Annotated in this window: 59 protein-coding genes (2 of these 59 only partly in view); 26 read left to right on the top strand and 33 right to left on the bottom strand. The window is 45.8% G+C overall.

All coding sequences use genetic code 11. The features are described 5' to 3' along the window. The 4 genes from frr to rpsB all read right to left on the bottom strand — a co-directional run. Positions 1-401: the 5' portion of a ribosome recycling factor gene (frr, locus tag ACLIIY_RS02675; RefSeq protein ID WP_005436779.1), read on the bottom strand. It extends 157 nt beyond the left edge of the window; the window shows 401 of its 558 coding nt (coding positions 1-401); it begins with the start codon at positions 399-401; its stop codon lies beyond the left edge, outside the window. 98 nt (positions 402-499) lie between these two features. After that, the gene (pyrH, locus tag ACLIIY_RS02670) at positions 500-1231 is read right to left on the bottom strand and encodes a UMP kinase (RefSeq protein WP_005436777.1); all 732 of its coding nucleotides are present in this window, start codon (positions 1229-1231) and stop codon (positions 500-502) included. A 152-nt stretch (positions 1232-1383) separates the two neighbouring features. Continuing rightward, complete coding sequence (gene tsf, locus ACLIIY_RS02665) at positions 1384-2229, bottom strand: translation elongation factor Ts (protein WP_005436775.1); 846 nt, start codon at positions 2227-2229, stop codon at positions 1384-1386. 131 nt (positions 2230-2360) lie between these two features. Beyond that, the gene (gene rpsB / locus ACLIIY_RS02660; protein ID WP_005529366.1) at positions 2361-3089 is read right to left on the bottom strand and encodes a 30S ribosomal protein S2; all 729 of its coding nucleotides are present in this window, start codon (positions 3087-3089) and stop codon (positions 2361-2363) included. 396 nt (positions 3090-3485) lie between these two features. Between rpsB and map the strand changes: the two genes are divergently transcribed. The 3 genes from map (at position 3486) to ACLIIY_RS02645 (ending at position 7625) form a co-directional block, all read left to right on the top strand. Further along, a complete protein-coding gene (map, locus tag ACLIIY_RS02655) occupies positions 3486-4364 on the top strand; it encodes a type I methionyl aminopeptidase (protein WP_005436764.1) in 879 nt (292 codons plus the stop codon). 100 nt (positions 4365-4464) lie between these two features. Then, positions 4465-7089: a bifunctional uridylyltransferase/uridylyl-removing protein GlnD gene (gene glnD, locus ACLIIY_RS02650; protein ID WP_020195492.1), complete on the top strand. Its 2625-nt coding sequence runs from the start codon at positions 4465-4467 to the stop codon at positions 7087-7089. 152 nt (positions 7090-7241) lie between these two features. Continuing rightward, complete coding sequence (locus ACLIIY_RS02645; protein ID WP_005436760.1) at positions 7242-7625, top strand: DUF3461 family protein; 384 nt, start codon at positions 7242-7244, stop codon at positions 7623-7625. 91 nt (positions 7626-7716) lie between these two features. Here ACLIIY_RS02645 and truC read toward each other — a convergent pair whose 3' ends face one another. Together truC and ACLIIY_RS02635 are read right to left on the bottom strand one after the other, a co-directional pair. After that, positions 7717-8484, bottom strand: coding sequence for a tRNA pseudouridine(65) synthase TruC (gene truC, locus ACLIIY_RS02640; RefSeq protein WP_005436758.1), 768 nt, complete (start codon positions 8482-8484; stop codon positions 7717-7719). A gap of 5 nt (positions 8485-8489) precedes the next feature. Next, a complete protein-coding gene (locus tag ACLIIY_RS02635) occupies positions 8490-8804 on the bottom strand; it encodes a YqcC family protein (RefSeq protein WP_331419028.1) in 315 nt (104 codons plus the stop codon). Positions 8805-8880: 76 nt separating this feature from the next. Between ACLIIY_RS02635 and ACLIIY_RS02630 the strand changes: the two genes are divergently transcribed. Together ACLIIY_RS02630 and ACLIIY_RS02625 are read left to right on the top strand one after the other, a co-directional pair. Next, positions 8881-9918 carry a DUF3549 family protein gene (locus tag ACLIIY_RS02630; protein ID WP_434528084.1) on the top strand — a complete coding sequence of 346 codons (1038 nt, stop codon included), beginning with the start codon at positions 8881-8883 and terminating at the stop codon, positions 9916-9918. A 13-nt stretch (positions 9919-9931) separates the two neighbouring features. Then, positions 9932-10231: a DUF3301 domain-containing protein gene (locus tag ACLIIY_RS02625; RefSeq protein ID WP_009707427.1), complete on the top strand. Its 300-nt coding sequence runs from the start codon at positions 9932-9934 to the stop codon at positions 10229-10231. On the opposite strand, the gene ACLIIY_RS02620 is transcribed toward ACLIIY_RS02625, so the two are convergent. Then, positions 10191-10676 carry a GNAT family N-acetyltransferase gene (locus ACLIIY_RS02620; protein ID WP_005436752.1) on the bottom strand — a complete coding sequence of 162 codons (486 nt, stop codon included), beginning with the start codon at positions 10674-10676 and terminating at the stop codon, positions 10191-10193. The genes ACLIIY_RS02625 and ACLIIY_RS02620 overlap by 41 nt on opposite strands. 923 nt (positions 10677-11599) lie before the next feature. Here ACLIIY_RS02620 and ACLIIY_RS02615 point away from each other — a divergent pair. From ACLIIY_RS02615 to ACLIIY_RS02605, 3 genes are all read left to right on the top strand, one after another. Beyond that, the gene (locus ACLIIY_RS02615; protein WP_009707429.1) at positions 11600-11893 is read left to right on the top strand and encodes a hypothetical protein; all 294 of its coding nucleotides are present in this window, start codon (positions 11600-11602) and stop codon (positions 11891-11893) included. Next, positions 11890-12333, top strand: coding sequence for a YaiI/YqxD family protein (locus tag ACLIIY_RS02610; RefSeq protein ID WP_005436748.1), 444 nt, complete (start codon positions 11890-11892; stop codon positions 12331-12333). The genes ACLIIY_RS02615 and ACLIIY_RS02610 overlap by 4 nt, the downstream gene beginning before the upstream one ends. Before the next feature lie 94 nt (positions 12334-12427). Further along, positions 12428-13153: a MipA/OmpV family protein gene (locus ACLIIY_RS02605; protein WP_434528083.1), complete on the top strand. Its 726-nt coding sequence runs from the start codon at positions 12428-12430 to the stop codon at positions 13151-13153. A 52-nt stretch (positions 13154-13205) separates the two neighbouring features. Here the strand turns inward: ACLIIY_RS02605 and ACLIIY_RS02600 are convergent, their stop codons facing one another. The 3 genes from ACLIIY_RS02600 to ACLIIY_RS02590 form a co-directional block, all read right to left on the bottom strand. Then, positions 13206-14792: an AbgT family transporter gene (locus ACLIIY_RS02600; RefSeq protein WP_009707431.1), complete on the bottom strand. Its 1587-nt coding sequence runs from the start codon at positions 14790-14792 to the stop codon at positions 13206-13208. A gap of 228 nt (positions 14793-15020) precedes the next feature. Then, the gene (gene ykgO / locus ACLIIY_RS02595) at positions 15021-15146 is read right to left on the bottom strand and encodes a type B 50S ribosomal protein L36 (protein WP_009847431.1); all 126 of its coding nucleotides are present in this window, start codon (positions 15144-15146) and stop codon (positions 15021-15023) included. 3 nt (positions 15147-15149) lie between these two features. Then, complete coding sequence (locus ACLIIY_RS02590; protein ID WP_009707432.1) at positions 15150-15410, bottom strand: type B 50S ribosomal protein L31; 261 nt, start codon at positions 15408-15410, stop codon at positions 15150-15152. A gap of 125 nt (positions 15411-15535) precedes the next feature. Here ACLIIY_RS02590 and tsaA point away from each other — a divergent pair, with 125 nt between their 5' ends. From tsaA to ACLIIY_RS02565, 5 genes are all read left to right on the top strand, one after another. Then, positions 15536-16231 carry a tRNA (N6-threonylcarbamoyladenosine(37)-N6)-methyltransferase TrmO gene (gene tsaA / locus ACLIIY_RS02585; RefSeq protein WP_171370574.1) on the top strand — a complete coding sequence of 232 codons (696 nt, stop codon included), beginning with the start codon at positions 15536-15538 and terminating at the stop codon, positions 16229-16231. 111 nt (positions 16232-16342) lie between these two features. Continuing rightward, the gene (locus ACLIIY_RS02580) at positions 16343-18058 is read left to right on the top strand and encodes a proline--tRNA ligase (protein ID WP_051119236.1); all 1716 of its coding nucleotides are present in this window, start codon (positions 16343-16345) and stop codon (positions 18056-18058) included. 173 nt (positions 18059-18231) lie between these two features. Further along, positions 18232-18900, top strand: a complete 669-nt coding sequence (locus ACLIIY_RS02575; RefSeq protein WP_039986258.1) for a tellurite resistance TerB family protein — start codon at positions 18232-18234, stop codon at positions 18898-18900. Between the two features lie 113 nt (positions 18901-19013). Then, entirely contained in the window at positions 19014-19220 is a 207-nt protein-coding gene (locus tag ACLIIY_RS02570) for a YaeP family protein (protein ID WP_005529380.1), read from the top strand. After that, a complete protein-coding gene (locus tag ACLIIY_RS02565; protein WP_010449802.1) occupies positions 19220-19411 on the top strand; it encodes a DUF4250 domain-containing protein in 192 nt (63 codons plus the stop codon). The genes ACLIIY_RS02570 and ACLIIY_RS02565 overlap by 1 nt, the downstream gene beginning before the upstream one ends. A gap of 93 nt (positions 19412-19504) precedes the next feature. On the opposite strand, the gene ACLIIY_RS02560 is transcribed toward ACLIIY_RS02565, so the two are convergent. Continuing rightward, positions 19505-20869, bottom strand: a complete 1365-nt coding sequence (locus tag ACLIIY_RS02560; protein ID WP_005436738.1) for a sodium-dependent transporter — start codon at positions 20867-20869, stop codon at positions 19505-19507. Positions 20870-21239: 370 nt separating this feature from the next. On the opposite strand from ACLIIY_RS02560, the gene ACLIIY_RS02555 reads away from it, so the two are divergent. Beyond that, on the top strand, positions 21240-23780 hold the full coding sequence (locus tag ACLIIY_RS02555; protein WP_434528082.1) for an Ig-like domain-containing protein: 2541 nt from the start codon (positions 21240-21242) through the stop codon (positions 23778-23780). A 77-nt stretch (positions 23781-23857) separates the two neighbouring features. Here ACLIIY_RS02555 and ACLIIY_RS02550 read toward each other — a convergent pair whose 3' ends face one another. Together ACLIIY_RS02550 and ACLIIY_RS02545 are read right to left on the bottom strand one after the other, a co-directional pair. Then, positions 23858-24601: a YggN family protein gene (locus ACLIIY_RS02550; protein WP_009707438.1), complete on the bottom strand. Its 744-nt coding sequence runs from the start codon at positions 24599-24601 to the stop codon at positions 23858-23860. Between the two features lie 59 nt (positions 24602-24660). Next, entirely contained in the window at positions 24661-25140 is a 480-nt protein-coding gene (locus ACLIIY_RS02545; RefSeq protein ID WP_038895679.1) for a GreA/GreB family elongation factor, read from the bottom strand. 76 nt (positions 25141-25216) lie between these two features. Between ACLIIY_RS02545 and ACLIIY_RS02540 the strand changes: the two genes are divergently transcribed. Next, positions 25217-27142: a RecQ family ATP-dependent DNA helicase gene (locus tag ACLIIY_RS02540; protein ID WP_434528081.1), complete on the top strand. Its 1926-nt coding sequence runs from the start codon at positions 25217-25219 to the stop codon at positions 27140-27142. Here the strand turns inward: ACLIIY_RS02540 and dinB are convergent. Next, positions 27139-28203 carry a DNA polymerase IV gene (gene dinB / locus ACLIIY_RS02535; RefSeq protein ID WP_032803015.1) on the bottom strand — a complete coding sequence of 355 codons (1065 nt, stop codon included), beginning with the start codon at positions 28201-28203 and terminating at the stop codon, positions 27139-27141. The two genes, ACLIIY_RS02540 and dinB, sit on opposite strands and share 4 nt — an antisense overlap. A 172-nt stretch (positions 28204-28375) precedes the next feature. Between dinB and ACLIIY_RS02530 the strand changes: the two genes are divergently transcribed. Continuing rightward, positions 28376-29590, top strand: a complete 1215-nt coding sequence (locus ACLIIY_RS02530; protein WP_434528080.1) for a diguanylate cyclase — start codon at positions 28376-28378, stop codon at positions 29588-29590. Positions 29591-29662: 72 nt separating this feature from the next. On the opposite strand, the gene nqrM is transcribed toward ACLIIY_RS02530, so the two are convergent. The 9 genes from nqrM to bolA form a co-directional block, all read right to left on the bottom strand. Beyond that, entirely contained in the window at positions 29663-29896 is a 234-nt protein-coding gene (gene nqrM, locus ACLIIY_RS02525; RefSeq protein ID WP_005436655.1) for a (Na+)-NQR maturation NqrM, read from the bottom strand. A gap of 22 nt (positions 29897-29918) precedes the next feature. Beyond that, positions 29919-30923, bottom strand: a complete 1005-nt coding sequence (locus ACLIIY_RS02520) for an FAD:protein FMN transferase (protein ID WP_005436654.1) — start codon at positions 30921-30923, stop codon at positions 29919-29921. Positions 30924-31078: 155 nt separating this feature from the next. Then, positions 31079-32302: an NADH:ubiquinone reductase (Na(+)-transporting) subunit F gene (gene nqrF, locus ACLIIY_RS02515; protein ID WP_009707442.1), complete on the bottom strand. Its 1224-nt coding sequence runs from the start codon at positions 32300-32302 to the stop codon at positions 31079-31081. A 33-nt stretch (positions 32303-32335) separates the two neighbouring features. Beyond that, positions 32336-32932 (bottom strand): NADH:ubiquinone reductase (Na(+)-transporting) subunit E, encoded by a 597-nt coding sequence (nqrE, locus tag ACLIIY_RS02510; RefSeq protein ID WP_005436652.1) that lies wholly within the window; start codon positions 32930-32932, stop codon positions 32336-32338. 7 nt (positions 32933-32939) lie between these two features. Then, the gene (locus ACLIIY_RS02505; RefSeq protein WP_005436651.1) at positions 32940-33572 is read right to left on the bottom strand and encodes an NADH:ubiquinone reductase (Na(+)-transporting) subunit D; all 633 of its coding nucleotides are present in this window, start codon (positions 33570-33572) and stop codon (positions 32940-32942) included. Further along, entirely contained in the window at positions 33572-34357 is a 786-nt protein-coding gene (locus ACLIIY_RS02500; protein WP_009707443.1) for a Na(+)-translocating NADH-quinone reductase subunit C, read from the bottom strand. Before ACLIIY_RS02500 ends, ACLIIY_RS02505 begins: the two co-directional genes overlap by 1 nt. Then, complete coding sequence (locus ACLIIY_RS02495; RefSeq protein WP_005436648.1) at positions 34347-35588, bottom strand: NADH:ubiquinone reductase (Na(+)-transporting) subunit B; 1242 nt, start codon at positions 35586-35588, stop codon at positions 34347-34349. Before ACLIIY_RS02495 ends, ACLIIY_RS02500 begins: the two co-directional genes overlap by 11 nt. A 3-nt stretch (positions 35589-35591) precedes the next feature. After that, a complete protein-coding gene (locus ACLIIY_RS02490) occupies positions 35592-36932 on the bottom strand; it encodes a Na(+)-translocating NADH-quinone reductase subunit A (protein ID WP_032803016.1) in 1341 nt (446 codons plus the stop codon). A gap of 472 nt (positions 36933-37404) precedes the next feature. Then, a complete protein-coding gene (gene bolA / locus ACLIIY_RS02485) occupies positions 37405-37713 on the bottom strand; it encodes a transcriptional regulator BolA (protein WP_005436644.1) in 309 nt (102 codons plus the stop codon). 206 nt (positions 37714-37919) lie between these two features. On the opposite strand from bolA, the gene ACLIIY_RS02480 reads away from it, so the two are divergent. The 4 genes from ACLIIY_RS02480 (at position 37920) to ACLIIY_RS02465 (ending at position 41658) form a co-directional block, all read left to right on the top strand. After that, positions 37920-39077, top strand: coding sequence for a methyltransferase (locus ACLIIY_RS02480; protein WP_434528079.1), 1158 nt, complete (start codon positions 37920-37922; stop codon positions 39075-39077). 39 nt (positions 39078-39116) lie between these two features. Further along, complete coding sequence (locus ACLIIY_RS02475; RefSeq protein ID WP_005436640.1) at positions 39117-39689, top strand: YajG family lipoprotein; 573 nt, start codon at positions 39117-39119, stop codon at positions 39687-39689. Continuing rightward, the gene (locus ACLIIY_RS02470) at positions 39689-40234 is read left to right on the top strand and encodes a peptidylprolyl isomerase (RefSeq protein ID WP_009707446.1); all 546 of its coding nucleotides are present in this window, start codon (positions 39689-39691) and stop codon (positions 40232-40234) included. Before ACLIIY_RS02475 ends, ACLIIY_RS02470 begins: the two co-directional genes overlap by 1 nt. A 71-nt stretch (positions 40235-40305) precedes the next feature. Further along, entirely contained in the window at positions 40306-41658 is a 1353-nt protein-coding gene (locus ACLIIY_RS02465) for an AmpG family muropeptide MFS transporter (RefSeq protein ID WP_334422534.1), read from the top strand. Between the two features lie 57 nt (positions 41659-41715). On the opposite strand, the gene ACLIIY_RS02460 is transcribed toward ACLIIY_RS02465, so the two are convergent. The 4 genes from ACLIIY_RS02460 to ACLIIY_RS02445 are packed head-to-tail and all read right to left on the bottom strand — an operon-like array spanning position 41716 to position 44954. Beyond that, positions 41716-42375 carry a ChrR family anti-sigma-E factor gene (locus ACLIIY_RS02460; protein ID WP_394610203.1) on the bottom strand — a complete coding sequence of 220 codons (660 nt, stop codon included), beginning with the start codon at positions 42373-42375 and terminating at the stop codon, positions 41716-41718. After that, positions 42372-42956 carry an RNA polymerase sigma factor gene (locus ACLIIY_RS02455; protein ID WP_005529413.1) on the bottom strand — a complete coding sequence of 195 codons (585 nt, stop codon included), beginning with the start codon at positions 42954-42956 and terminating at the stop codon, positions 42372-42374. The genes ACLIIY_RS02460 and ACLIIY_RS02455 overlap by 4 nt, the downstream gene beginning before the upstream one ends. Positions 42957-43002: 46 nt before the next feature. Further along, on the bottom strand, positions 43003-44361 hold the full coding sequence (locus tag ACLIIY_RS02450) for a DUF4397 domain-containing protein (protein WP_434528078.1): 1359 nt from the start codon (positions 44359-44361) through the stop codon (positions 43003-43005). Beyond that, the gene (locus ACLIIY_RS02445; RefSeq protein ID WP_020195471.1) at positions 44358-44954 is read right to left on the bottom strand and encodes an LON peptidase substrate-binding domain-containing protein; all 597 of its coding nucleotides are present in this window, start codon (positions 44952-44954) and stop codon (positions 44358-44360) included. The genes ACLIIY_RS02450 and ACLIIY_RS02445 overlap by 4 nt, the downstream gene beginning before the upstream one ends. Before the next feature lie 323 nt (positions 44955-45277). Between ACLIIY_RS02445 and ACLIIY_RS02440 the strand changes: the two genes are divergently transcribed. From ACLIIY_RS02440 to csdA, 4 genes are all read left to right on the top strand, one after another. Further along, positions 45278-46075 carry an outer membrane protein OmpK gene (locus ACLIIY_RS02440; RefSeq protein ID WP_038895664.1) on the top strand — a complete coding sequence of 266 codons (798 nt, stop codon included), beginning with the start codon at positions 45278-45280 and terminating at the stop codon, positions 46073-46075. 107 nt (positions 46076-46182) lie between these two features. Further along, the gene (panE, locus tag ACLIIY_RS02435) at positions 46183-47073 is read left to right on the top strand and encodes a 2-dehydropantoate 2-reductase (protein ID WP_434528077.1); all 891 of its coding nucleotides are present in this window, start codon (positions 46183-46185) and stop codon (positions 47071-47073) included. Beyond that, on the top strand, positions 47070-47669 hold the full coding sequence (locus ACLIIY_RS02430; protein ID WP_039986235.1) for a DJ-1 family glyoxalase III: 600 nt from the start codon (positions 47070-47072) through the stop codon (positions 47667-47669). The genes panE and ACLIIY_RS02430 overlap by 4 nt, the downstream gene beginning before the upstream one ends. Then, positions 47669-48880 carry a cysteine desulfurase CsdA gene (gene csdA / locus ACLIIY_RS02425; protein WP_434528076.1) on the top strand — a complete coding sequence of 404 codons (1212 nt, stop codon included), beginning with the start codon at positions 47669-47671 and terminating at the stop codon, positions 48878-48880. The genes ACLIIY_RS02430 and csdA overlap by 1 nt, the downstream gene beginning before the upstream one ends. Before the next feature lie 101 nt (positions 48881-48981). Here csdA and csdE read toward each other — a convergent pair whose 3' ends face one another. The 4 genes from csdE to ACLIIY_RS02405 form a co-directional block, all read right to left on the bottom strand. Then, positions 48982-49410 (bottom strand): cysteine desulfurase sulfur acceptor subunit CsdE, encoded by a 429-nt coding sequence (gene csdE / locus ACLIIY_RS02420; protein ID WP_434528075.1) that lies wholly within the window; start codon positions 49408-49410, stop codon positions 48982-48984. A gap of 20 nt (positions 49411-49430) precedes the next feature. Continuing rightward, entirely contained in the window at positions 49431-50240 is an 810-nt protein-coding gene (tcdA, locus tag ACLIIY_RS02415; protein WP_005427322.1) for a tRNA cyclic N6-threonylcarbamoyladenosine(37) synthase TcdA, read from the bottom strand. Between the two features lie 102 nt (positions 50241-50342). Beyond that, entirely contained in the window at positions 50343-51455 is a 1113-nt protein-coding gene (gene mltA, locus ACLIIY_RS02410) for a murein transglycosylase A (RefSeq protein ID WP_020195467.1), read from the bottom strand. A gap of 282 nt (positions 51456-51737) precedes the next feature. Continuing rightward, positions 51738-52193: a DUF2850 domain-containing protein gene (locus ACLIIY_RS02405; protein ID WP_005436607.1), complete on the bottom strand. Its 456-nt coding sequence runs from the start codon at positions 52191-52193 to the stop codon at positions 51738-51740. A 164-nt stretch (positions 52194-52357) separates the two neighbouring features. On the opposite strand from ACLIIY_RS02405, the gene argA reads away from it, so the two are divergent. Both argA and ACLIIY_RS02395 read left to right on the top strand, forming a co-directional pair. Further along, on the top strand, positions 52358-53695 hold the full coding sequence (argA, locus tag ACLIIY_RS02400; protein WP_033005369.1) for an amino-acid N-acetyltransferase: 1338 nt from the start codon (positions 52358-52360) through the stop codon (positions 53693-53695). Between the two features lie 253 nt (positions 53696-53948). Beyond that, complete coding sequence (locus tag ACLIIY_RS02395) at positions 53949-54134, top strand: hypothetical protein (RefSeq protein ID WP_009707458.1); 186 nt, start codon at positions 53949-53951, stop codon at positions 54132-54134. Between the two features lie 40 nt (positions 54135-54174). Here ACLIIY_RS02395 and ACLIIY_RS02390 read toward each other — a convergent pair whose 3' ends face one another. Together ACLIIY_RS02390 and recD are read right to left on the bottom strand one after the other, a co-directional pair. Beyond that, positions 54175-54555 carry a hypothetical protein gene (locus tag ACLIIY_RS02390; protein ID WP_434528074.1) on the bottom strand — a complete coding sequence of 127 codons (381 nt, stop codon included), beginning with the start codon at positions 54553-54555 and terminating at the stop codon, positions 54175-54177. Between the two features lie 160 nt (positions 54556-54715). Further along, a protein-coding gene (recD, locus tag ACLIIY_RS02385; RefSeq protein WP_434528073.1) for an exodeoxyribonuclease V subunit alpha crosses the window boundary here: on the bottom strand, positions 54716-56748 show its 3' portion. Its footprint extends 127 nt past the window's final position; 2033 of the gene's 2160 nt are visible here — the last part of the coding sequence; its start codon lies off the right edge, out of view; it ends in the stop codon at positions 54716-54718.

The following is a 56748-nucleotide window of genomic DNA, read 5'->3' as shown; positions in this document are numbered from 1 at the left end:
TCACGACGGATGTTACGAACAGCAACACGTGCGCCTTCAGCTTCACCACGAACGATCTTAACTAGGTCTTTACGACGCTCTTCCGTTAGCGGTGGAAGTGGAACGCGGATGATTGTGCCAGCAGACATTGGGTTTAGACCAAGGTCAGACATCATGATCGCTTTCTCAACTTTTTGAGTTAGCTCTTTGTCGAATACAGTAATTGCTAGAGTACGTGCGTCTTCAGCAACAACGTTCGCTACTTGGTTAAGAGGAGTCGGCGCACCGTAGTACTCTACAGAGATACCAGATAGTAGGCTTGGGTGTGCGCGGCCAGTACGAACTTTAGAAAGGTTGTTCTTTAGCGCTTCAACGCTTTTGTCCATGCGCTCTTGCGCGTCTTTATTGATTTCGTTAATCACGGTTTCACCTTAAAAATGTCATCTTTCATGAAGAAAGCTTAAAGGGCTTAAGCAAAGCGAAACGCCATCCAATATCTCTTGTTGAATGGCGTTGAGATTTACGCGTCAGCGCAGATCAACGTGCCTTCAGCTTCACCCATTACCACGCGACGTAGTGCGCCTGGCTTATTCATGTTAAATACGCGGATTGGCATTTTGTGGTCACGAGCAAGTGTGAACGCAGCCAAGTCCATTACTTTCAATTCTTTATCCAGAATTTCAGTGTAAGATAGCTTATCATACAGCTCTGCGTCTGGGTTTGCTACTGGGTCAGCAGTAAATACACCATCAACTTTCGTTGCTTTTAGAACTACGTCAGCTTCGATTTCGATACCGCGTAGACACGCTGCTGAATCTGTAGTGAAGAATGGGTTACCAGTACCTGCAGAGAAGATAACTACACGGCCTTGGCGAAGTTCGCGGATAGCGTCTGCCCAGTTGTAATCGTCACACACACCTTTTAGCGGAATTGCAGACATTACGCGAGCGTTTACATAAGCACGGTGAAGTGCGTCACGCATTGCTAGACCGTTCATTACTGTTGCAAGCATACCCATGTGGTCGCCTACTACGCGGTTCATACCCGCTTCTGCAAGACCTGCACCACGGAACAAGTTACCACCGCCGATTACCACACCAACTTGAACACCCAGTTCAACCAGCTCTTTCACTTCTTGAGCCATACGGTCAAGAACCGCTGGATCAATACCAAAACCTTCTTCACCTTGAAGAGCTTCACCACTTAGTTTTAATAGAATACGTTGATATGCTGGTTTAGGGTTCGTAGTCATGGAGTTTACCTTCCAAAGAGAGTTGTCGATTAACAGTCATGAATAGACACAAGGTCACTTATAGCTATTCATCACGGCTAATTTTGCCCGCTCTTTTCGTAAAAAGACCGCAGCCTAGGCTACGGTCTAATATTTACACAAGTCGCTAAGGATTAACCTTTTTGAGCTAGTGCTACTTCTTCAGCGAAGCTCATTTCAGCTGCTTTCTCGATACCTTCACCTACTTCTAGGCGAACGAATGTAGCAACAGAAGCACCTTTCTCTTTTAGCATTTCGCCAACAGATTTCTTAGGTTCCATGATGAAAGCTTGACCAGTTAGAGAGATTTCGCCAGTGAATTTCTTCATGCGGCCGATAACCATCTTCTCAGCGATCTCTTGTGGCTTGCCTTCGTTCATAGCGATTTCAACTTGAACTTCTTTCTCTTTAGCAACTACGTCAGCTGGTACGTCTTCTGGGTTAACGAACTCAGGCTTAGAAGCAGCAACGTGCATTGCAACGTGCTTAAGAGTTTCTGCGTCGCCTTCACCAGCAACAACAACACCGATTTTCTCGCCGTGACGGTAAGAAGCGATTGCAGTACCTTCAACGTAAGCAACGCGACGGATGTTGATGTTTTCGCCGATTTTAGCAACTAGAGCTACGCGCTCTTCTTCGAACTTAGCAACTAGCTCTTCAGCAGTAGCTTTAGTCGCTAGAGCGTCAAGTGCTACTTTGTCTGCGAATGCAGTGAAGTTACCGTCTTTAGCAACGAAGTCAGTTTGGCAGTTAACTTCAAGAAGAACAGCAACGCCGTTTTCTTCTTTGATGATGATTGCGCCTTCAGCTGCAACGTTACCAGCTTTTTTAGCTGCTTTCGCTGCGCCTGATTTACGCATGTTTTCAATTGCTAGTTCGATGTCAGCGTTTGCTTCTACAAGCGCTTTTTTACATTCCATCATGCCAGCGCCAGTGCGCTCGCGAAGTTCTTTAACTAGAGCAGCAGTTACAGTTGCCATTCTCTATTCCTCGTTTGATTCGAAATAAGGTAAAAAACAGGGGCCTACATTGTCGGCCCCCATTGCTAACTATAACTCAGTCTATGCTACAACAAGGTTTCACATAGACTAAGTGTGACACAGAGCCGTTATTATTCAGCTTCTACGAAACCGTCTTTTTCAGCAACTGCTGCAACGTCTTTGTTGCGACCTTCAGACACTGCAGATGCTGCAGCGTTTAGGTATAGTTGAACTGCGCGGATCGCGTCGTCGTTACCTGGGATGATGTAGTCAACGCCGTCTGGGTTAGAGTTAGTATCTACCACAGCGTATACTGGAATACCTAGGTTGTTAGCTTCTTTAATTGCAATGTGCTCGTGATCAGCGTCGATTACGAATAGAGCGTCTGGTAGGCCGCCCATATCTTTGATACCACCAAGAGATTTCTCTAGCTTCTCCATTTCACGAGTACGCATTAGAGCTTCTTTCTTAGTTAGTTTTTCGAAAGTACCGTCTTGTGCTTGTGCTTCGAAATCTTTTAGACGCTTGATAGACTGACGAACTGTTTTGTAGTTCGTTAGCATGCCGCCCAACCAACGGTTGTTAACGTAGTATTGGTTGCTTGCGATTGCAGCTTCTTTAACAGCTTCAGATGCAGCGCGCTTAGTACCTACGAATAGAACTTTACCTTTCTTCTCGCCAACTTTAGCTAGTTCAGCTAGAGCTTCGTTGAACATTGGTACAGTTTTTTCTAGGTTGATGATGTGAACGCGGTTACGAGCACCAAAGATGAATGGCTTCATTTTTGGGTTCCAGTAACGAGTTTGGTGACCGAAGTGAACACCAGCTTTCAGCATATCGCGCATTGATACAGTTGCCATTTTAAAATCCTCTATGGGGTTAGGCCTCCACATCCCCCATAATTCCGACCAAGCTTCTGCTCAGCACCCCGGAACATGTGACGGAATGTGTGTGATTTAAAGATAAAAGTTAATTGGAAGAAGCTTGCTTCGCTACTCTTCTAATGAAAAGTAAAGAGAACAGTCCTCGATTCCGGCGCGCTTTATACCATATTTTAGCCTAAGATGGCTAGTAAAAATTGTTTCTTACAATTCTAATTTCCCTATCACACCTATCCCTACTCTCTTCTAAATTCCATGACTAGACTACAAGTAAGAATGACTCATATTCTTAACTGGCTTGGGTTAACCGCAAGATGTCTGATAGAATGCGCGCATTCGCACGTTCACGTGCTTACGAATAAGTAGAGAAAGCCAATGTCAATCAAGATTAAAACTGCTGAAGAAATCGAACGCATGCGTATTGCGGGCAAGCTAGCCGCAGACACTCTAGAAATGATCGAACCGCACATCAAGGCGGGTGTGACGACAGAAGAATTAAACAAAATCTGTCACGATTACGCTCTAGAGCGAGGCGCTTACTCTGCACCGCTTGATTACCATGGATTCCCTAAATCAATCTGTACGTCAATCAACCACATCGTTTGTCACGGCATCCCTGCGACAGAAGATGAAAAAGGTGCAAATGGCCAAATGAAGCCAGCTGTACTTAAAGATGGCGACATCATTAACGTTGATATCACGGTTATCGTACCTAACGATGAAAACGCAGATCTAAGTGTTCGTCCACAAGGTTACCACGGTGACACTTCTAAGATGTTCCTAGTTGGTGATGTATCTCCAGCAAACAAACGTCTGTGTATGGTTGCTCAAGAATCTCTGTACATCGGCATGCGTCAAGTTAAGCCTGGTGCAACAGTTGGTGATATCGGTACGGCAATCGAGAAGTACATCAAAGAGAACAACAAGAACAACCCACGCAACAAGTTCTCTATCGTGAAAGACTTCTGCGGTCACGGCATCGGTGATGAGTTCCACGAAGAGCCACAAGTGGTTCACTACAAGAACAAAGACCGCCGCGTACTAAAAGAAGGCATGTGTTTTACTATCGAACCAATGATCAACGCGGGTAAATTCGGTTGTACTGTTGATGCTCAAGATGATTGGACGGTTTACACTGGTGACGGTAAAAACTCAGCACAGTGGGAACACACTATCGTGGTAACCAAAGAAGGTTGTGAAGTACTTACACTTCGCAGCGACGATACCATTCCACGAATGATGAAAAACGTTTAATCGCCCATCACTTTCCATATCCCCGCCCATGCGGGGATATTTTTTATCTGCAGCAAATTTGTTAGATTGCTAATAGTTTTGGCTTGCACGGATAGCAAATATGACCCTTCAGTCGCCTCTTACTTTTACCGATGAACAGATAAACATCGGCGAACTTAAGCAAGAACTCGAAAAATTCAGTTCATACCAAAAAGAAGAATTTCTACAGCACCACCCTGTGACCAACCTTGTTTTGTCACGCGCTGAGTACATGGATTTACTCCTCAATCGTTTATGGCAACACTTCGGATTCAACGACATCCATAATATTTCCTTAGTTGCCGTCGGCGGTTACGGGCGTGGTGAGTTACATCCTCTGTCTGATATCGACATTTTGATTCTGTCGAAGAACAAGCTGCCAAATGCTCTGGAAGCTAAAATCAGCGAGTTCATTACCCTCTTGTGGGATTTACGCCTAGAAGTCGGCCACGCAGTGCGCACCGTTGATGAATGTGCAGAGATTGGACGTTCAGACTTAACCGTTGCCACGAACCTGCAAGAAGCGCGTTTGCTTTGCGGAAGTGAAGACACCTTCCAAGCCTTAAAGAAAGTGGTGTTGTCTGATTCTTTCTGGCCGAGCGAAACTTTTTACCGCGCCAAGATTCAAGAGCAACGTGAACGCCACGCGCGCTACCATGACACCACCTACAACCTCGAACCCGACATCAAGTCCACGCCGGGTGGCTTACGTGATATTCACACTTTAAGTTGGGTGGCACGCCGTCACTTTGGCGCAACATCGTTACTAGAGATGAGTCGTTATGGCTTCCTGACCGATGCGGAATACCGCGAGCTGGTTGAATGTCAGGATTTCTTATGGCGCGTGCGTTTCGCCCTACATATTGAGCTTCGTCGTTATGACAACCGACTGACCTTCGCTCATCAAGCTCAAGTGGCCGAACACTTGGGTTATGTTGGTGAAGGCAATCGCGGCGTCGAAATGATGATGAAGGAGTTCTACCGCACCCTGCGTCGTGTGGCAGAGCTGAACAAGATGCTGCTCAAACTGTTTGACCAAGCCATCATCAACGGCGGTGCCTCACAAGACGCTGAAATTATCGACGAAGATTTCCAACGCCGTGGCTCCCTGATCGAGGCTCGCAAACCCGCGCTGTTCCAAGCTCGTCCTGAAACCATTTTGGATATGTTCTTGCATATCGCCAATGATTCGAGCATCGAAGGCGTGAGCCCTCCTACGTTGCGTCAGTTACGTACTGCGCGTCGTCGATTGAACAAGTTCTTGCACACTATCCCTGAAGCGCGTGAAAAGTTTATGGCGCTGTGTCGTCATCCAAATGCGCTGCATAAGGCGTTCAGTCTAATGCACAAGCTTGGCGTACTAGCGGCCTACCTTCCGCAATGGAGCCAAATTGTCGGTCAGATGCAATTCGACCTATTCCATGTATATACCGTGGATGAGCACAGTATTCGTCTGCTCAAGCACATTAATACCTTCAGCTACGCCGAGAACCACAGCAAGCATCCAATTTGCTGCGAAGTTTATCCTCGAATTCAGAAGAAAGAGCTACTGATTCTGGCCGCGATTTTCCATGATATCGGCAAAGGGCGTGGTGGTGACCATTCGGTGATTGGCGAAGGTGAAGCATACGACTTCTGTATTGAGCACGGTTTGTCTAAGCCAGAAGCGAAACTAGTAAGTTGGCTAGTAAGGCATCACTTACTGATGTCCGTGACGGCTCAACGCCGAGACATTTACGATCCGGACGTGATTACCGAGTTTGCCAAGCAAGTACGTGATGAGGAGTACCTTGAGTACCTTGTGTGTCTGACGGTAGCCGATATCTGCGCGACCAACCCTGAGCTTTGGAACAGCTGGAAACGCACCTTGCTCGCAGAGTTATTCTATTCCACACAACGCGCACTGCGCCGGGGTCTAGAAAACCCTGTCGATGTGCGTGAGCGTATTCGTCATAACCAACAAATGGCTTCTGCCCTATTACGCAAAGAAGGCTTCTCTGCTCGTGAAATTGAAGTGCTGTGGCAGCGCTTTAAAGCCGATTACTTCTTACGTCACACTCACAAGCAAATCGCTTGGCACTGTGAACATTTACTTCGTATGGAAGATCCAAGTAAGCCGTTGGTTCTGATCAGTAAGAAAGCCACACGTGGCGGTACCGAAGTATTCGTTTACAGTCCAGATCAACCAGCGCTGTTTGCTACCGTCGTTGCTGAGCTTGACCGTCGCAACTTCAACGTACATGACGCGCAAATCATGACCAGTAAAGATGGTTATGTACTCGATACCTTTATGGTACTGGACCAACACGGTAAAGCGATTGAAGAAGGTCGTCACAGTGCAGTGACCAAACACATTACGCACGTACTGGAAGATGGTCGTCCGACAAAAATTAAGACGCGCCGTACACCAAATAAACTTCAGCATTTCAACGTTAAAACCAAAGTCGACTTCCTGCCAACCAAGAGCAAAAAACGCACTTTGATGGAGTTTGTCGCTCTCGATACACCGGGGCTTCTGGCGAAAGTGGGTCGTACCTTTGCTGATTTGGGCATTAACCTTCATGCAGCAAAAATCACCACCATTGGTGAGCGCGCTGAAGACTTGTTTATTCTGACGAGTGAAGCCGGCGGCAGGCTCAGTGAAGAGCAACAAGACGAGCTGCGTGAAAAGCTGATTGAAAAACTCTCTGACCCAGTTTCGGCTTGAGAGAAAACCAGCGCTTGATCAACAACTAAGGTGGGCAAGAACGATAGCGATCTTGCCCACAAGTTGAGCAATTTGACTAAATATCAGCTATCTAGCTCATAAATGGGCTGCTACAGTTGTATGGACTCCAATTCAATATACAGAGGTAGCCTATGTATCCACACCTCACTGGTTTGGGCATCCATGACCCGAAACAGATTGAACGTTACTCCCTGCGCCAAGAAGCACACAAAGACGTCCTAAAGATCTACTTTCACAAACAGAAAGGCGAGTTTTTCGCTAAGAGTGTGAAGTTCAAATACCCACGCCAAGTTAAAAATGTATTAGTGGATAGCGGCAGTCATAAATACAAAGAAGTAACCGAAATCAACCGTAACCTGACGCTTGTGATCGATGAGCTAAACAAGATCACCAAGCCTGTGAAAGTGGCTGAAGTGGATGTAAAAGAAAAGATTCTCTCTGATCTTCGTCACTTGGAGAAAGTCGTTTCCAGCAAGATCGCCGAGATCGAAGCGGATCTAGAAAAGCTGAAATAAAACATTAAGACTGAAAAATTAAAAAGGGGTTGGTACCGATACCAACCCCTTTCTTTGTTTAATACAGCGAATAGCGGATCAACCTAACCGCTTATTGCACCAACGATGCATCCCACTCAAATCTCGCAAATAACTGCTGCCAAGTTTCATCGATATTGGCTTTCATCACGATTTCTTCATCGGTAAACGGATGCACAAAGCGCAACTCTGATGCATGCAGCAACAGTCGATGAGAGTCGAATTCGGTACGGTACAACTTGTTGTGCTTGCCATCACCGTGTGTCGTATCACCAACGATTGGATGACGTAGGTGAGCCATGTGACGACGCAACTGATGCTTACGCCCTGTCTTTGGCTTCATTTCCATCAAACAGTATCGTGTGGTCGGGAACTTACCTGTTGAATAAGGTACTTCCACTTTTGCCAGCGGTTTGTATGCCGTTACTGCTTCTTGTGCTTCTTTCTCTTGCGAAGCAAACTTATCGGCAATCTTATCGAGTTCGACTTTCAGAGCGTAATCCAGTACGCCTTCTTCCTCGATCCAGCCTCGAACGATCGCATGATAGGTTTTCTCCATCTTGTGCTCAGCAAACATAGGCATGACTTGTGAAGCAACTTCACTGGATAAAGCAAACACAAGTACACCTGAAGTTGGGCGATCCAAGCGATGCAGTGGAAACACATGCTGACCAATTTGATCGCGCAGCGTTTGCATCACGAATTGAGTTTCATGCTTATCCAACCAACTACGGTGCACTAGCATTCCGGCAGGTTTGTTGACCGCAACAAAGTACTCGTCCTGATAAACGATCTCTAATACAACGGGTTCAACGGATGGTGATGTTTCTTGTTCTGACATTGAGGTTACTTACATAGTTCGTCGATGGTTCGAATAGTCACTAATAGCTCGGCGTAATGCGGCTCTTGTTTCCACGCTTCTGCAAAATACGGCTCAATAGAAAAGCCACGTGGCAAAGGTTGGTTACTTTCCACTAAAGCATGCATACGGGCAATAAAGATCCACTGCAGCCACTCATGCGGATGAAGTGTATCAATAGCAAATGGTTCCGTACTTTGCAGTGCTCTTTCCGATGGCATAGTGTGCTGCCACAGATCATGATGGCGCAATTGTGCTTCAAGTTGTTGAAGTAAGTCGACCAATTGGGTGTTTGTTGCCATTAATTCCGCCTCGAACCTTGAATTAGCCGAGAATGATACCATTTCTTGTGAAAAGAACATTAGGATGTCGTATTTAATGGAAAACATTCAAACCCTCACTCAGCTGTTAAACAACAGCCATTGTGAATATCAAATCTTCGACCTTGGTCGTCGTATCAAAACCATCGATGCACAAGTGTTTGCGGATGTGGAAAAAGGCCAGTGCCCTTACCCATTCCCAATGCAGCGTAAAGCGCACCTCGCAATCGCGTACTGGAATGAGCAAAAGCAGCCTTGGATTTGGTTTCTAAAGTTTGAGCTGGATGAGCGTGGTTTGCTTAAGCAATCCGACATCGGAAACTTCATTAAATACGTCGTTGAAGCGATGGGTACTCGCCTGAGTGAGGAAATGTCGGAAGAGCAACAACAAAAGCTTTCTAACAACCCATACACGTTTAAACCTGCAGAAGAAAAGATGGCAGTCTTCCATAGCCAAGTTCGCGCAAACTTGGACTTACCCACCAGCCAATACTACGAGCATACTCAGCACTACTTTACGGGCGGTTTAGGCTGGGAAAACTGGCAAACAGTTGGTCTGCAAGGTATTACTGATATGGCGGCTCGTCTGGGTAAAGAGCAAAATGCCGTGACTTTGCGTAAAGCCCTTAACTACTTACCCAATGAACCGCTATACGCCCTACTTGGTGCGTTAGAGCATGTTGATTTGCAAGAACGTTTGGCAGAGCGCATTGCCGAGAAAGCGCAGCAAGAAATCGAAAGCAACGAACCTGACTTGTTCTTACTCTCCGCTTTGATCCGAGCTCTGGCAGGCGCACCAACCGATATTTCCTTGCCAATCTTGAAAGCAATTTTACAAAGCCCACGTTTGAGCCACCAAGAAGTATTAATCGGCATCGCTGGCCGTACTTGGCACCTACTCGCTGACGCAAGCGTCGCTGAGCAATTTTTGCTGCGCCTCGCACAAACTGGGAACCAAGCCCTATTTAATCAATTGTTTGCCGATTTGGTTATGCTGCCAGAGCTAAGAATGGTATTGCTACCTTTGCTGCACTCTAGCCCATCGGAAGAGCTAGCGACGGCATTAGTCAAACTGCAGCAAGCAACAAAGGGATAATAAAGGATTAGGGATGATCGGTGACCTACTAGCCATTTTAGGACTGTGCTTTTTTTGTTTTTTGTTTTGGCAACAACGACGTCAGTCAGAGTTGGCAAAAGCGGCTATTTCGCGTAAGTGCGATCAGTTAGATTTGCAATTAGTCAGCATTGCATTTGGTGCGCATAAATTGAAAACGCCAGACGGAATCTGGCGTTGGCATACAGTGTATCAATTTGAGTTTTCATCCCTTGGTGATGATTGCTACCAAGGCGAGTTAACGATGATCGGGTTTAGGCCGCTGAACTTTCACCTACCGCCACATCGCTTGTAAATTCCATTTCAAAGTAAGGGCCGTAAAGGTCCTTGCTTTCTCTCGTTTTTGTAAATCCTAGTTTTTCCAGCACTGCCATGGATGCTTTGTGGTGGCTATTCACATTTGCTTTGACTTTGTGTAGCCCAAGCTCACGGCACGCTTTCGGGAAAAACGCCTTTAGCGCTTCTGTCGCTAACCCTTTACCCCAATAAGCTTTATCAAAGATAAACCCTAGCTCTGGTTCATGATCTAGGTTTGAAATGAACACGTGTCCCATATAATCACGGCTGGTACTCTCAAGCACCGCCATACTGTGGACATTCTCATCGTCCAGAATCTTCTCAAACAACTGTTTGGCAGAAGACACGGTATGAGGTCCATTCATCTCTGCGCGATTTTTAGCGCAGCAATTCAACATCACGAACTCTAGTTGCAACGACTCATTGTAGGGTAGAAGAAGCATTCTTCTGGTTACTATGGTCACATCTGTTCCTTGATTACAGCAAACTTAATTTATCCGCATAGCAGAAGCTCAAGAGCTATCGATTGTAAAAACCATCGATTTGTATACGGCACATAACGCCTTTTAGAGAAGCCGAAAGTTAAACCAACTGATTGGAAAGGATATTGATCTGGATTGTTTTTTATTCAGTGTTATGAGGAATTTATAAATAATGTGATATCGCCTACTTTCAATCATCCAAAAATATGAAAGCGCGATAAATAAGAAAGACCCCGACACAAAAGTATCGGGGCCATAGTCTTACTCGCAGCAGTCCGGCTACTAATTAGTGCTCCATGCATCATCCATAATAGTGGCTGAATCCGTCAGCTTAGTCCTTACGTCGCCGTCCTAGCGGTGTCCTTATCATCCTGATTGCTAACATTCCCCGTTAGCACACATCACTTGTTCCTTGAGCGGTGTCCTTTGCATCGTCCTGATGCTGTCCTTACCTCAATCCTATGAGGGGTCCATTGTCTATCCTTAGTCATCAACATCCTATTGATGAATGTATCCTTACAATGTCCTACGCTCCTTGCTTGATCACTCATCCTGAATAATCAAATCGTCGTCCTGACGATGACCAAATCCTTGGTGCTTTCCTGTTCCATGTCTGCTTCCTGCCGACAAGGTTTAATTTACGCTTTTCCCTTTAAATCACAATCTACCCGAGAAAATCTTTTGTTGAAAAACTTCGTTAACAGCATGTTAAAATGATATTTTTCATACACTTATAGACAAAACATTCTGTTTGGCTGATGACGAAATCGTTTTCTCTCACAACCCGTGTGAGAGATCTCGCACAAGGCACTGCCGAAATTGCTATTCGCTAAAATCAACCGCGCAAAGTATGATGATAGAAGTCATTTTAGTAGGGACAAATTATGTTAACTCAAGACGTCACTAAAGAGCTGGAAGCCGTGATGGAGCAGCTACAGCAGCAAGGCAAAGAGCCCACTGTGGCTCTGGTCAAAGCACGAATGAAAACGCCCGTGCCGATGCCTGCATTAATCGCAACCATCAAAAGTTGGAAGAGCGCAAACCGTATCCCTAAAGTGGAAGTAGCGGTACAAACTCCGAAAGAAGAAGATCGCATTGTTGCGCTGGAGAATACCGTGGCGAAGTTGGTTGCTCGAGTAGAGGAACTGGAAGCAAAACTCAATGAGAAAACATCATGAAGCTGTGGGTAGATGCGGATGCTTGTCCGAAAGTAATCAGAGAGACGATTGTACGCGCTGCTGAGCGCACAGGCGTTGAATGTACATTTGTAGCCAACCATGTGGTACCTGTACCAAAACGTGCCAATATCCACTCTTTGCAAGTCCCTGCTGGTTTTGATATTGCCGACAATGAAATTGTTCGTCGTGTCGAAGCCAATGACTTAGTGATCACCTCTGATATCCCATTGGCAGACGAAGTGATCAGCAAAGGTGCTCAAGCACTGAGCTCACGAGGCGAGTTATATACCAAAGACACCATCAAAGCGCGCTTGAATATCCGTGATTTCATGGACACCATGCGCTCAAGTGGCATTCAGACTGGTGGCCCTGCAGCTTTGTCTCAAACGGAGCGCAGAGAGTTCGCTAACCACCTCGATAGAATCCTTGCCAAGCGTTGATTGCGCCTCCCCCTCGCATGAAAATCATTCGTTGATGAAATAGGAATCACAAAACTCCGTTCTTTGTTGTTAGAACAAGAACGGAGTTTTATTTATGAAGTCACGGATTGCCTTTTCTCTCACTTTGCTTTTATCGAGCCCTCTTTCATTTGCTAACAATGAGTCTTTTGGCATTGTTGGCGGCAGTGTCACCTATGGCGAAAGCGTGTTTTCCATCAAAGACACCCCTCAGCTTGGTGCAACACCGAATCTATTTTATTCAGGACCGATAGGTTTTATCGATGGCAGCTTAGCCAACTGGCAAGCATTACCCTACGTCGGCGTATCGGCCAATTGGCGTTTTGCAGAAGTCTCCGATACCTTTGCCGATTTGCCAAATGGCATCCACGACCGCGATGGTAATGGTGAGCTTGGTATTACCTTAGGAACGGTTGGTGCGAGACTGACTTATTTGCACGATGTCACTTCAGAACACAATGGCTATGAAGTTCAATTGCATCTCGGTCGGACGTTAGAAACTTGGTTGCCACCTTTTACCCTGACTCCATATCTTGAAGTCGACTATCGTGACAAAAAACTCTCTCACCACCTCTACAGTGTTTCTGCACAAGAGGCCGCTGCATCTGGGTTAAACGAGTTCAAAGCCGACTCTACTTTTGTTTATCAAGCGGGAATTATCGGTTTGTATGAGTTCACACCATCTTGGATTGGCATTTCTAAAGCTGAGTTTGTGCATCACGATAGCGACAGCCCTTTAATTCAGCGTGATGTGGGATGGTCGTTTGAAGTCGGCCTAACTTATCGCTTCGCCGGACTTTAAACAAAAAAGCCTGCGATAAACGCAGGCTTTGAGAGCTGAGTGAGGTTGCCAATTAAGGCGTGTAGTACGTTGCCGCACCAGGACCAACTGGTAGACCAAATACGAATACCCATAGGTAGAACAACACACTCCAACCTACGATAAAGCAGATTGAGTATGGCAGCATGGTCGCAATCAACGTACCGATACCTAGGTTCTTCATGTAACGTGTTGCTACTGCAAGGATAAGACCGAAGTAGCTCATCATTGGAGTGATGATGTTCGTCGTTGAGTCACCGATACGGTAAGCCGCCTGAATCGTTTCTGGCGCGTAACCCACAAGCATTAACATAGGAACGAAGATAGGTGCTGTTACAGCCCACTGTGCCGATGCAGAGCCGATCATAAGGTTAATGAAGCCACACATTAGGATGAATGCGAAGAACAACATTGGGCCAGTTAGACCGATGCTTTGTAGGAAGTCTGCACCCGCGACTGCGAATACTTGACCAAAGTTAGTCCATTTGAAGAAAGCAACAAACTGAGCGGCGAAGAATACCAATACAATGTACATACCCATTGAAGACATTGACTTCGACATTGCGTCAATCACGTCACGATCGTTTTTCATCGTGCCAACCACTCGGCCGTACACAAAACCAGGAATCGCGAAGAACACAAAGATGAATGCTACGATACTCTTCAGGAATGGAGAGCCTGCAACCGTGCCTGCATCAGAACGCAGAACACCATCAGCAGGAACGATAGTCCATGCCAGTAGCGCCGATACTGCTAGAACAGCGATACCCGCCAGTTTAAGACCTTTCTTCTCTACGTCAGTCAGTGTACCCATCTTGTCTTGAGACAGATCTTCCGCTGCTTCTTCATCGTTGTATTTGCCAAGTTTCGGCTCAACGATTTTCTCCGTTACAAATGCACCGGTAATCGCGATAAAGAAGGTAGAAACAAACATGAAGTACCAGTTTACTTCTGGGCCTACCGTGTAAGTTGGGTCAATCATCTGTGCAGCTGTTTCAGTGATACCTGAAAGCAATGGGTCAACCGTACCAATCAGTAGGTTTGCTGAGTAACCACCAGATACACCAGCAAATGCGGCTGCTAGACCAGCAAGTGGGTGACGACCTAATGAGTGGAATAGCATTGCAGCTAGTGGGATCAATACCACGTAGCCAAGCTCAGAAGCCGTGTTTGAAATGATACCTGCGAAAACAACAGTAACGGTAACCATGCGCTGAGAAGCGCCCATTACTAGGCCACGCATTGCAGCAGAAAGTAGTCCAGAATGTTCTGCAATGGCAACACCAAGCATCGCAACCAAAACCGTACCTAACGGTGCGAAGCCAACAAAGTTTTTCACTAGGTTAGTAACAATCAGTTCTAAGCCGTCAGCATTGAGCAGACTGATTACTTGAATCATACCGTCCGCTGCACGACCCGGTGCGCCTTCTGGGCGAGGATCCATGACTGCGACTTCAAAGTAGCCCGCGATACCGGACATCACTAGGATTGCAAGACAGAAAATGGCGAAAAGTGTGATTGGGTGGGGTAAAAGGTTCCCCAAATATTCAACTGTATCTAAGAAGCGCGTAAATAGTGGCTTCTTTGGCGAGTTTTGTTTCATTGAAGCAGATGAACTCATCTGTTCCCTCCTTGTATTTATTCCTGCGCATTTGTGACAAAAATGTCATAAAGCTTGCGCAGGGTACTCGACACAAGGGTTAAGTAAAAGTTCAAAACGTTACAGAATGTAACTTAAAGGCGGATTTATGACCTATTATCGATAAAAATATAGTTATATCACCCACATATGGATCATAAATCAGCATTATAAGTAACTGCATCCCATAAATTATTACGATATTTATGGTTATTTCTGCACCGCCTTGAAGCGCGGGTTCGACTTACAAATAACGTATAAACGCCCTCTTCTTTTTACGATTTGGCAATCAGGGTGTCGGCTTTTTGCGCTCTTTAATGATTTAACAACTTTCATCTCTTAGTCCTTATCTTTATTAAATTGACCAAAGCGACGATTAAAGTTCGCAATACGACCTTCCGCTTGAACCACACGTTGCTTACCGGTGTAAAACGGATGAGAAGCGGATGATACATCGAGAGTGAAATATGGATAAGTTTTGCCATCTTTCCATTCGATAGTGCGATCAGTGTGTAGTGTCGACCCCACAACAAAGTACTCATCTACGCTTGTGTCGTGAAATACCACGGGGCGGTATTCTGGGTGGATACCTGGTTTCATATTAATTGTCCTTTCGATTAATTGTTATGTTATAACAATGCAATTAAGAATTATTATCAACAAAAAAGCAAGCGGAATTTTGTGGTACTTTAGTTTCCATCTCCCATGCATAAGACAACGTATCCATGTATTCCATTGAGCCTATTGGCGTTATTGAAAGCCCATACAAAGAGAAATTTGCTGTCCCTCGCCAACCTCGTTTGGTGCCAGCCGCGCGCTCACGCGTCAAACTTCAAGGCACAGCAAATAGCCCAGAAGCCGTGCGCGGATTGGAGCAGTTTTCTCATGTTTGGTTGTTGTTTTTGTTTGATCAGAATTTAGAAGCCGGATGGAAACCAACTGTGCGCCCGCCTCGTTTGGGCGGCAATGAGCGTATTGGTGTGTTTGCTTCACGTTCGACCTTTCGCCCGAATGGCATTGGTATGTCAGCGGTAGAAGTTAAAGGTATCAGCAAGCAAGGCGATCAGATCTATTTGGATCTTGGTAACGTAGACTTGGTCGATGGCACGCCAATTGTTGATATCAAACCATACATCCCCTACTCAGATTCTATTGCAGAGGCACAAGGTGGCTATGCGGAAGACGAACCTGAAAAATCACAGGTCGACTTCTCTTCAGTGGCACTGGCAGCACTCGAAAAGCGTGACGATACTGAGTATGTCAAAACAGTGATCGAGCAGGTTCTGGCGCAAGATCCTCGTCCGGCTTACAAGAAAAACAAGCCTGACAATAAGGAATATGCGGTAAATTTGTTCGATCTGAACGTTAAGTTCACGGTTAGCGATAACTTAATAACAGTTACTGCGATTGAAAGCTTTTGACAAAGGCATTTGGCTGATATTATAAGCGGCTAACAATTTTCCCCTTGTGGGACCTTCATACTCCTGTCCATTCTGGCTTGAGTATCTAACTTTAATAAACGGATAAATTTAATGCGTACCAGTAATTATCTTCTTTCTACTCTGAAGGAGACTCCAAACGACGCAGAAGTAGTGAGCCACCAGCTCATGCTACGCGCGGGTATGATCCGTAAGCTGGCTTCAGGTCTTTACACCTGGCTGCCTACTGGTCTACGTGTGCTGCGTAAAGTCGAAAACATCGTTCGTCAAGAAATCGACAATGCAGGTGCAGTCGAAACTTTGATGCCCGTTGTTCAGCCGTTTGAACTATGGGAAGAGACAGGTCGTTCTGAGAAGATGGGTCCTGAGCTACTTCGCTTTACTGACCGTCATACTCGTCCGTTTGTTCTTAGCCCTACAGCTGAAGAAGTGATCACTAGCCTTGTGCGTAACGAAGTGAGCTCTTACAAACAGCTTCCGCTAAACCTGTACCAAATCCAGACTAAATTCCGTGATGAGCGTCGCCCACGTTTCGGCGTAATGCGTGCACGTGAATTCTGCATGATGGATGCATACAGCTTCGACATCGACAAAGAAGGTCTAGAGAAATCTTACCAAGCGATGCACGATGCTTACTGTAAAGCATTTGATCGCATGGGTCTTGAGTACCGTCCAGTACTTGCTGACTCTGGCGCTATCGGTGGTAGTGGTTCTCAAGAGTTCCACGTACTTGCTGAAAGCGGCGAAGACCTAATCGCATTCTCTACTGAGTCTGATTACGCAGCGAACATCGAAAAAGCAGAGGCGGCAGCACCTGCAGGTGAGCGCGCTGAACCAACTCAAGAGATGACGCTGGTTGATACGCCAAACGCGAAAACAATCGCGGAGCTTGTAGAGCAACACGGTCTAGCAATCGAGAAGACAGTAAAAACTCTATTCGTTAAAGCGTCTGATGAAGTAGATGCTGACATCATCGCTCTTATCGTTCGTGGTGACCACGAGCTAAACGAAGTGAAAGCAGAAAACCTACCTCAAGTTGCTTCTCCACTAGAGATGGCATCTGAAGAGGAAATGCGTGCACTGATCGGTGCTGGCGCTGGTTCTCTTGGCCCTGTAGGCCTTGAACTGCCATTCATCGTTGACCGCTCTGTTGCTGTAATGAGTGACTTCGGCGCAGGCGCAAACATCGACGGTAAACACTACTTCGGTATCAACTGGGGTCGTGACGTTGAACTAGGCCAAGTTGAAGATCTACGTAACGTAGTAGAAGGCGATCCAAGCCCATGTGGTCAAGGTACGCTAATGCTTAAACGTGGTATCGAAGTTGGTCACATCTTCCAACTAGGTAACGTTTACTCAGAAGCAATGAACTGTGGTGTTCTTGGTCCTGACGGCAAGAACGTAATCCTAGAGATGGGTTGTTACGGTATCGGTGTTTCACGTGTTGTTGCTTCTGCAATCGAGCAGAACCACGACAAATACGGCATCATCTGGCCAGACGCACTAGCACCTTTCCAAGTTGCTATCGTTCCAATGAACATGCACAAGTCTGAAGAAGTGAAAGAAGCGGCTGAGAAGCTGTACGCTGAACTAACAGCTATGGGTATCGAAGTACTATTCGATGACCGTAAAGAGCGTCCAGGCGTAATGTTCTCTGATATGGAACTTATCGGTATTCCTCACACTATCGTGATCGGTGATCGTTCAATGAAAGAAGGCAACTTCGAGTACAAGAACCGCCGCTCTGGTGAGAAGACAGCCGTTGCAATGGCAGACATCGTTGAGCACGTTAAAGCTCAACTACAATAAGCTGCACTAAGCACGTTGTGCTGAATATATAGCGATGAAAAGGGTTGGCTTCGGTCAGCCCTTTTTTACACCTGATTTTTTAAGTGTGTAGACCCTCTCTAATATTTGCGCTGTTAATCTTTGGTTCAGATTTATCACCTTACACTGGATTCAATCTAGTAAGGAGGTTACTCATGGATCTAAAAAGTCTTCTTAACCAAGCACTCAAATCAGACCTACTTAAACAAGGTAGCGATGCGCTCAGTAAACAAACGAGCAATATCAAATCATCATCAAGTTCTAGCCAGCTAAAAACGCTTGGTGCAGGCGCGATTGGTGGCGGCCTTATCGGCATGTTAATGGGCTCTAAGAAGAGCAAAAAGATGGCCAAGAAAGTCGGTACGGGCGCACTCAAAGTCGGTGGCGCAGCGGCATTAGGTGCTTTGGCTTACAAAGTCTATAACGATTGGCAAGCAAAACAGGATACACAAGGTGTCAACGAAAGCTTCGATCCTGATGACAACAAACATGCAAAACTGATCCTCAAAGCCATGATTGGTGCAGCGAAAGCCGATGGCCATGTCGATGAACAAGAAATGGCTCGCATCGAACAAGCACTGACAGAAATGGGCGCAGATGATCATGTAAGACAGTTGGTTCATCAAGAGCTACACAAGCCTCTCGATCCGGCGGAAATTGCACGCTTGGCGACCTCTCCACAACAGGCTTCAGAAATATATCTGGCATCACTGATTGTGGCCGATGAGCAAAACTTTATGGAAAAAGCGTATTTGCAGGAACTTGCGAAGCAACTCAACCTTGCTCCAGAAGTGACGCATCAATTGGAAGCACAGTTGCAGTGATGAATGTTTGCTCAAGTTGCTTGTTAACTTGAGCCAAAACAATTCTCTGCTTTGAGTTTCAAAACGGCTATGTGTATATTTGAGAGCAGTTATCATTTATTAAGGATTTAGCCATGCAAGTATACGGCTGTTGTGAATTAGTTCGTGAGCTTTACGCTCAAATCGGTAGTGGCGATCAAGCTTACGTGCCTCAAGCAATCTCGTGTGCCGTAAGAGCACTGAATGACGTTGCGGCAGACGAGTCTCTACCAAAAGACGTGCGTGAAAAAGCGGCGTTTGCTGCGGCAAACCTACTGATCTCTGATTTCGAGGATAAGTAATGAATCTAGCGAACTTCGAATCCATGGACCCAATCATGCTGATGAGCATCGTCAACATGAAGCTACGTGACGACTTCGGTGGTGATCTGGATAAGCTGGTTGCATTCTTTGATATCGACCGCGCAGCACTTGAAGCAAAACTGGCAACAGCGGGTTTTGACTTTCTGCCTGACGCAGGTCAATTCCGTTAACCGTTCATCGCGACGGACAACATAAATAACGAATAGAAAAAAGGGCTTGATGCATTCATCAAGCCCTTTTCTTTTATGCTTTGCGTAAGCCGATTAACCAAATGAAGCCCAGATGACCGTCGCGACCAGAATCGGACAAACAAACTTCACGTATGCTGGCCACAACTTACCGAACCAACCTTGAGTGAACTCAGGACAACCTTGTTCAAGCTCTTTGATTTTTGAGTGACGATTCCATACCCAGCCACCAAATAGACAGAACAATAACGCCGCCATAGGTTGTAGATATTGCGTTGCGATGGTCGCAACCATGCCAAACAGTGCGCCGAAGTTAAATACGATAACCACACTGAACAGAGCAATCAGGCCACCCAATACCCAACTTGTCGTGCTGCGCTTAGTGTTGAATCGCTCACCCACCAAAGCAACCGGACATTCAAGCATCGAGATAGAAGACGTCAATGCTGCAATCGTCAGTAGTAAGAAGAAAACAATTGAGAACAGTTGACCAAGCAAACCTAAGCTATCAAACATCAGCGGTAGAACTGTAAATACCAGTGTATCTGAACTTAACAGCGAACCATCTTCTGCATAGATTTGAACGCCTTTTTGCATCGCAACGAACATTGCAGGCATCACCACTAGACCAGCAATAAAGGCAACTGCGGTATCGACCATAGTCACGTTCATCGCCATCTTCGGCAAGTTCTCTTTCTTACTTAGGTAAGAGCCATAGATAAGCATCGAACAGCCACCGATGGTCAGTGAGAAGAAACCTTGGCCCATTGCGGCAAGGATTAGTTTGCGATCCCATACTTTCTCGAAATCAGGCACTAGGTAGTGCTTCAAACCTTCCATCGCACCGTTTTGCGTCATGATGTAAATGAACAGCAAACCGAACAGAACAAACAGTGCTGGCATTAGACGCGTAGACCACTTTTCAATGCCCTGTTTTACGCCGCCTTGTACGATCAAAATGGTTAATACATAAAATGTAATCGTACCGAACAAGTTGCGTTCAACGCTGAAGCCTTTCAACCATTGTGTCGCCGCTTCCATGCCCATGATATCGGTCACTGCACCCAGCATAAAGCAGATCAACCAGCCGCCTACAATCGAGTAAAACGCCAAAACCGCACTTGGCACACTCAGGCCAATCCAACCAACTAGGCCGCCAAGCTTCTTGCCCACAGGGTTGTCTGTTAGAGAACGCATACTGTCTACTGGGTTTGCTTGGCCATGACGACCAATCGCCATTTCAACCACCAGCATTGGGAATGCAACGATAAGAATCATCACCAAGTACACCAACAAGAAGGCACCGCCGCCGTTACTTGCTGCTTGGGTAGGAAAGCCCCAAATGTTACCTAGACCCACTGCAGCACCTGCTGCCGCTAAGATGAATCCAAGGCGCGAGCCAAAATGCTCACGAGGCTGAGAAGAAGTTTGTTGTGTCATACCACTCACACAAAATATCAATGAACTAGCTGACTAGTACACTATAGCAATATCTTCTACTCAACAAGAGTCATTAGGTTAATTACTCGACAATCAGATCAATTAGCAGACATTCAGTTTGTAAATTTCCACGTACATCTCATATTCGCCAAGTATCGTTTTCTGTCTTTTTGATGAATTTATAAATCAGCGTGAAGTGAGCCGAAAAATAATGAGCCGAGTTGTAAAGTCCGAATAGTTCAGCGTGATTTCGTGTTGAAAAGTGAAACATAACGCTTCGAATTTCTCTCCTGAAGTCTATTTATCAACTAGTTATCTAACTATATCTGTTCATGTTCTTACGAACATCGAGTAACTCAAGGAGAGAAAAATGAAGTTCACTCTACTGCATGGTGCAGTGATAGCCGCTCTTAGTGTTAGCTATCAAGCTCAAGCCTACAACTGCCAAAACTTATCAACGTGGGATAGCGCAACCGTCTATAACTCTGGCGATCAAGTGCAAACCAAAGGCGCTGCGTATGAGGCTGCTTACTGGACTCAGGGTAATGATCCGGTAAACAACTCAGGCCCATGGGAGGCGTGGAAAGGCCTTGGACAATGTGATGGTGGCGGTACAAACCCCCCTCCAACGGTGTCTTTCTCCTCTCCTGCAGATAATGCTCAGATCCCTGAAGGTAGCGTAATCACTTTGTTAGCGAACGCTGCTGACGAAGACGGCCAAGTGGCTCAAGTCGAATTTCTTGCTGGTAACCAGACCGTTGCTGTTGTTACCCAATCCCCTTTCCAAGCTAACTGGACAGCAGTAGAGGGTGTCTCTCAGTTAACGGCAATCGCCACCGACAACGAAGGTGCGGTAACCACAACCAATGTTTCTATCTTCGTTCAACCGCAAACCGAACTACCACCTCCAACCGTTTCTCTAACGAGCCCAACAGGCACGGAAACACCAAGTGTGGGTGACACTATTTCGGTAACGGCCGATGCAGCAGACAGCGATGGTTTAGTCACTCAAGTTGAGTTCTTCATAAACAACCAATCCGTTGCCGTCGATACTGCGGCTCCATATGAATACGTCTGGACGGCGGCGGTCGGTACTCATACCTTCAAAGCGCAAGCAACCGATGATTCAAACCTGACAACTATGAGCCAAGAAGTCTCGCTCATCGTCAGCGATTCCAGCTCTGGTGGCTGTGCAGATGCTGTACCTTATGTAGCTGGTAACCGCTATGAAGCAGGTACACTCGTCTCTAACCTCAACCAGAAATACCGCTGTGATGTTGCAGGTTGGTGTTCTTCTGATGCAGCCTGGGCTTATGAGCCGGGTGAAGGTTTGTACTGGCAGGATGCGTGGACTGGGCTAGGAGCCTGTTCTACACCGCCTCAAGTTGCTATCACCGCACCAAGCGAAGGACAAGTCTTGCTCGCAGGTGACAGCGTTGAAGTCTCGGCGGATGCCAGTGATGCAGACGGTAATGTGACTCAAGTAGAGTTCTTCGCCAATGGCACCAGTTTAGGTGTGGTTGCTCAAGCACCATATTCCGTTCTATGGAATGCAACGCTAGTTGGCGCGAATCAACTAAAAGCCGTTGCCACAGACAACGATAACAATACGTCCGATTCTGTCGTTAACGTAACGGTGAGTGACCAAGATTTGGTGATTTCATTGACTTCACCGAGTGCAGGTCAAACCGTCGGTTTAGGTAAAAATCTCGTTCTAAGCGCGGATGCAACCTCACTAACCTCTGGCGTGAAACACGTCGACTTTATGGTGAACGGTGCGATTGTCGCAACAGACACGACGGCACCTTACTCGGCGGACTGGACACCTGCCGCGATTGGTAGCTTTACGGTAAGCGCTCAAGCTACCGACCTTGCAGGTACAACAGCGCTTTCTGATGCGGCATCGATTACCGTTGTTGAACAAACTGAGAAACGTCATAAGCTGATTGGCTACTGGCACAACTTCGTGAACGGTGCGGGCTGTCCTATTCGCCTAGCGGATATGTCTGATGCATGGGATGTGATTGATATTGCCTTTGCAGAAAACGACCGTAACAGCGATGGTACAGTGCACTTCAACCTGTATTCTGGTGACATCTACAGTGATTGTCCTGCGCTAGACCCAACTCAATTCAAGCAAGACATGGCCGCGCTGCAAGCTAAAGGTAAGAAGTTCGTTCTGTCTCTTGGTGGTGCAGAAGGCACAATCACGCTCAACACAGACCAAGATGAAGCAAACTTCGTGTCTAGCCTAACCGCATTGATTGCCGAATGGGGCTTCGATGGTTTGGATGTGGATCTAGAAAGTGGCTCTAACCTGCTGCATGGTTCGCAAATTCAAGCACGTTTAGGTGGTGCTTTGTTGCAAATCGAGCAGAACATGGGCGGCGATATGTACCTAACCATGGCACCTGAGCACCCTTACGTACAAGGTGGCTACATTGCTTATAGCGGAATTTGGGGAGCGTACATTCCTGTTATTAACGAAACACGCAGCACACTCGATCTGCTACACGTTCAGTTATACAACAACGGCGGCCTGCCAAACCCTTACCTGCCAGGTTCTGCGCCAGAAGGTTCTGTGGATATGATGGTGGCGCAGTCTAAGATGCTGATTGAAGGTTTTGAATTGGCAGACGGCACCATGTTTGAGCCATTGCGTGATGACCAAGTGGCGATTGGCTTGCCATCAGGTCCAAGCTCAGCTAACTCAGGTCAGGCGCCAACACAGAACATTCTAGACGCGCTAGACTGTCTGACTAAAGGCACGTCATGTGGCACAGTGAAACCAGCGTTTAACTACCCGAATTACGCAGGTGTGATGACATGGTCAATCAACTGGGATGAGCATGATGGCTTCAACTTCTCGAAACCAGTGGGCGATAAGCTAACTCAGATGAATGCGGAATAACTCGAATAGATACTGAATAGTATCCATATAAAAAGAGCGCCGATAACAGGCGCTCTTTGTTATTTGTGTTTCGCGAATTAGATCGTGAAGACTTGGTAATCTTTTAATGCTGGGATCTTCTTCAGCAGATCTTGTTCTTCACCCGCCATATCATCCAGTGATTCACACAAATCTTCCGCTTGTTTCTCTACGTCTTTCGAATGCTCAGCTAAGCGCTCTTGTACCTTGGCTTGCAGTTCCGTCATGCTTTCAGACAGCGCAGTTAAGTTCAAACCACCATCTTCTTTCATCTTGGCAGACAAAGCGTCAAATGCGCTGGTTAGGAATTCTTTGTTAAAGATTTCTTGTGCCTTTTCGAAGTCTTTTGACCATGATTCTGTCATCGAGTCAAAACTGTCAGCAGGTAGAATAAAATCACCGTCTTTGTAGTAACGGGCTTCTACATCGGCAAAGAAATCCTTTACCGCAACCTTAACGTTATCAAACGAGTCAGGCGCATCAAGGCTTACTGCGATATCATCGATGATGTCATTTGCTAGGGCTAAGCCATCACTCGCGAGCTGTTTCGCTTGCGGAATATAAGCATTCATCTTCTCGCGGTAACTTTCAATTGCCGCTTTTTGATCATCGTCTAGCTCGATCATTTCACCTTTGATGAACAGGTTATTGTCTTCATCGACGACCGCTTTTTCACCATTGGCATGTACGATTTCTAAGTTCTGACCATCCATACGAACTTCGTTGTTAATATCAACGCGACACTGAGCTGCGTAGCCACTGGCACTGATAGTCAACAAGGAGAGCGTGAGCAGTTTCTTCATTACTTTCTCTTTTTCATGGTTATTCTGTTTAACTATAACAGCCAGCTATGGGTGGGATGTCAGCAAATCGTCACGACTTCATAACAAGTTGTTTTATCGCCAATTTTCATCTCCACTTCCTCCCCTTCTTCTTTCCCCATCAAAGCACGACCAAGGGGGGATTTCGGCGTAAGAACAAACACCTCTTTGCCTTGCCATTCGACAGTCAGCCCGCCAGAGCAAGGACCGATAAAGAAGGCTTTTTCAACATCGTTCTCGTCCACTAATTCCACATAAGCACTAACCGCGATACGAGCATCAACAAAATCACGTAACACAAGAGTTCGGTACTGGCGAAGCTCTTCTTCACTCTCTTGCACGCGCATCGCTTGCCCATGCGCGAGGTAAGATGCCTCTAAAGCGAGTGTATCGTACTTATGCTCAGGCACGGTTTCTTCATCCGTTGCGGCGTCAATCGCTCTCTGAGTCGAGGCATGAGCAACTTGCAGTTTATCTTCGAGTTGTTGAATGATTATTTGGACTAAATCGACTTTGTTCATACTTTTAGGGCGCGCGTTTGGCACTCAGGGTGTGTTAATGTAACCCAGTTTATCATCAAACCAAGGTTTCCCTATTATGCAAAGTGACTCGCTTCAGCAAACGCTTCAATCCGTGTTCGGGTTTGACTCATTAAGACCCGGCCAACAACCGGTGATTGAAGCTGTAATGAACGGACACTCAGCCGCTGCCATCTTCCCAACTGGCTCAGGGAAATCGCTTTGTTACCAGCTTCCAGCTACTCAGTTACCACACCTGACGTTAGTGATTTCACCGCTTCTTGCATTGATGAAAGACCAACTTAGTTTCTTACAAGGCAGAGGCATTGCTGCGGCATCTATCGACAGTAGCCAAAGCCGTGAAGAAACTCAGCAGGTGATGGCTGGCGTGAAGAATGGGCATATCAAGATTTTGATGATCTCGGTAGAGCGACTCAAGAACGAACGTTTTCGCGAGTTCATTCGTCAAATTCCACTTTCTCTCATGGTGGTCGACGAAGCGCACTGTATCTCGGAGTGGGGTCATAACTTCCGTCCTGACTACCTTAAACTGCCGCAATACCAGCGCGAACTGAATATCCCTCAAACACTCTTGCTGACTGCAACCGCTACGCCAGCAGTCATCGAGGACATGCAAAGTAAGTTTGATATCGCTGGCGAGAACATTACCGTTACCGGTTTCTATCGCTCTAATCTTGATATTTCGGTACTTCAATGTGAAGAGGAAAATAAGCTAACTCAATTGAGCGACATTATTGCTACCGCACCGAAACTGCCAAGCATCGTGTACGTGACTCAACAGCAAACCGCAGAGCAAGTTGCTAACTCACTGATTCGTTTGGGTATCAATGCTCACGCTTATCACGCAGGAATGAAGAGCGACATTCGTGAGAAAATCCAACAGCAATTTATGGACTCGCAAATCGACTGCATTGTCGCCACAATAGCCTTTGGTATGGGTGTAGATAAATCCGATATTCGCCGTGTGATTCACTTCGATTTACCGAAATCAATCGAAAACTACGCACAAGAAATTGGCCGAGCGGGACGTGATGGGCAACGTTCTGAATGTATTCTTCTGGGTAATACCTCTGGCCTAACGGTATTAGAGAATTTTGTTTACGGCGATACGCCTGAGCCAAGCTCAATCAATTATGTATTGGAACAAATTCGCGAGAACACGCCTCAATGGGAAGTGATGGCGCTGCGCTTATCTCGCGACAGCAACATTCGCCAACTGCCGCTGAAGACCTTGTTGGTTTACCTAGAGCTGGCAAAAGTGATTGAAGCCAAATACAGCTATTTCGCAGAATATCGCTTCAAGTTCTTGCAAGACCGCTCTTTCATCCTCAATCAGTTCCAAGGCGAGCGCCGCCAGTTTATTGAAGCTATTTTTGCTTGCTCGACCAAAGCGAAAGTATGGTGCCAAGTGGATTTAGAAGCGTTGTGGATGAACTATCAATCTGAGCGCAGCCGTGTGGTTGCGGCGCTTGATTACTTCCACCAAAACGGTTGGATTGAATTAGAAAGTAAACAGCTCACGGATGTGTATTCGGTTCTCCCTGCGACTCAAAACCAAGAAGCGACCTCTCAACATTTGGTTGAACTGTTCCAATCTAAAGAACAAAAAGACATTGAACGAATTCATACGATGTTGAATCTGTTCCAATCATCGGACTGCTTGAGCTATCAATTAGCGCATTACTTTGCTGATCACCATGCACCGACGCAATGCGGCCACTGCTCAGTATGTCGTGGACAAGTCGCATCATTCCCTCAACCACAGCAAGAACAACCCGAACTGGCACATTTATCTGCTTGGGTTGATGAGTTTGTTCAGCTTTCACCAACGGCGATCAGTAATGCCGCCGTAGCTCGATTCCTATGTGGTATTAGCACGCCAATCATCACTCAACTTAAAGCCAGTAAACTTCGAGGCTATGGTTCAATGGCAAATGTCTCCTTTGAACAAGTGCTCAAGCAAGTTGAGTTAGCGCGAGCTTAGAAGAAACTCAATTGCCGTGCTTGTTCTTCAGGCTTGAGCATCACACTCAAGCCTAACAAGCGTATCTCTCGGCCGTTTTGGCGCTTAAGAATGTCTCTTAACAGAACTTTGAAATCTTCGAGCTCAAGTTGAGGGTGAATGTGCTCAATCGTTGTGAGTTGAAAGTCAGCAAACTTGAGCTTGATACCCTGCTTGATGATCGATTTATCTGGACTGGCTTTTTCTAAGCGTCTCTCCAGTTCAGGGTACAACTTATCTTCAATCACCTTCCAACATTCATCGTAAGTCGAAATGTTTTCGCTAAAGGTTCGCTCTACTCCAACCGATTTGCGTTCTCGCTCCACTACCACTTCACGATCATCAATACCATGGCTGCGTTTCCAAAGCGAAGCACCTTGACGGCCGAACTGACGCAATAGTTCACGGTAATCACTGTTTTTTATGTCTTCACATAGATAGAAGCCAGCCTGATGGAGTTTCTCTAAACTCACTTTGCCAACACCTGGAATCTTTTCCAAAGGCAATTTATCGACCACCTCTTGGACTTTATCGGGTGGAATCACAAACTGGCCATTGGGTTTGTTCATGTCGGAGGCGACTTTGGCAAGAAACTTAATCGGAGCAATGCCTGCAGATGCAGTAATTCCCAGCTCATTTCGGATATCATTGCGAATCGATTCCGCAATCAAGGTCGCGGAACCACGACATACCGTAGAGTCGGTAACATCGAGATAAGCCTCATCAAGAGAAAGCGGTTCAATCAGCGATGTATATCGTTCAAAAATGGCGCGAATCTGCTGAGAAACTTGTTTATACACGTGCATGCGCCCCGGAACGACGAGGAGGTTCGGACATAGTTGTAATGCTCTTGCGGTTGGCATTGCACTGCGTACACCAAACTTACGTGCTTCATAATTACACGTGCTGATGACACCTCTCTGCTTCTCATGGCCACCTACTGCAAGCGCAATCCCACGGTAATTTGGATTGTCTCGCATTTCTACCGCCGCATAGAAACAATCCATATCTACGTGAATAATTTTTCTTACTCGCTCAATCACGCTCTACACACAAATACACTGTTCAAAAACACAGTATAGCTACAAATATACGTATTGGAAATACTGTTATCTGGAGTCAATATTGGAAATTTTTGTCGGAGTTTTTAATAGCGATGTATTCATATTTCGTTATTATTGATTCAAATAACACTAAAAAAGTAAGGACACTTCTTTGAGTAATAAAATACTGGTCGTCGAAGACAGTCGCGCCTTTAGAAACTATCTCGTACAGATCTTAACTCAGGCTGGTTATGAGGTACTTGCTGCAGAGAGCTATGCGGACGCTCAATCCATTTTAGCGACTAAACCAGAGCTGTTGTGTGCGGTATTAGATTACTGCTTACCTGACGCCCAAGAAGGCGAAATCATCGATCTCTCTTTAGCTCATCAACAAAAAGTCATCGTACTTACGGCAATGTTTCAAGATGATGTTCGTGAAAAAATGCTGGCGAAGGGCGTGTTGGACTACATTCTAAAAGACAGTATGGCTTCCGTCTCGTACCTCCTTCCACTGATCAAACGATTGACCAATAATCAGCGACACAAGTGCTTAGTCGTTGACGATTCGATGACGGTTCGTCGCCACGTTGTGCAATTGTTAGAACACCAGTACATCCAAACGTTGCAAGCTGAAAATGGTCAACAAGCCATCGAGTTGATCGAGCAAAACCCAGATATCACCCTAGTGCTGACTGACCACGATATGCCAGTAAAAGATGGTATTACCATGATTCGCGAGTTGCGCCAGAAATTGGATAAGAACCAACTTGCTATATTAGGCATCTCAGGAAGCGACGATCACACCATGACCGCACGTTTTCTTAAGGCGGGTGCGAATGACTTTCTATATAAGCCTTTCAATCAAGAAGAATTCTTTTGCCGCGTTCATCAAATCTTAGACATGAAAGAAGCAACCACTGAGCTATTTAGAATGGCAAACCAAGATGCTCTAACTGGTTTATGGAACCGCCGCTTTTTGTTTGGACAAGCTTGTGGTGGCTGCGAGAAGCGTAATATCGCTATGCTGGACATCGACTTTTTCAAGAAGGTCAACGATAACTACGGGCATGATGGCGGTGATGCTGCACTGGTGATGGTAGCGAATATCCTTAAGATTTACTTCCCTGAAGACGTCATCGCTCGCTTTGGTGGGGAAGAATTCTGCATTCAAGCTTGTGGAAGCTATGATGATTTCGTCACTCGTTTAGAGCAAATGCGCCAAAGAGTAGAGAAAACCCCTATTCCGTATCAGGAAGAAGACATTCAAGTGACCATCAGTCTTGGCGTGTCAAATATACAGGGTAATCTAGACCAACAGATAAAAGTGGCCGATGACCGTTTATATCAAGCGAAAGAAAGTGGTCGCAACCAGACTGTCTACCAATAGCGCCCTGTTTCTCGATTACAAAAAAACAAAACCCAGCGACAAGGCTGGGTTTTCTATTTTGGTTATCGCCGATTAAGCAATGCGATCTTTTTCCCATGCTGCGAGCTTCTCAGCACGCGCAGCTTCACGGGCTTCACGCTTTTTACGTGCATCACATGGTTCTGGGCAGTTACATACTTTCTCGATGCCTACTGCACCAAGGCCACCACAGCTACCTTTTACAACCTTCTTTTGGAAGATGTAACCTACTGCCATCGCTGCAATCACCGCAACAAAGACAGCAAAAGTAATTAGAAATGTACTCATAAGGACATGCTCACTTCTGTTGTTATTTCTTCATGAACGGCTTGTATGCTTCCGAAGCCAGCTCTTTAAAACCATCATCCGTTTTCACAACCATGAAAACAGGAATGTTATTCTCGTTCGCGATTTCCATGCCTTTGTCTTCACCTAGCACCATTAGGCCAGTTGCAAGACCATCAGCCGTCATCGACGATTTATCCAGTACCGTTACAGACACCACTTTATGATGGATTGGTTTGCCTGTTTGCGGGTTAATGATGTGAGAGTATCGCACACCATTGCTCTCAAAGTAATTACGATAGTCACCGCTTGTTGCAATTGCCATATCACCCGGCTCAATAATTTCTTGAATTGAGCGCTCATCAACGGTTGGCTTTTCAATTGCAATACGCCACGGCACACCTTCACGGTTAATGCCTTTCAAACGCATTTCACCACCAACTTCTACCATGTAGTTGTGAATACCTTCAGATTGTAGGTAATCCGCAACTACATCAACACCCCAACCTTTTGCGATAGTTGATAGATCAACGTAAAGGTTCGGAATGTCTTTAGACATTTTATTGCCTTCAATAGAAAGATGATGGATACCTGTATTCGCTTTGCGAGCCGCTAGCTCTTCGTCTGTCGGTACCACATCTGGACGCGCTTCAGGTCCAAAGCCCCAAAGGTTAACCAAAGGACCAACAGTGACGTCTAGTGCACCTAAAGTAAGACCGTTTAGACGAATCGCTTCTTTCACTACTGTTGCAGTTTGTGGGGATACCTCGAATGGCTCACTCGTTGTGTGTTGATTAAAACGGCTAAGCTCTGAATCTTCACGGTACGTCGACATTTGATCGTTCACTTCTTCAAGTAGACGATCGATTTCTGTCTGAAGCGCTTCAGGCGATGGTAGGCCATCTTGCTGAATGTATTTGATGTTGTAAGTTGTGCCCATAGTTGGGCCACTTAGATGAATTTGATCCGCAGACTTTTCACAGCCAGCCAAAACCAATAGAGAAGCGAATGCAACAAGCCACTTTTTCACTTGTTTACTCCTATTGTCGTTAAATTGATATGGAAAATGGGTTCTCTTGAGACAAACCGATTTCCTATATCAACTGTTGAATATCGTCGTGTTTTCTACAAAAAATAATGGCTAGCTCTTAGAGAGCTAGCCATAGATTCAATCACTTGGAGGAACTAACCACCGAAGTCATCTAGTAGGATGTTTTCATCCTCTACACCTAGATCTTTTAGCATGCCGATTACAGCAGCGTTCATCATAGGTGGACCACACATGTAGTATTCACAGTCTTCTGGCGCTTCGTGATCACGTAGGTAGTTCTCGTAAAGAACGTTGTGAATGAAGCCAGTGTAACCATCCCAGTTATCTTCTGGCATAGGGTCAGACAGTGCACAGTGCCATACGAAGTTATCGTTGTCAGCCGCTAGGCCGTCGAAGTCTTCTACGTAGAACATTTCACGCTTAGAACGTGCACCGTACCAGAATGACATCTTACGCTTAGAGTGCAGACGTTTTAGCTGGTCGAAGATATGAGAACGCATTGGAGCCATACCTGCACCACCACCAACGAATACCATTTCAGCGTCAGTGTCTTTCGCGAAGAACTCACCAAATGGACCAGAAATCGTACACTTGTCGCCTTCTTTCAGAGACCAGATGAACGATGACATGATGCCAGGTGGTACGTCTGGGTTGTTAGGCGGCGGCGTAGCGATACGCACGTTAAGCATGATGATACCGTGCTCTTCTGGGTAGTTAGCCATAGAGTATGCGCGGATCGTGTCTTCGTTTACCTTAGACTCGTAGCGGAACAGGTTAAACTTGTCCCAATCTTCACGGTATTCTTCAGGTACATCGAAATCAGCGTATTTAACGTGGTGAGCTGGCGCTTCAATCTGGATGTAACCACCAGCACGGAAAGGTACTGATTCGCCATCTGGGATTTGTAGCTTAAGCTCTTTGATGAATGTTGCTTTGTTATCGTTAGAGATAACAGTACATTCCCACTTCTTAACGCCGAAGATTTCTTCAGGAAGTTCGATGTCCATGTCAGTTTTCATTGCAACCTGACACGCTAGACGCTCACCTTCACGTGCTTCACCTTTAGTAATGTGGTCAAGCTCGGTAGGTAGGATGTCACCACCACCTGATTTAACTTTTACGCGACACTGACCACAAGAGCCACCGCCACCACAAGCAGAAGATACGAATACGCCAGCACCAGCTAACGCAGATAGTAGCTTACCACCTGGTTGTGTAACGATCGCCAGTGAAGGGTCATCGTTCACAGAAATTGTAATGTCACCTGTTGGTACAAGCTTAGACTTAGCGAAAAGAATCACTAGTACTAGCGCAAGTACGATCAGAGTAAACATCACTACACCAAGAATAATGTCCATTGACTATTCCTTAATTGTTGCGGTTTACCCGACTTACAGTTGAACACCAGAGAAAGACATGAAGCCTAACGCCATTAGACCTACAGTGATGAACGTGATGCCTAGACCACGTAGACCAGGAGGTACGTCTGAATACTTCATCTTCTCACGGATACCTGCAAGAGCAACGATTGCTAGCATCCAGCCCACACCAGAACCGAAGCCGTAAACAACAGATTCAGCAAAGTTGTAGTCACGTTGTACCATGAAAGATACACCACCGAAGATCGCACAGTTTACTGTGATCAGCGGTAGGAAGATGCCTAGCGCGTTGTACAAAGGTGGGAAGAAACGGTCAAGAACCATCTCTAGAATCTGTACAAGTGCCGCAATTACACCGATAAAGGTGATGAAGTTTAGGAAGCTAAGGTCTACGCCCTCAACTAACGCGTTCTCTTTCAAAACTAGGTTGTAAACTAGGTTGTTCACAGGAACCGCGATAGTTAGTACTACCACAACTGCAACACCTAGACCGAAAGAGGTCTTAACTTTCTTAGATACGGCAAGGAAAGTACACATACCTAGGAAGAAAGACAGTGCCATGTTTTCGATGAAAATCGATTTAACTAGCAGACTGATGTAATGTTCCATGACGTCCTTACTCCTTCGCTTCGATTTGTTCAGGTCTGATAATGCGGATAGCCCAGATCATGAAACCGATTAAGAAGAATGCTGATGGTGCAAGTAGCATCAGGCCGTTTGGCTGGTACCAACCACCGTTGCTCACTAGAGGTAGTACTTCTAGGCCAAATAGTTTGCCTGAGCCAAATAGCTCGCGGAAGAAACCAACAGTGATAAGAACGAAACCGTAACCAAGACCGTTACCGATACCATCGATTAGAGATGGGATTGGCGCAGATTTCATCGCGAACGCTTCAGCACGACCCATTACGATACAGTTCGTAATGATCAGACCTACGAATACCGATAGCTGTTTAGAGATATCGTATAGGTATGCTTTAAGCACTTGGTCTACCACGATTACTAGAGATGCGATGATCGCCATTTGAACGATGATACGCACACTGTTAGGAATGTGGTTACGGATTAGAGAAACAGAGAAGTTCGACAGTGCAGTTACGAATGTTACCGCTAGTGTCATTACAAATGCTGTTTCTAGTTTAGTTGTTACTGCAAGAGCAGAACATACACCAAGAACCTGTAGCGCGATTGGGTTGTTATCCAACACCGGCGCCATAATGCTCTTTTTAATGTTTTGTGCGCTAGACATTAGTTCAGACCTCCGTCACGAACTTTTGCTAGGAAAGGACCAAAGCCCATGTCACCTAACCAGAAGTCGAATGTACCTTGAACACCGTTACCAGTTAGTGTCGCACCAGATAGGCCGTCAACGCCGTGTTCAGAACCTTCTGGAGCACCACCTTTAACAATCTTGATTGCTGGTTTGTGGTTCTCGTCGAATAGTTTCTTGCCAACGAATTGAGCACGCCATGCTGGGTTCTCTACTTCACCACCAAGTCCAGGAGTTTCACCTTGCTCGTAGTAAGTGATACCAGACACAGTGTCACCGTCAGTTTCAACCGCAACGAATGCGTACATCATTGACCAAAGACCAGTACCGTGAACAGGGATGATAACTTTAGATACTTCATCACCGCTTTTCACTAGGTAAACGATACCTGTGTTAGCACGACGTAGGATCTTAGCTTTGTCTTCTTCAGCCGTTAGCTTGATAGACTCAGATGGATCTTTCGCTGCTTTACGTTGGTCGTAGTTAGCTGCTGTAGAGCCGTCACCCGCAGTCTCAACAAAATCACCTGTTTTGAAGTCAACTAGACGAGGTTCAATGTACTCAGCAAATAGCTCAGGTACTTTTTTACCGTCAGCTTCAATGCCAGCAACTTCTACAATCTTTGATTGCTTATCTAGGACAGCGTTAGCTTTTTGCTTATCACGCAGGCCTACTGCCGCTGTTGATACGATGATTGAACAAACAAGGCTCAACCCGATAACAACACCCAGCGTCTTTTTAATGCTGTCGTTATTACTTGCCATAGCGTGCTAGTCTCCGCTTGATGTTCTTCTCGATAACTACATGGTCGAACAGAGGTGCGAATAGGTTCGCGAATAGAATCGCCAGCATCATACCTTCTGGGTAAGCTGGGTTAACTACACGGATCATCACACACATTGCACCGATTAGGATGCCGTACCACCACTTACCACCGTTGGTAAATGAAGCTGATACTGGGTCGGTTGCCATGAAGAACATACCGAATGCAAAACCACCTAGAACTAGGTGCCAGTGCCAAGGCATGTTGAACATTGGGTTAGTGTCAGAGCCAATCACGTTGAACAACGTAGACACTGCAATCATACCGATCATTACACCCGCAATGATGCGCCATGAAGCGATTCGCATGTATACGATCATCGCTGCACCGATCATTAGAGCTAGAGTCGATACTTCACCAATTGAACCTGGGATGTTACCGATGAAAGCATCCATCCAAGTGATAGGAGCGCCAGTGATGTTGTTGATCAACGCGCCGCTACCGCCGTGAGCCCATTGGCTAAGAGCAGTTGCACCAGAGAAGCCGTCAGCTGCTGTCCATACTACGTCACCCGAGATTTGAGCTGGGTAAGCGAAGAATAGGAAAGCACGACCTGCAAGTGCAGGGTTAAGGAAGTTACGACCTGTACCACCGAAGATCTCTTTAGCAACAACAACACCAAATGTGATACCTAGTGCCGCTTGCCATAGAGGTAGCGTTGGTGGAACGATAAGTGCGAATAGAATAGAAGTTACAAAGAAACCTTCGTTCACTTCGTGCTTACGCACCATACAGAAAAGCACTTCCCAGAAACCACCAACAATAAAGACTGTTGCGTAGATTGGTAGGAAGTAAGTCGCACCTAGTAGCATTTTACTGCCAACGCCTGCTTCCGCACCAATGGTGCCGCCAAGCATTTCTGTTAGCCAGTAGTGCCAGTTACCAGAGATAACTGTCGCTAGTTGATCACCAGCGTACATGTGGTTAAGTGCTGCGATAGCTTGGCCACCCGCGTTGTACATACCCCAGAACATTGCTGGGAATACCGCGAACCAAACCATGATCATGATGCGTTTTAAGTCAACGCTATCACGGACGTGCGAGCTACGTTTTGTTACTAGACCTGGCGTGTAGAAAAGCGTTGCCGCTGCTTCGTACAGTGCAAACCATTTTTCGTGTTTACCGCCTGGTTCAAAATGATGCTCGATATCCTCTATGAATTTCTTAAGCATGGATTACCCTTCCTTCACAATGGTATCAAGGCATTCACGAAGTAGCAGACCGTACTCGTATTTACCAGGACATACAAAGGTGCACAATGCTAGATCTTCTTCATCCAGTTCAAGCGCACCCAGTGCTTGAGCACTGTCTGTATCGCCTGCACATAGATCACGAAGTAGCAAAGTAGGTTCCATATCAAGAGGCATTACACGCTCGTAGTTGCCAATTGGAACCATTGCACGATCACTACCGTTAGTTGTCGTTGTCATGTTGAACAACTGACCTTTAAAGATGTGACTCAGGAAAGATTTAGTGATTGAGAATTTGTTTTTGCCAGGAACAGCCCAGCCAAACAGTTCTTTCTCACGACCTTCACGCAGGACAGAAACCTGCTGATGGTAACGACCAAGGTAAGCATGTGGACCAGACGCTTGAGTACCAGAAAGTACAGAGCCTGAAATCACACGAACTTCACCTGGCATCAATTCGCTGTCAGTTAGGTCTTCAAGAGAAGCACCTACAACAGTACGAAGAAGACGTGGGTTATTCACTACAGGACCAGCAAGAGATACAACACGATCTGTGTATAGCTCACCAGTAAGGAATAACTTACCGAACGCGATAACGTCTTGGTAGTTGATGCTCCAAGCCACGTTTTGTGCATTTACTGGGTATAGGAAATGCATGTGGGTGCCAGCAAGACCTGCTGGGTGAGGGCCATCGAAGACGTGTTCTTCTACGTTAGACTGAGAAGAGCGTGGCAAGCTAGTGCCAGATTTACATACGTAAACCTTGCCTTCTGTCAGGGCTGAAAGAATGTCTAGACCGGCAACGAATGCTTCTTGTTGTTCATTAATGATCAACTCAGGCTGAGCTGCTAGTGGATTAGTATCCATCGCAGTTACAAAGATAGCCTTAGAATTTGATTCGATTGCTGGAACCTTGCTGAACGGACGAGTACGTAAAGCGGTCCAAAGGCCAGATTCAACCAATTGAGTCTTGATCACTTCGCGATCTAGACCTGCTAGTTGAGCTGCTTCGAACTTATCAAATGTCACCTGCTCTTCGCCTGCCACTTCAATCACTACAGATTGAAGAACACGCTTAGCGCCACGGTTAACTTCGATCACTTTACCGGCTGCTGGAGCTGTGAACTTAACGCCAGGGTTCTTTTTGTCTTCAAAAAGAACTTGCGCTTTTTTCACTTCATCACCAACGCGGACATGCATGGTAGGACGCATGCCAACGTACTCTTCGCCAAGCAAGGCGACTTTTTTGATGGTCTTACCATCATTAATCACCTGGGATGGAGTTCCTGCGATAGGAAGATCCAAGCCCTTCTTTATTGTAATCATACGCACTTGCACTACTTTTATCGGGAAAAAGATTCTTTTGATTGCGTAACTTTTAGACACGACATCAGTGTCCGGTTTCGATGCTGTTTAAAACATCAAAATCGCAACATCCTATTAATTATCTCGTCACAAATATTAGGCGAGATTTATCAGGTGCGGTAGTCTAGCATTTTTTGGGAACTTGATGCCATGACCAATCTTAGGAAAGGTGGGTTTATTTCGGTAGAATCGAGTGTAAAAGGTTAAAGAATAGTCATAACTTTGACCCATCGCACAAATGCCAAATCCCTTGCATCTGTCATGGAAATAAAACATTCACGCTTTGAAACATGCATTAATTTTCATTCATTTGTTGAAACACTGTTAACACATTTTTTAACCTTCATTTGTGCCACATTTTAATCCCGAAAAGATGTAAAACAAAAAAAGATGGCCGAAACCATCTTTTTCAAATCAGCGAGTTAAAGCCGGTTTAACGACCGCCACCCATACACATAGGACTATCTGGCGCGCCATCTTGCTCTAATTTCCACTCTTCATTGGTGTAAGTATGAATCGCCAACGCATGGATGTGATTATCGAGTTCATCAGCAAGCACGGTGTGCACCTGACGATGTCGACCAATAAGGCGCTGACCCGCGAACGCATCACTGACAACAATCACTTTGAAGTGACTCTCAGAACCCGGCGGAACATTGTGCATGTAGCTCTCATTGATCACTTTCAAATAATTAGGTTGCAGCTCACTATGCAGTTTCTTTTCTATGATTTCTTGGATCATATTCAGTCCTCATCGATACTAGTCCGGTAAGTATATACTCTAGTTTGACAAATGAAATCAACGAAACCTCCTTGCTCTACCTTCTCATAATCCACACAGTTCGCTAAAAGCCTGTGAAAATCAGTAAATTTGACAGCTTTTTGTATCTTGAGTCTTCATCATTTGCGACAATAATCACTAATTTCCAAATCCACTTACGTTTAGTTATGAAAACCGAATTAGACCTTCACGATCGTAGCCTCACGCTGCATCGTTTCCCAAAGCGCTCCAATGAGACTCTTCAAGCATGGGATGCGGGTGATGAGTACCTTATCAATCACGTAGAAGAATTAGCGCTGCCAGAGAATCAAAACATCGTGGTTATCAATGATAATTTCGGCGCGTTGGCATGCTGGTTTTCAGAGAAGCATAATGTCACATTGATGAGTGACTCTTTTATTTCTCATAAAGGTGCCAAACAAAACCTAAGAGATAACCAATGTAAGCAAGTGGCCTTTCTCAATACGATGGATGAGATCCCTGAGAATACAGACTTGGTTTTGATGCAATTGCCGAAAAGCAACCGCCATTTGGTTTGGTTGTTAAGTCAATTACGTAAATCGCTTCCGGCCTCTTGCCCTATTATTGCGGTGAACAAAGCCAAAGAAATCCACACTTCTACTCTGAAGCTCTTCGAAAAATACTTGGGTGAAACCACCACGTCCCTTGCATGGAAAAAGCATCGTTTGGTGTTTTCTCACGCAACTGCGCAGCCAATCCATGCCGTAGATCCGATGACAGTTTGGGGGGTAGACGGAGAGAACATTCAACTGAAAAACCTGCCAAATGTTTACTCAGGTGAAAGCTTGGATTTAGGTGCACGCTTTATTTTGCAACACCTACCTCAAGATCCTGAGTTGAAGAACATTATCGACTTAGGCTGTGGCAATGGCGTGTTGTCCATCAAAATGGGACAGTTAAACCCAAAAGCTCACCTAACTTGTGTTGACGAGAGCTTTATGGCGGTGGAATCTGCAAAGCAAAATCTTATCGCTAACTTAGGTGAAGGCCGAGATATTGAATGTATCGCGAACAACTGTTTAGACGACTTCAGACCTGAAAGCACATGTATGGTGATGTGTAACCCTCCTTTCCATCAGCAACAGGCCATTACAGACCATATCGCTTGGCAAATGTTCTGTGACTCAAAACAAATTCTGAACCAAGGTGGGAAGTTATTGGTCATAGGTAACCGTCACCTTGGTTACGATGCAAAGCTGAAACGTCTATTCGGCGACAAAAATGTGAAATTAGTCGCTTCTAACAATAAGTTCGTGATTTTACAGGCAACGAAAAATCCTGCTAAATTAGGCGCTAAGCAATAAAGTCCTGACTTTAGCAAAATGTTTAAAAGGAATAATAAGATGAAAAAACTGGTACTAGCGGCTTCGGTTGCCTTGCTTGCTGCATGTTCAGCGCCACAACAGCAACCTCAACTGAACCTGATGCCTGAAACAACGCTAAGCACTAACCCTATCGTGCAAGGTAAAAGTTATAGCCTAACCAGTAAAGATGTGCGTGCCGCACAATACGTTGCACTAGTCGACAACGGTCGCTCAAACATTTTGCCGCTTCACGCGAAGCAGAACCTACGCATTTCTCTTGAAGAAGCATTGGAGAAGCAATTCTCTTCTCAAGGTTTCCACTCTGACCTGAACAGCGACAACTCGATTGAACTTGAAGTGCAAGAAGCGTTAGTAAACGTGAAGCACTCTGTAATGGAAAACGAGATGGATGCAAAAGTGGTTTTAGAAATCACAGCAGAAACTCCGCAAGGTAAGCTAGTTAAGACCTATACTGGTACTGCTAAACGTTCAGGCACATTAAGCGCTTCGGACTCAGATATTGAGCAAACATTAAATGATGTTGTTGCTCTTACTTTGAAAGAAATCGCGAATGATCCTGAGCTTCGTCAATACATGCAGGAGCGATTCTAATGCTACGCAAAGCCATTCTTTCTCTCGCGCTATTAAGCTGCAGCGTTTTTGCTGGTCCTAAAGTGGCGTTTGAAACCACGCTCGGTAACTTCACTGTTGAACTCAATGAAGAAAAAGCACCGATTACTGTCGCTAACTTTCTTAAATATGTGGAAGACGGCAGCTACGAAGGTACGATTTTCCATCGTGTGATTCCTGGTTTTATGGCGCAAGGTGGCGGCTTTAACCAAGATATGCAGATGCAAAAGACTTATGCGCCAATCAAAAACGAAGGTAACAACGGTTTGAACAATGACCGAGCAACCATCGCGATGGCACGTACAAACGCTCCTGATTCTGCAACGCGCCAGTTCTTTATTAACCTCGTGGACAATGACTTCTTAAACTACGGTGCTCGTCCACCTGGTTATGCAGTATTTGGCGAAGTCACTGAAGGCTTCGATGTCATTCAAAAAATGGCCGCTCAGCCAACCAAATCTATCGGTCGCATGCGCGATGTCCCAGAGACGCAAATCGTCATCACCAAAGCAACACTACTCAAATAGCCAAAACCATAAGCCCTTTGAATATTCGAAGGGCTTTCTCTTTTAGTGGCTCTATTTTAACGGATTGATTTATGTCTTCATTACCTTCCATCACTTGGTTGGAAACGGTAAAAAGTTACCTCGATAAACGCCTACTTTGGGTTTTCATGCTCGGTTGCTCCAGCGGCTTTCCATGGGTGCTTATCGGTTCAAATATGTCTGGCTGGCTGAAAGATGCTGGTTTAACACTTTCTGCAATCGGCTACTTTGGTAGTGTGTTCGCGGTCTACGCGATCAACTTTCTATGGGCGCCATTGGTCGATCGCGTCAAATTGCCTGTTTTGCATCGTTTGTTGGGACAGCGACGTAGTTGGATTTTCTTATGCCAAAGTATCGTCTTAGTTGCCACGCTGTTTATTGCTGGCGTAAACCCAGCAGAAAACCTGATGTTAACGTCACTTCTTGCTCTGTGTATCGCTACAGCTTCCGCAACACAAGATATTGCCATTGATGCATTTCGTATCGATACTTTCCCGAAAACGGAGCAATCGAAGCTTCCGCAAGCTTCAGCTATGGCGGTGATTGGCTGGTGGACAGGTTATTCCTTACCGGGCTATTTAGCTTTCATCAACGCTGACAGTATCGGTTGGAACGGTGTCTACTACGGAATGGCGTTTATTGTCGTTTTACTGATGATTTTTACTCTATTGGTCGGTGAGCCGAAAACTCAACGAGAGCAACTTCAATCTGAAGCGGAAGAACGCCATAAAGAGGTAGTTGGTTCTAAAGTAGTGGCTTGGTTTACTGTAACGGTTGTAGAACCCTTCTTAGACTTCTTTAACCGAAATGGCGTTCGTGTTGCCATCACCCTTCTTTTGTTTGTTTTCCTATTCAAGATTGGTGAAGCCTTCTTAGGACGTATGTCGATCGCCTTCTACAAAGAGATCGGTTTTAGCAACGAACAGATTGGTTACTACTCGAAACTGATTGGCTGGGGTGCGACCATGCTGTTCACCTTCGTTGGCAGCATGTTCAACGTTAAGTTTGGTATTGTACGTGGCCTGATGATTGGCGGTATCGCCATGGCAGCAAGTAACTTGATGTTTGCTTGGATCGCGAAAGTGGGCCCGAACGAGCACTTGTTCCTAGCAACAATCATTGTTGATAACTTTACGACCGCTTTCTCGACCGTCGCTTTTGTTTCCTTCTTAACGATTTTGACTGGGCAAGCCTTCTCAGCTACTCAATACGCGCTGCTAGCTTCACTGGGTAACTTTGGACGAACGACGCTGGCATCATTCAGCGGCGAATTAGTTGATTATCTGAATGACTGGACAACATTCTTTGCGATTACCGCAGTCATGGTCGTTCCAAGTTTGATCATGCTCTATTCTTTACGCCATTACTTTACCGAACTACTCGAAAAAGCAAGGCAAAGGGACTAAAGAAAAACAGTTGAAAAAAAACCACCGACTTCGGTGGTTTTTTTGACCGTTAACTATTTACGGGTACATGCCTTTGCCAAACATATTAAATATTCTGGCGACGCCTTGGGTGAAGATCATTGGCTCTGTCAACACAGTTAGGCATAAGCAATCTTCGCCAGGCTTAGTAAATGGGCTATGTTTGACAGATGCATCTCGTACGAGTACATCCCCAACCTCATAATGTCCGTCCTCATCACTGAAGCCACCGTGCAAAACTAGCGTTGATTCTTGACCTTTATGCGTGTGCTGCGGAATTCTTACGTCTTCGCTGATGTACATCAGGTTGACGCGCGCTTCTTCCCCTAAATCAACTTGCGCACTGTAGACTTTACCCCCGTAGCTCTTCCATTCGCCCACCAAGTCTGAAAAACGGCTCAGTGTTTTCGGTAGTTTGAAATCTTTGCCTGCGACCATGACTTTGGCGACATCTCTAATAATGATGCTGTCAGACGTTGGTTCTGCAGTGATGATGTCGTTAAACATACTGTCGAACTCAGAGTTGTAAACAGATGGTATATCGTTCACCGCACTAGCCTGAGCCGCTTCTAGTTGATTGACATAAGCTCGGCATTTAGGGCAAGTTTCTAGGTGAGTGGCAACCACCAGACCAGAAACCGCATCAATACTTCCCGAAGCATATGCCTCTAACAATATTTTGTCTGGATGTTTGTTCATAATTGCTCCGTATGCATCGAATGCCTCAGCTTTTCTACCGCTAGCCTCAAGCGAGACTTCACAGTGCCCAAAGGTATGTCGAACAACTCTGCGACCTGTTGGTGTGGAAGTTCTTGAAGGTACACCGCTTGGAGTACTTCTCTTTGGTTTTTCGGCAGTATGTCTAAAAATTTGACTACCTGTTCTTTGAGCATGTCCTGCTCAGGTGAATAATGGTCGACCAAATCAGGTGGGTAGTAATCTGACGGCCAAATGTCATCAGAATGAATGTGTAAATCCTTACCTTTCTGTTTCCTTAAAAGGTCGAAGCAAAGGTTACGGATGATGGTATAGATCCATGTCGACAAAGCACTTTTTGTGCCGTCATATAAATGAGCTTTTTGCCAAACAGTCGCCATGGTTTCTTGCACCATTTCCATTGCAACTTGCTCATTACCAACATGTTTGTAGGCGAACTGCTTAAGCTTTGGTGCATAAAAACGAAATACGAAGGCAAAAGCGTCTTTGTCTCGCGCTTTCACTTTGTCCATATAATCGTTCCATTCGCTTCGCCCGAGCTTTTGTGGGCTTTCACTCATCATAATCAGCCTTAATCATTGGGAGGAGTTTCCCCCTCCCCCTTTCGTCCTAGTCGGTGATGTCATCAACAATAAGATTGAAGCCACCGTTATTGCCATCATCAATGGCGACTACTTGATATACGACGCCGTTCATTACCGTTACAGGTGCAGAATCAATCGCTACTGTATTTGGGTCTCCCGCCACTGTCACAGTGACAAAATAAGAACCTTCGGCAACGTATACGCCTTGCACACTATCTTTATACGCGAAGTTTGCTATTGCTGGATCACTTCCATCGATTCCTGCGCTGGTTGTGAGATAGATGTCTACCATTTCAGCCACTGGATTCGCTGCTGCGTGCGTAACATTTAACGTTGCGCTGGTTGCGACTGCACGGCGCATATCTTCGACTACAAGCGGTTCGATTGCGATTGCAGGGGCTACAACGCCAACTGCATAGATGCTGTAATCCATACCGCCTTTCACTTCTAATCCGTCAACGTCGATAATTGGATCCGTCGTTGTACCATCAACAAACACATCAATATCGTATGCTTTTGGCACAAGGTCTAAGTACCCACGAATTTGTTTGAACTCCAAATCCGCAAGCGGAGCAAACGCAGCACCGTCAACATGAACATCAACAACAGGTGCATCGTCGACTAAATGACCAACGCGCACCTCTGCTTGGCTTCCCGTATCTTCAAGTATAGAAGAGCCAGAACCATCCAATACCATTAACTTCACCGGAGAAGTACTGTTGGAATCCCCCGTCTTAATAGCAGCGATCGTCAAGTTAGCATTGGCTGGTAAAGGAATGGTTCCCGAGTCAAACTCTACTTTGTCACCCACAGCTAGTCTCACTTGATACTCGCCTGCAGGAATGTTCAGCACGTCCGTCGACGCTTTATAAACTAGATTAGTAATCGGTGACGAGTCTGCTAACGCTGCACCGGGTTCAGTGACGTAAAGATCAACAGCTGGCACGCCAGACGCAGCATGTACCACCTGAACGTCTAAACTGTTTGCATCAGCCATGGAAGTCGCGCTTCGCGTCACGATAAGAGGTTCAACAGGGTTTGGTGTTCCAGAAGCGTCACCCACAACAAATGCGGTGTAATTAAGATCCGAGTCCAGATCGAGCGTTGTTTTGTCTACGACTGTCGCGACATCTCCACCTGGCAGCTGCACATCAACCTGTACTGAGTTTGCCCCTTCAGGTAGCCTCACGTAACCAGAGCCAACGCCATAATCGACGCCTGTCAAAGCGGCTTGGTCGTTAATCCATACATTTGCAAGAGGCGCATCAGAAGAAGCATGTATCGCTTGCAAATTCGAATACTCAATCGAGTCACTGTCTGACCCGCACGCAGCAATCCCTAGCACAGCAACCAAAGTTACTGCGGTTTTTGTAAGTCCTTTCATATCCTAGTCTCTCTTTGAAGTGGGGCTTCTATAGCATCATTAAGAAAGTGCAATGCAGGAAGGCAATCCTCTGCTCCAACCAACTGCTCAAACAACTCACAATCTAGTGGAAGAAGTTCAAGCCATCTTTGGGCGACCCATGATGGATCGTCGTAAAAGCGGTGTTGATAAAGCGTCCCTAATTGAGGAAATTGTTCGTACACATGAGCGAGTTGATGACTTAAATAGAGGAAGTCGGGATGAGACCTTGGCTCTTGCCAATTATCTAACCACTCAACTTCAGCGTGGCGAAGGCCATCAGAATCAGCCCTCACCCTTTTGACAATAAAACGTCTCTCTCCCGCCACGGTAATACCAAGAAGCCCATCACTGAGTGTTTCAAAATCAACGATGGTGACCAAGGTTCCGATGGATGACACGTTTCCCACAGCTTTCGGATCGCCGTCATTACCAACGAGACAAACGCCAAAACCTGAATCTTGGAGGCTGCATTCTTTCACCATGCGTTTGTATCTAGGTTCAAAAATACGCAGATTCATTTTGCCTTCTGGTAAAACGACTGAGGTTAATGGGAATAACATGACTTCTTTCATTCAAACGTCCTCTTTGGTTCCTCAACTGATACGAATGGCCTATTAGTCAGATCACTAACGATTTGTGTTGGTTAATCGACTGGCTTAAAAAGTCATAAAAACGATTACGCAAACGACATGCGTCACATATTTATTGCAAATCAATGCAACAAACAAAAAGTTCCGTGAAATAAACTTGTTTCGTGACAAAGCTCACGAAAAACCTTCATTTTTGCATCCTTTATCACTTTCATTTGGGATTTTTATCGCTATTATTCCCGCCAATTGGAAAGCGCAGCACAGATTGCGTGTTCTGAATCATTACAAACATAGAGAGTCCCCTTATGCGTAAATCACTTTTAGCTCTTAGCCTTCTAGCGGCTACTTCAGCTCCAGTTATGGCTGCTGACTACTCAGACGGCGATATCCACAAGAACGATTACAAGTGGATGCAATTCAACCTAATGGCAGCTGTTGACGAACTACCTGGTGAGTCAACGCACGACTACCTAGAAATGGAATTTGGCGGCCGCTCTGGTATCTTCGACCTATACGGTTACGTTGACGTATTCAACCTAACTTCTGATCCAGGTAGCGACAAAGCTGATGCAGATTCAAAAATCTTCATGAAGTTCGCTCCACGTATGTCTCTAGACGCACTAACTGGTAAAGACCTATCTTTCGGTCCAGTTCAAGAGCTATACGTAGCTACTCTAATGGAGTGGGATGGTTCAAACGGTGGCGTGAACACTCAAAAAGTGGGTCTTGGCTCTGACGTAATGGTTCCTTGGTTCGGTAAAATCGGTCTTAACCTTTACGGTACTTACGATTCAAACAAAAAAGACTGGAACGGCTTCCAAATCTCGACTAACTGGTTCAAACCATTCTACTTCTTCGAGAACGGTTCATTCATTTCTTACCAAGGTTACATCGATTACCAATTTGGTATGGATGACGATTTCGGTGCACTTAACACTACTAACGGTGGTGCTATGTTCAACGGTATCTACTGGCACTCAGATCGCTTCGCTGTTGGTTACGGTCTAAAAGGCTACAAAGACGTGTACGGTCTTAAAGATGACGGTCTAGCTGGTAAAACAACTGGCTTCGGTCACTACTTCGCTGTAACTTACAAGTTCTAATAGAACCGATAAGTTCCCCAAAAATGGCGCCTCTTGGCGCCATTTTTATTTGCTTTCCTTTTTTCCCTCATTATCCTTGCAGCAAACCTTTTTAATGAGAGCGTTTGGTGAATATTCTCATCTTAGGTCCAGGAGCCGTTGGCTCACTTTGGGCGACTAAATTCAAACTTGCTGGACACAATGTTTCCTTGTGGGGAAGAAGCTCAAACAGCGAGCAGCTGCTCCAACTTGATGACAATCCAACAATCAGTTTTTCTAATCAGCACATCCCTTCTGTTCAAAATGCAGATCTGATTGTTGTAACAGTAAAAGCATGGCAAGTGGAAAGCGCGATTGAGCCTCTTCTTCCTTATATCAGCACCGACACCATCATAATGTTGATGCACAACGGAATGGGAACCGCACAACTCATCGAAGCCAAACTTGCTGATAGCCCATTAATAGTTGCCACAACAACACACGGTGCTTACAAACCAAGTAAAGATCAGGTTCTGCATACTGGTCAGGGAAATACTCAACTCGGTGGCTTTAATGCTAAAGGTACTCAATGTGACTTCTTAGCGGAGGTGATGAATCACGCTTTACCAGAGGTGAATTGGAACCCAAATATCAACGCTGCATTGTGGACCAAGCTTGCGATCAATTGCGCTATCAACCCTCTGACCGCCATTCATCAATGTAAGAATGGTGAACTTGCCGCTCCGGAATTTGCCTCCGAGTTGGCGAACATCACCCGCGAGTTGGTGGAGGTGATGAATAAAGAAGAGATAAAGGTCGATTTTGATTCTCTTCACACCACCATTATGCAAGTGGTGAACGCAACGGCAGCCAACTACTCTTCAATGAGACAAGATGTTTACCACCAACGTCGCACCGAAATTGATTTTATTACCGGCTATTTGCTGAAAGCCGCTGAAAAGCATCACATTAGTACGCCAGAGAACGCCAAACTCTATCAACGCATCAAACAGATTGAACAAAGCTGGACAGAACAATGAATAAAAAGATCTTAGTACCTATCGCGCCGGGCACAGAAGAAATGGAAGCGGTAACCGTTATCGACTTGATGGTTCGAGCAGGCTATGACGTAACGGTCGCAAGCGCAGATTTCGATGGTTCACTGACTATGAAAGCGTCTCGAGGCGTGACACTTACCGCGGATTGCAAGCTGGTCGATATTGCCGATGACGAGTTTGATGCGATTGTTCTGTCTGGTGGTGTTGGAGGCGCAGAAACCTTCCGTGATAGCACCATCATGATTGAGATCCTGAAACAGCACATGTACGAAGGTAAGCTGGTTGCGGCAATTTGTGCTGCACCTGCTTTGGTTTTGCAACATCACAACCTTTACCCAGAAGCCTTGATGACATGCCATCCAAGCTTCCAATCTCATATTCCTGAAGACAAATGGCGAGCTAAACGCGTCACCATGGATGTGAATCACAACCTACTGACAAGTCAGGGACCAGGAACCGCACTTGAGTTCGCGATGGAAATCATTATCAAACTTTCTGGTAAAGAGCATGGATGGATGGTCGCAGAGCCGTTAGTTACTATCCCGACACTGCATTATCACGAATTCGGTGACGAATAATGTTTGACGTAAACGCTGTACGCGAACAGTTCCCAGCCCTAAATCAAGACGTAAACCAATCGCCTTTGGTTTACCTTGATAGCGCAGCAACAACGCAAAAACCGCAGTGCGTGATTGATGTGATTAGCCGTTACTACAGTACACAAAATGCTAACGTGCACCGTGGCAGTCACAGCTTAACAGCCAACGCGACCAGCCAATTTGAAGCGGCTCGTGAAACTGTTGCGAATTTTATTGGGGCGAGCAGTTCAAAAGAAATCATTTGGACTCGAGGCGCAACCGAAGCACTAAATCTCATCGCGCAAACTTATGCTCGAAGCACACTCCAAGCGGGTGATGAAATCTTAATCAGTGAAATGGAACATCACGCGAACATCGTGCCTTGGCAAATTGTCGCGGAGCAAACGGGCGCGAAAATCGTTAAAGTTCCGATGACCTCTGACTGCCAATTCGACATCAATGCGTTTGAAGCAGTGTTGTCGGAGCGCTGTAAAATCGTAGCGTGCGCACAAATCACCAATGTGACGGGCTCTCGTCAACCTATCGAGAAAATCATCACCATGGCACATGCGGTTGGCGCAGTTGTCGTTGTTGATGGTGCACAAGGCATTGTTCATGAACAGTTGAACTTGGCAGAGCTCGATGTCGACTTTTATGTCTTCTCTGGCCACAAGTTGTATGCACCCGCAGGGATTGGCGTTCTGTATGGCAAGCTTGAACTTTTAGAAGCGATGCCACCATGGCACGGCGGCGGCAAAATGGTTGAAAGAGTCTCGTTCGAGAAGACCACCTTCTCTGCCTTGCCGGGTAAGTTTGAAGCGGGTACACCGAACGTCGCCGGCGCAATTGCTCTAGCGAAAGCCATCGATTGGTACCAAGGCTTTAACCAAACCGAAGTAGAGGCACATCTGCATTCTCTGCAGAACAAAGCTTACCAAGCACTAAGCCAATTGGATGACATTCAAATCCTCGGTTATCAGCCGAATGCTTCAGTGCTTACTTTCGTTATGAACGGCGTTCACCACCAAGACATTGCAACGCTGCTTGATCAACAAGGTATCGCTGTTCGTGCTGGACATCACTGTGCTCATCCTCTGATGGATGCGCTTAACGTCAAAGGCACGGTGCGTGTTTCTTTTGGTATCTACAATACGTTAGAAGATGTTGAGAAGCTGATTGCAGCGGTCGAGAAAGCGGTCGATATGCTTTAACAATAAAAATACCACTGTAGATTTATAGAAAAAGGGTTGAAACCGTTTGGCTTCAACCCTTTTCTTTATTCTGTTCTTAGTGCGGTTTTAACTAATGCCAACTACTGAGCTTGTGCTTTGATCTGCTCAATAATCGCTTTCAAACCATTGCCACGCGATGGGCTTAGGTGAGCAATTAAACCAAGTTTTTCAAAGTAAGCATCAATATCAAACGCTTGGATTTGCTCTGCCGTTTTGCCATCGTAAGCCGCCATCACCAAGGCAATCAAACCACGCACGATACGCGCGTCAGAATCAGCGCAGAAGTGCCATACACCTTCTTGCTCTTTGCTCACCAACCACACTAAGCTTTCACAGCCAGATACCTTAACTTGCTCTGATTTAAGCTCTTCAGGCATTTGAGGCAGCTTTTTACCCCATTGAATCACCTGACGGTAGCGGTCTTCCCAACCTTTAAATTGCTGCATGGTTGCGGCGATGTCTTCACTGGTGATGTCAGTGCCAAACGGCGAGACAGGGAAATCAGTCATGATGCGCTCTCTTCTCTGAATTACTTCTTATGTTTTTGGATCAGCTTTTCAACGATGCGCGATACTGCAACAAAACCGAACGTTGCGGTTACAACCGTCGCTGCGCCAAAGCCACTCGCACAGTCCATACGTTTTGGACCTTCTGCTGTCGATTTCACGCCACATACTGAACCATCGGCTTGTGGGTACTTCAATTGCTCAGTAGAGAACACACAATCGATACCAAACTTACGCGCTGGATTTTTTGGGAAGTTGTGATGACGACGCAATGTATCTTTGATCTTCTTCGCCAGTGGATCTTGGATAGTCTTGGTTAGATCCGCCACCATGATTTGGGTTGGATCGATTTGACCACCAGCACCGCCAGTTGTGATCACTTTAATCTTGTTGCTACGACAGTAAGCCAATAGAGAGGCTTTTGCTTTTACGCTATCGATCGCATCCAACACGTAATCGAACTCTTTGCTCAAGTACTCGTGCTGGTTATCTGGCGTGATGAAATCGTCAATCAAATTGACCTTACACTCTGGGTTAATCAGCTTAACGCGCTCTGCCATCACTTCAATTTTGCTTTGACCAACCGTGCCAGTCATCGCATGAATTTGACGGTTAATGTTGGTCACACACACGTCATCCATATCGATAAGCGTCAACTCACCAATACCAGTACGTGCGAGCGCTTCTACCGCCCATGAACCTACACCACCAATACCAATCACACACACGTGTGCAGCACGAAGGATTTCTACTTCGCTGTTGCCGTAGAGACGACGAGTGCCACCAAAACGTTGGTTATAGCTGTCAGATGCCGGAGTATCGAGTTCACGCATATTGAAGTTCCAGATGATCGATAGAAAAACAAAGAGTGCGATTTATACGCACTCTTTGAGGAAATGTCTAGATGATGAGAGGTGATTCCTCTCGCTAGGCGGCTATTGTAACTTCTCTGGCGGCAAAGCCCAAGGTGCTTGCGTTGGCGTGTTTTCCAAGCCCAACTTCCACACTCGACCAAAGTGCTTGTAGTGACCCGCTTCTGTACCGGCACGTGGTCCCATACCGTGGTATAGGTCAAGATGGTTCTGCTTCACCGCGCCGCCAGTGTCTAACACAATAAGAAGACGAAGCTGGTGCGCCCCACTCCATGTACCGTCTTTATTAAGCAATGGCACTTCCGCCAAAATTGGCGTACCCATAGGTAGAATCGAACGATCGCCAGCTACCGATGCCATTGGTAATAGTGGAATACCTGCAGAGCCCGTTACTGGCGCATCCGCTTGTGGAGCAAAGAACACATAAGAAGGGTTTTGCTCTAGCAACTCACGAACCGTTGCTTCATCATTCTTCATCACCCAGTCTTTGATGGCTTTGAGTGACATCTCTTCACGTGGCACTTCACCACGCTCAATTAGAATTCGGCCAATACTCACGTACGCTTTGTTGTTCTTACCTGCATAAGCAAAATATTCCAGCGTATCGTCATCTTCGAAATGAACAAAGCCACTGCCTTGCACTTCCATCATGAATGGATCAATACGGTTTGGTGCGTAACCCAATACCAGACCTTGTCCCTCAAGCGCACCGTTATAAATTTCAGCACGAGTTGGGCAATCAGAGCTACATTTTGGTTTGCCGTAAACCGGGTACTTATATGTTTCATTCGGTTGATGGCGGAGTTCCATCACAGGAGAGAAATAGCCTGTGAACAACACGTTGCCCTTCTTATCACCACCACCAAGCTGCGCGGCTTGAATGCCGTAAGCACTGAGCGCAGTCGTGTCACCACTCTGCAATGCCCATTCACTCAACTTCTCGTAAAGTGGCTGATACATTTTTGCCATTGAAGGCGACTTAGTCACAACCTGTTCTGCTTGTTTGTTGAACTCAGTGAAATCTTGTGGCTTGTTGGATTCAACGACATCAGCTTTGTTCAAGATATGCGAAAACTCGCCATCGTAATCTTGCTTAGCAAGTAGGTTTTGTTCTGGCTCAGCCGCACAACCAAATAGCAGACTTAAAGAGACAATAGGAAGGAGTTTTTTAAACACGTGTTTTTTCCATAAAAGAAGATAGCAAAAGGATGGCAAACAAATGCAAACGACGCAATTGAAAAGCTGCGACAAAGTGTATCAGCGATAAGGCAAAGGCTTTAGTTGCTGCCAATTCATCCATAAAAATAGGAAGCTGGATAATAACAGCAATGTAATCAAACGATTGTCCGGACAATGTCTGATGGAAGTGGCAGGAATTTTAAGATACCCGAAAACGCCAGCCCTCTCACACTGAGACCCAGCGAGCAGTTATAGAAAGAATTTTACGAATATGAAGCGCTAGCGAATAGCTAGGTTCGAATGACCTTCTAGGTGAAAGACGGGCAGATAGTGGGCATTTGAATCCAACTTCATTTCAGAATGATGCTGATCGAGGAAGTCAAATCGACGCACTGTAGAGCCGACCTTATAAGAAAGCGTATCACCATCAAATTCGAAATCCGTCGCCACCGTTGACCCTCTCACCGTTACACCACGCTCACTAAGAATAAACTCTTCACGAGCATATGGCGCCACGTCTTGCTCTACCCACTTGCCATAAATCACAGACTTAGAAACTGGTGGATTGATATAGCGTGTGATCAAATCACCATACATCATAAATACAACTATCGTTCCTACGATCGCCGTTAGCATAAGCGAACGTTCGATCCATTTACGAAGTGGCGATTTTGTAGAGATATTTTGCTCTGATTGAGCAGCGATAGCAGCATTCTTATTTACAACTGAAGACATGAGGCTCACGTGTTTGAACTAGACGGGAACATTGTACCCCCATCGACCAAACACAACCAAGCATCACGCTCACGATGTTTGTGCTTTATTCCAAAAAATTACCTTGCTAACTTTTGAATAAAAAGACAATATTAAAGCATAAATAAACACAAGGAATGGCTGTAGTGAAAATTCGTAGTACTGCTCTGGTTAAAGGATTCCGTCAATCCACACCTTATGTGAATGCTCACCGTGGAAAAACCATGGTACTAATGCTAGGAGGCGAAGCGGTTGCCGACAAAAACTTTGGTAATATTATCAATGATATTGCTTTAATGCATAGCCTTGGTATTAAAGTCGTTGTTGTTTATGGTGCCAGGCCACAAATCAACCAACTACTAGAGAAACAAGATCTTACTACGCCATACCACAAAAACGTTCGAATCACAGATGAAGCCGCGCTTTCGGTAGTTATGCAAGCCGCAGGACAACTTCAACTGGCGATAACCGCGCGCTTATCCATGAGCCTTAACAACACGCCAATGGCGGGTACCCAGCTTAACGTTGTGAGCGGCAACTTTGTCATTGCTCAGCCACTCGGTGTTGATGACGGCGTCGACTATTGCCACAGCGGACGCATTCGTCGAATCGATACCGATGCAATCCACCGGACACTCGATCAAGGTTCAATAGTATTACTCGGCCCAATCGCCAGCTCAGTGACAGGGGAATGCTTCAACCTACCCTCAGAAGAAGTCGCGACTCAACTAGCGATTAAGCTTGGTGCAGATAAATTGATTGGCTTCTGCTCTGAGCAAGGGGTTATTGATGATAATGGTAACGCCGTCGCGGAACTGTTCCCTATTGAAGCCGAGCATGTCATCACGAAACTCATGGCTGACACCTCACCAGATTCCGACTATAACTCCGGAACATTACGTTTTCTCAAAGGCTCGATTTCTGCTTGCCGTGCAGGTGTGCCAAGAAGCCACCTAATCAGTTACAAAGTTGATGGCGCACTCATTCAAGAATTGTTCTCTTTCGATGGTATCGGTACGCAGGTTGTGATGGCCAGTGCCGAACAGGTACGTGAAGCGGACATCGATGACATTGGCGGTATTTTAGATCTGATTCGCCCATTAGAAGAACAAGGCGTGCTAGTAAGACGCTCTCGCGAACAGCTTGAGCAAGAAATCAATAAGTTCACCATCATTGAGAAAGACGGCTTGATCATCGGTTGCGCGGCTTTGTACCCATATATCGAAGAGCAAAAAGCAGAGATGGCTTGTGTGGCGATCCACCCAGACTATCGTGATGGAAACCGTGGGTTATTGCTACTGAACTATATGAAGCATCGTTCAAAATCAGACAACATCAATCAGATCTTTGTGCTGACCACACACAGTCTGCATTGGTTTAGAGAACAAGGCTTCTATGAAGTGAATGTTGATTACCTTCCGGGAGCAAAACAAGGGCTGTATAACTTCCAACGTAAATCGAAGATTCTGGCATTAGACCTCTGAAGAATAACAAAACGTTATTTATTCAGTATCTATATCATTATGCAAAGCTTTACATTGACATTGGTCGCAATTTAACCTTTTCAATATACACATGGTTGGTTATACTCTGCGCGACAAACGGTTGGTTTTTAATCAACTCACAAATGGATCTAGGTGAATATTGTTCACCCTAAAGTGCAGAGCGAGCTCCATCGCGCTGCATGACGTATCAAGGACAGTTGTTACTCTTAAAATGAATAAGATGAGCACTGTTATGAGAACCATTATTTGCAATTCACTCCAAAGCTTTTGGGATATGGCGGATAACCATTTTCTGGAAGGGCTCGACGTCCATTGCGTATTCCCCGTCAATGACGCCATTAAAGATTTTATCTTGGCTTACCAACAGCAGTACAAAATTCGCAGCGTGTCATTTACCAATGCGTTTACACAAAATTAAAAAAGACCGAGCATCACGCTCGGTCTTTTTGTACGTATGCTCAGTGAAAGGCCATAATTAATAACGTCGAGAATATAACGAATAGAATGACTAGTAGTATCAACCAATAAACCACGCTAACCTTAATGAGCCATTGAGGGCTTATGTTGCGTACATCGCTCAGCCCCCGCTTTTTCCCAAGTCGAGGAAATGCGATGGTCGCAAGGAGGCTGGTGCCATAGATAAGAGAGCCAAAATGAAAACCGGAGCTGATGGCTAGCTCAACTTCAGAAAAATGTCGCTCGTTGAAAGCGTACTGTTTTACATTTTTGGGTGTAAAGAAGACGAGAAAAGCGCCTAGCACTACAAACCAAATAAACAACGCAGCACCTGATACAAAAAAAGCGATAAATGCGATATGTAGAAGCCAGGAAAAATCCACGGTCAGACCTCATTCGACATCAAAGCTCAAACAATATCGTCGAAAAAGCATAGGGTTCAATGCAGGTCGAATTACTCAGACATAAAAATGGCGGGATTACGACCCGCCACATAAAAACATATTCAGTTCATGAAAACTTCTCACTTTTGAATGAGTAGACTCAATGTCTAAGTCGCTCAACCAACCCACTCGCTCGGGTGGTTTTTACTTTAATTCCGCGCTTGAGAACATTCATCTCAGCGAACATCGCAAGGCGTTTCTTCGCGCGAGTAATACCTGTGTAGATCAGCTCGCGAGTAAGGATTGGGCTGAAATCTGGTGGCAAAATCATCAGCGTGTACTCAAATTCACTGCCCTGTGATTTATGAATCGTCATCGCATATGCGGTTTCATGCTCAGGGACTCGGCTTGGCAGCACCGACTTCACGCTGCCATCCGGTAGTTCAAAGAACACTTTAAGACGCGGCTCTCCTTCGCTGTCGTCTCGCATACAAATACCGATATCACCGTTATACAATCCCAAGCCATGATCATTACGCGTGACCATCACTGGCCTGCCGTGATACCAAAGTTCATCTTGGGTTTGAATCAACTTACGTGCCGCGAGTGCTTTTTCAATGCGTTGGTTTAAACCGGTCACACCAAAATCACCTTCACGGATAGCACACAATAATCGGCATTGATTAAAGGTATCCAACACGGCTTTAGCTTTGTGGGTCAGTGTTTCTGGTTCCCCTGTCTTTTGGTCAATCTCTTGCTGTCCGATGCGTTTTAAATAACGACCATATTCGGCAACCAAAGTCTGCATCATCTGATTGTAGTTTTGGCTACTCAGTGCGAAATGCTCGATATCAGCAAAATCACGATTCCAAACGTCGTCTACTTTTGCGGCTGAGCCAGCATTGACCGCTTTCGCTAGCTGACCGATACCGGAGCGAGCATCGAATCGGTAACTCTTTTGCAGCATACATAAGCTATCGGCAATCGAAGCATTACTGTTGGTGCTGTACGCCAAGGTGTCAAAGCCTGTTAACTTCGCGACCGCAGACGCCTGCTCTTTGCCAAAGCCAAATGCGTGGAACGAACAGATATCACCGAGCACCGCACCTGCTTCTACCGATGCCAATTGATCTTTATCTCCGAGAAGAATCAAACGTGAATGTTTTGGTAGCGCATCGACGACTTTGTACATCATCGGCAAATCGACCATGGAGGCTTCATCCACCACTAAAATATCGAGGTGCAGCGGATTTTGTTTGTTGTGACGAAACTCTGCACTGTTTGGAATCGCGCCCAACAGGCGATGCAAAGTGCTCGACTCGGTTGGAATTTTCGCTTTAAGCTCAGGCTCCACTGGCAACTCTTGAATCGCTTTACCAATCGACTCCGTCAAACGTGCTGCCGCTTTACCCGTCGGCGCCACCAGCTTGATAGTGAGATTTTTCTCTTGTCCTGCTTGCTCAATCAATGCGGCAAGCAGTTTGGTTACCGTAGTGGTTTTACCCGTACCCGGACCACCAGAAATCACCGCGAAACGACGTGTCAGAGCCACCGCTGCCGCGACCTTCTGCCAGTTAACACAAGCCGATAGTGGTACAAGCTTCTCCAGCACTTGCAGATCGTGAACTTGTTTCGCTTGGCAGACTGCCGCATCAATGGCAGCCCAATCGAGAATGTCTACAGTAACCACATCCAAATGGTCACAGACTAATTGCTGGCGTAGAACTTGGTTGCTGGTTCCCGACTCTGTCGCTTTGGCTAATGCATTGAACAGAAAGTGGTACTGACGAGCAAATAAATGATGGAGCAACTCAGACAAACGTGTGAACTCTTGAGGCTGAAGGTTTACAGCCGCACTGAGTTGATTGAGCTTGTCCGCCAACGTCACTTCATAGTGCCAGTAACGATGCAGGTAGAGACGCTCGCCATCAAACATCATTGGCAAAGCTTCACCTTGAGTGCCAACCAAAGGCGACGCTTGTAGAAGCTCAACCCAATTAACGCCTTGCAGCTGAGTATTAAGCGCTAACGCAGACTCCCCAAACAGACCGAGCTTACTGGCAAGGTCTGTTGGCTGCCCTTGGCTGTCAAACAGAGGCAAGCAGATGTGTCCTTTCCCTAACTCACTACTGACCACGCCAGCAATAAATGCCAGTTCTTGGCTGTTCGCTTGTTGCTCAACTTGCGAATAGA

Source organism: Vibrio sp. K4 (assembly GCF_051122595.1).
GTDB lineage: Bacteria > Pseudomonadota > Gammaproteobacteria > Enterobacterales > Vibrionaceae > Vibrio > Vibrio owensii.
The sequence above is the reverse complement of the archived record's forward strand: the minus strand, read 5'-3'. Positions and strand labels throughout refer to the sequence as shown.

What these genes read in the sequence shown, in the direction of transcription:
- ACLIIY_RS02590 (WP_009707432.1), bottom strand. Translation starts at nt 15,410, where the DNA reads ATGAAACCAGGTATCCACCCAGAATACCGCCCCGTGGTATTTCACGAC.
- ACLIIY_RS02445 (WP_020195471.1), bottom strand. Translation starts at nt 44,954, where the DNA reads ATGAAAGAAGTCATGTTATTCCCATTAACCTCAGTCGTTTTACCAGAA.
- ACLIIY_RS02615 (WP_009707429.1), top strand. Translation starts at nt 11,600, where the DNA reads ATGTTAACTCAAGACGTCACTAAAGAGCTGGAAGCCGTGATGGAGCAG.
- glnD (WP_020195492.1), top strand. Translation starts at nt 4,465, where the DNA reads ATGACCCTTCAGTCGCCTCTTACTTTTACCGATGAACAGATAAACATC.
- ACLIIY_RS02465 (WP_334422534.1), top strand. Translation starts at nt 40,306, where the DNA reads ATGTCTTCATTACCTTCCATCACTTGGTTGGAAACGGTAAAAAGTTAC.
- ACLIIY_RS02565 (WP_010449802.1), top strand. Translation starts at nt 19,220, where the DNA reads ATGAATCTAGCGAACTTCGAATCCATGGACCCAATCATGCTGATGAGC.
- ACLIIY_RS02455 (WP_005529413.1), bottom strand. Translation starts at nt 42,956, where the DNA reads ATGATGAGTGAAAGCCCACAAAAGCTCGGGCGAAGCGAATGGAACGAT.
- ACLIIY_RS02580 (WP_051119236.1), top strand. Translation starts at nt 16,343, where the DNA reads ATGCGTACCAGTAATTATCTTCTTTCTACTCTGAAGGAGACTCCAAAC.
- ACLIIY_RS02575 (WP_039986258.1), top strand. Translation starts at nt 18,232, where the DNA reads ATGGATCTAAAAAGTCTTCTTAACCAAGCACTCAAATCAGACCTACTT.
- pyrH (WP_005436777.1), bottom strand. Translation starts at nt 1,231, where the DNA reads ATGACTACGAACCCTAAACCAGCATATCAACGTATTCTATTAAAACTA.
- bolA (WP_005436644.1), bottom strand. Translation starts at nt 37,713, where the DNA reads ATGATCCAAGAAATCATAGAAAAGAAACTGCATAGTGAGCTGCAACCT.
- ACLIIY_RS02475 (WP_005436640.1), top strand. Translation starts at nt 39,117, where the DNA reads ATGAAAAAACTGGTACTAGCGGCTTCGGTTGCCTTGCTTGCTGCATGT.
- ACLIIY_RS02605 (WP_434528083.1), top strand. Translation starts at nt 12,428, where the DNA reads ATGAAGTCACGGATTGCCTTTTCTCTCACTTTGCTTTTATCGAGCCCT.
- ACLIIY_RS02550 (WP_009707438.1), bottom strand. Translation starts at nt 24,601, where the DNA reads ATGAAGAAACTGCTCACGCTCTCCTTGTTGACTATCAGTGCCAGTGGC.
- ACLIIY_RS02395 (WP_009707458.1), top strand. Translation starts at nt 53,949, where the DNA reads ATGAGAACCATTATTTGCAATTCACTCCAAAGCTTTTGGGATATGGCG.
- ACLIIY_RS02610 (WP_005436748.1), top strand. Translation starts at nt 11,890, where the DNA reads ATGAAGCTGTGGGTAGATGCGGATGCTTGTCCGAAAGTAATCAGAGAG.
- tsaA (WP_171370574.1), top strand. Translation starts at nt 15,536, where the DNA reads ATGTATTCCATTGAGCCTATTGGCGTTATTGAAAGCCCATACAAAGAG.
- ACLIIY_RS02545 (WP_038895679.1), bottom strand. Translation starts at nt 25,140, where the DNA reads ATGAACAAAGTCGATTTAGTCCAAATAATCATTCAACAACTCGAAGAT.
- ACLIIY_RS02645 (WP_005436760.1), top strand. Translation starts at nt 7,242, where the DNA reads ATGTATCCACACCTCACTGGTTTGGGCATCCATGACCCGAAACAGATT.
- ACLIIY_RS02600 (WP_009707431.1), bottom strand. Translation starts at nt 14,792, where the DNA reads ATGAGTTCATCTGCTTCAATGAAACAAAACTCGCCAAAGAAGCCACTA.
- ACLIIY_RS02430 (WP_039986235.1), top strand. Translation starts at nt 47,070, where the DNA reads ATGAATAAAAAGATCTTAGTACCTATCGCGCCGGGCACAGAAGAAATG.
- ACLIIY_RS02505 (WP_005436651.1), bottom strand. Translation starts at nt 33,572, where the DNA reads ATGTCTAGCGCACAAAACATTAAAAAGAGCATTATGGCGCCGGTGTTG.
- ACLIIY_RS02630 (WP_434528084.1), top strand. Translation starts at nt 8,881, where the DNA reads ATGGAAAACATTCAAACCCTCACTCAGCTGTTAAACAACAGCCATTGT.
- ACLIIY_RS02560 (WP_005436738.1), bottom strand. Translation starts at nt 20,869, where the DNA reads ATGACACAACAAACTTCTTCTCAGCCTCGTGAGCATTTTGGCTCGCGC.
- ACLIIY_RS02570 (WP_005529380.1), top strand. Translation starts at nt 19,014, where the DNA reads ATGCAAGTATACGGCTGTTGTGAATTAGTTCGTGAGCTTTACGCTCAA.
- ACLIIY_RS02460 (WP_394610203.1), bottom strand. Translation starts at nt 42,375, where the DNA reads ATGAACAAACATCCAGACAAAATATTGTTAGAGGCATATGCTTCGGGA.
- ACLIIY_RS02405 (WP_005436607.1), bottom strand. Translation starts at nt 52,193, where the DNA reads ATGTCTTCAGTTGTAAATAAGAATGCTGCTATCGCTGCTCAATCAGAG.
- ACLIIY_RS02450 (WP_434528078.1), bottom strand. Translation starts at nt 44,361, where the DNA reads ATGAAAGGACTTACAAAAACCGCAGTAACTTTGGTTGCTGTGCTAGGG.
- ACLIIY_RS02620 (WP_005436752.1), bottom strand. Translation starts at nt 10,676, where the DNA reads ATGCTTCTTCTACCCTACAATGAGTCGTTGCAACTAGAGTTCGTGATG.
- truC (WP_005436758.1), bottom strand. Translation starts at nt 8,484, where the DNA reads ATGTCAGAACAAGAAACATCACCATCCGTTGAACCCGTTGTATTAGAG.
- ACLIIY_RS02500 (WP_009707443.1), bottom strand. Translation starts at nt 34,357, where the DNA reads ATGGCAAGTAATAACGACAGCATTAAAAAGACGCTGGGTGTTGTTATC.
- tcdA (WP_005427322.1), bottom strand. Translation starts at nt 50,240, where the DNA reads ATGCGTGAACTCGATACTCCGGCATCTGACAGCTATAACCAACGTTTT.
- ACLIIY_RS02440 (WP_038895664.1), top strand. Translation starts at nt 45,278, where the DNA reads ATGCGTAAATCACTTTTAGCTCTTAGCCTTCTAGCGGCTACTTCAGCT.
- rpsB (WP_005529366.1), bottom strand. Translation starts at nt 3,089, where the DNA reads ATGGCAACTGTATCAATGCGCGATATGCTGAAAGCTGGTGTTCACTTC.
- nqrF (WP_009707442.1), bottom strand. Translation starts at nt 32,302, where the DNA reads ATGGACATTATTCTTGGTGTAGTGATGTTTACTCTGATCGTACTTGCG.
- tsf (WP_005436775.1), bottom strand. Translation starts at nt 2,229, where the DNA reads ATGGCAACTGTAACTGCTGCTCTAGTTAAAGAACTTCGCGAGCGCACT.
- map (WP_005436764.1), top strand. Translation starts at nt 3,486, where the DNA reads ATGTCAATCAAGATTAAAACTGCTGAAGAAATCGAACGCATGCGTATT.
- ACLIIY_RS02495 (WP_005436648.1), bottom strand. Translation starts at nt 35,588, where the DNA reads ATGCTTAAGAAATTCATAGAGGATATCGAGCATCATTTTGAACCAGGC.
- ACLIIY_RS02555 (WP_434528082.1), top strand. Translation starts at nt 21,240, where the DNA reads ATGAAGTTCACTCTACTGCATGGTGCAGTGATAGCCGCTCTTAGTGTT.
- ACLIIY_RS02635 (WP_331419028.1), bottom strand. Translation starts at nt 8,804, where the DNA reads ATGGCAACAAACACCCAATTGGTCGACTTACTTCAACAACTTGAAGCA.
- ACLIIY_RS02490 (WP_032803016.1), bottom strand. Translation starts at nt 36,932, where the DNA reads ATGATTACAATAAAGAAGGGCTTGGATCTTCCTATCGCAGGAACTCCA.
- ACLIIY_RS02540 (WP_434528081.1), top strand. Translation starts at nt 25,217, where the DNA reads ATGCAAAGTGACTCGCTTCAGCAAACGCTTCAATCCGTGTTCGGGTTT.
- nqrM (WP_005436655.1), bottom strand. Translation starts at nt 29,896, where the DNA reads ATGAGTACATTTCTAATTACTTTTGCTGTCTTTGTTGCGGTGATTGCA.
- ykgO (WP_009847431.1), bottom strand. Translation starts at nt 15,146, where the DNA reads ATGAAAGTTGTTAAATCATTAAAGAGCGCAAAAAGCCGACACCCTGAT.
- nqrE (WP_005436652.1), bottom strand. Translation starts at nt 32,932, where the DNA reads ATGGAACATTACATCAGTCTGCTAGTTAAATCGATTTTCATCGAAAAC.
- ACLIIY_RS02625 (WP_009707427.1), top strand. Translation starts at nt 9,932, where the DNA reads ATGATCGGTGACCTACTAGCCATTTTAGGACTGTGCTTTTTTTGTTTT.
- csdE (WP_434528075.1), bottom strand. Translation starts at nt 49,410, where the DNA reads ATGACTGATTTCCCTGTCTCGCCGTTTGGCACTGACATCACCAGTGAA.
- csdA (WP_434528076.1), top strand. Translation starts at nt 47,669, where the DNA reads ATGTTTGACGTAAACGCTGTACGCGAACAGTTCCCAGCCCTAAATCAA.
- ACLIIY_RS02480 (WP_434528079.1), top strand. Translation starts at nt 37,920, where the DNA reads ATGAAAACCGAATTAGACCTTCACGATCGTAGCCTCACGCTGCATCGT.
- ACLIIY_RS02470 (WP_009707446.1), top strand. Translation starts at nt 39,689, where the DNA reads ATGCTACGCAAAGCCATTCTTTCTCTCGCGCTATTAAGCTGCAGCGTT.